We start from the raw sequence: 51672 nt of genomic DNA, 5'->3' as shown, positions 1-51672 counted from the left end.
CGATCGCGGCCAGGTGGGGACGCCGGCCAGTGGTGCTGCCGTACCCGCACATGGTGGAGCCGCACCTGTTGGCCCGGCCCCGGCCCCGGCGGGCCTGGTTCAGCATCGGGGTGCACCTGAAGAACCTGCCCGCGAACGTCGCGCCGCTGCCGCTGGTGAACGTGCTAGCCAGGACGGTCGCGGACCTGCCGGACACCCGGCTCTGGATCGACCTGCACGCGGACGTCCCGAACGACGAGGTGCTCCGGCGGGTGACCGCCCTGGCCGAGCGGCCGCAGATCGAGGTGCGGCGCCAGCCGTACCGGGACGACGGCCGCTGGGCGCAGTCCCTGCTCAACCTGGACCTGGTGGTCCTGCCCTACCGCTTCGGCAGCCACTCCGGCCGGCTGGAGGCCTGCTTCGACCTCGGCACCACGGTGCTCGCACCGAGCTGCGGCCACTTCGCCGAGCAGCAGCCCTGCCTGACCTATCGGCTCGACCGCTCCGGGCTCGACACCGACTCCCTCACCGGGGCCGTCCGCGCCGCGCACGCCGCCCGGACCGTTCGGCGGGCCGACCTGGTGCGGCGCGCCGCCGAGCGCCAGTGGCTGGCGATGTGCCACCGCGGCCTTACCAGGCGCTGCTCGCCCGCGCGTAGAAGGGTGTGCACGATGACGGTCGACACCACCACATCCCGGCTGCTCTCCGAGCACGGCCGGACATACGCCGAGGAAGCCGGCATCACGCTGCGGGACAAGCCGTCGCCGTTGTACCGGCTACTGGTCCTCACCGTGCTCTGTTCCATCCGCATCAGTGCCGAGACTGCCGCCAAGGCCGCCCGGGAGCTGTCCGCCGCCGGGTTCCGGACGCCGCACGCGATGGCCGACTCCGAGTGGCAGGACCGGGTGGATGCACTGGGCCGGGCGCACTACGTCCGGTATGACGAGAGCACCGCGACCGCCCTCGGCGAAGGCGCGCAGCTGGTGCTCGACCGCTGGCACGGCGACCTGCGCAGGATTCGGGACGAGGCCGACGGCGACCCCCGGACCCTGCGGCAGCTGCTGCGGGAGGTCCCGCGGATCGGCCCGGTCGGCGCGGACATCTTCTGCCGTGAGGCCCAGGCGGTGTGGCCGTGGCTGCGCCCGTACTTCGACGACCGGGCGTGCGGGGCGGCCAAGGACCTCGGGCTCCCGCACACACCCTGTGGTCTCGGACGCCTCGTCCCGCCGAAGGACCACGCCCGCCTCGCCACCGTCCTGGTCCGGGTCAGCCTGTCGAAGGACGCGCTGGAGCAACTCCGGGCCACGTGACCGCGCGCCTCAGGCGGCCGCGCGCAGGTCGTGGCATTCAGCGCTGCCAGAGGAACGCGGCCTCGCGGCAGGGCCGGCAGTTGAAGACGTAACCGCGGCCCCCGCCGCCGAAGTTCGCGGAGGTGGCGAATTCATGCCCCTCCTCCAGCTCGGCCGTGAATGTCATGCGGGTGGCGCAGCTGGGACAGCCCGGGGTCTCGTCGTCCTGGATCCAGTCAGGCTCGCCGCCCAGCCGTCCGAGGACCGGCTCCTCCGTGGGTTCGTCGGCGGAATGGCCGCGCAGCGCGGTGACCGCGCCAAGCAGCGTCTCGCCATCGGCCGGGGCCGTGGCCGCAGTGAGCTCGCCGGAGAACACGTACGCGCGGTTGGCGCCGGCAGTGGCGTCCCACGCGTCGCACATCCCGGGATCGTTCTGGCAGAAGAACACCGCGACCACACCGCTGTCGAGGGGCAGCTGGGCGAGGAACTGCATGGCCCCACCGCACTCGCGGCACCTCGGCCAGACGAACCCATTCGGGACCAGCGGAACTCCGCCGGTGCGCGGCCCGGGCGCGTCGGCGGTGGTCTCCCCGTCGTAGATCAGCAGCACGGCCACACCCTAAGGTTCATCCTCCGGGTCAGGGACCGGGGGTCCTGGTCCTGCTGGACGACGGCGGCGGACCCGATACGGACGTCGATGGCCCGTCACGGTGCCGGGGCGGAGTCGATCGAGGTCGGCGAGGACGCGGCGCTGACCGTCCGTGCGGCCGGTCGGGGTCGCACGGTTCAGGGATTTCGTCCGCCGCTGTCGTCCGACGGCTCATGATCCCGCGAACGGTGCCGCCGCAGGTACCAGACCAGCAGGGCGATAGCGACGATCACGGCGATCGCGATGGCGGCGACCCCGCCGACCATTCCCTCCACCCTGGTGTAGGCGACTCCGGCGAAGTAGCCGAGGAGGGTGAAGCCGACGCCCCAGGCGACCCCGCCGAGGGCGTTGTAGAAGAGGAACCGGCAGTACGACATGCGGGACATCCCGGCCAGCGAGGGCACCAGCGGGCGGAAGAAGGCGATGAAACGGCCGACGAAGACGGCGGCCGGCCCGCGCCGGCGGATCAGGTCCCGTACCGTGCCGACCTGCTTGGCATGGCGCCGCAGCGGGCGGGTGCGAAGGATCGGTGGACCAAGGTGACGGCCGATCTCATAGCCGGCGGAGTCGCCGAGGACGGCCGCGCAGACCACGACCAGGACCATCCAGCCGAGGGAGGCACCGCCCTGGTGGGCGATGAAGCCGCCGAGGACGGCGGCCGTCTCACCGGGGATGAAGAAGCTGAAGAACAGGGCATCCTCGGTGAAGACCATGCCGCCGATGACCGCGTACACCACCGGGCCGGACAGTCCGCGCAGCCAGTCGGTGATCGAGTGCATCGGCCACACCTCGTCGGCGATCGTGCCTCTTTTCGCCCTGATGTCATTCTTATCCCATGCCGACCACGTCGGGCGGGGAGGGGACGGCACGTTCCGGGACGCTGGGGTGGTCGGCCGACGGCGGCGTCTGGCGCCAGGCTGCCGGGCACCGCCCTCGGGCGGCCGTCGACACTGCCCTGGGAGCCGACGGCGTCATCGGCCGCCACGCCAGTTGCCACTCTGGGAGCAGCCTGTCCGCCGCCGGAACCTCACACAGAGCCCGAGCGGTGCGCTGGCGAACGACCTTCTCCGCCTTGGTGTTCGTCGTGCTGCACTTCTGGCTCAGGCCGACTTCGCCATTCCGGTACGGGCGACCGGGCGGGCAGTGCGCAGCAGGATCGCCCCTGCCCGGGTGGCGCGGGCGGTGGTGAGAGCGGCACGGTGGCGCTGTCGCTGTTGGTGGGCGTGCCGGTCGGCGTCGGTGCTCTGAGGATTCCTCATGGTGCTCGCCGAACACCGGCAGGGCCATGCCGTCGAGGCGGCCCGCTGGTTCGAGGCCACCCGCGGGCTCTGCGGCCACTGCTGGAATGCGCCGTCCGGCCGGCCCAGTCTGCCGTCAGCTGACCGGCGCGCGCAGCCGGTAGACCGCGAAGGCCCTGCCGATGACCGGCTGAGCGACGTTGCGCACCCGGACGCCGCAGGCGGTGAGACCGCGCTCGGTGCCGAGGTGCGCGTGGCCGTGGACGGCCAGGTCCGCCCCACCCACGTCGATCGCCTCGGCGAGCAAGTAGCTGCCCAGGAAGGGGTAGATCTCGGGCGGCTCCCCGGCCAGGGTGTCCGGCACCGGAGCGAAATGGGTCAGGGCGATCCGCAGATCGCACGCCTCGGCCGTCAGCCGGTCGAGCGCGGTACGCAGGCCGTCCGCGCATTCCCGGCTGTGCCGGATGAAGGCCTTCATCTCGGGTTCCCCGAACTCGCTGCCGCTGCGACCGGCGAATCCGCCGCCGAAACCCTTCGTCCCGGCGACACCGACCAGCCGGCCGTCCACCCGGACGACGGTCGACGTGCGTTCCAGCACCTGCAACCCGTAGGAGGTCAGGATCCGGGTGACCTCGTCCGGTCGACCGGCGTCGTAGCGTTTCTTGCGATTTGTTCGGGTATACGCGCCCAGGCAACGACCTCGATCCTGAGAGGAGGAGCGGTCATGCCCCGAGGATCCAGCCCAAGCGGGAGCGCCAGTACGAGCACATCAAGGAAAGCGCGCTCGACCGGGGGAGAAAGTGAGAAGCGGGGCAAGGAGATCGCGGCCCGAACGGTCGACAAGGAACGCGCCCGGCACGGCGAGTCCAAGAGCAGGAGCCGCAGCTCGACCCACGACATGCCGTCGAGTCGCCGCGGCGGACAGTCCCACCAGGGCGTCCAGGGCCCGACCTACGACCAGCTGTACAACGAGGCCAAACACCGCAACATCAAGGGCCGTTCGAAGATGAACAAGCGCCAACCGGCCCACGCGCTGGGCCGCTGAGCGCGCCCGGCCCGTTACCCGACGAGCCCGACCGGCACTTCCGACGAAGGTGCACCATGACCATTCCGACGCCCCCGGATCCGGACACCGAACCGATCCCCCACCCCAACCCCGCGCCGCGGCCGGGCGAGGACCCCGATCCGACGACGCCCCCGCCGCCCATTCCGCCGTTCCCCACGCCCGAGCCCTACCCGGACCCCGATCCGGCACCGCCACCCGAACCGCACCCCGGACAGCCCTGACGGACCGCAACGCGAGGTCAAAGCGGGGATGGCACCTCCAGCCAAACCAGCTTCCCGCCGCCCTCGGGCACGCTGCCCCAGGCGCGGGAGAGCCGGTCGACCACTCGCAAGCCGTGCCCGCCCGGCCGCCCCGGGTCGACGGACGGACGCAGCCGCGGCGGCACCGGGCTGGCGTCGGCGACCTCCACCCGCAGCCGGGCGCCGTTCCAGTTCAGCCGCAGTTCACGCGGCCCCCCGGGGGCGTGCAGGCAGGCGTTGGTGACCAGCTCCGAGACCATCAGCAGGACGTCCTCGGCGGCGTCCCGCTCCTCGTCGTCGACGGCGGGCAGCCAGTGCCAGGACCGCAGCGCCTCCCGGCTGAACTCACGGCCGCGCTGCACCGCGCCCTCGCCGCCGGCGAACGCGAGCCGCTTCGTCTCCCCGGTGGCTGCCGTTGGTGCTCGCCCGGGGCGGTGCGTGCTGGGTCCCCTCACGTCGATCCGGGGCTTCCGCCCCTATCCCTCTCGCCCCTGTCCTCGGACGGCCCGCCGGCCGAGTTCAGCGCCGACTTGAGCTCCCCCTCAGCCCTGGCGGGATCTTCGGCTGGCCGTGGCATGGCGCGCTCCCTGACCAGCCGGGATGGCGACGTGCCGTCCCGACCATCATGCCGCGCGGCGCGGACGATCGGGTGCTCAAGGGCCGTCGTCCCGGGTGCGGCCGGGCACACCACTTGATCCTCGTCCATGCCCCGCGTTTGCCCACGACCATCGTGGCTACACGCGCCCACGTACAGAAGGCGGAGGCGATCAGCATGGCGACGCCGGACAGCGGCCGCGACGACCGCGTTCTCCGGCCCCGGGTCGGTCGGCGGGAGTCGCCCGAGGAGCGGGCAAACCGGCGCTGGCGCGACCTGCTCCAGGAGGTGCTGGTCGCCCAGACCGGCTCGCAGATTCTCTTCGGGTTCCTTCGGTGTTCGCGATGACGGTCGGCTCACCGCCCTCCAGCACGCAGACCACCGAGTTCGTCGTCCCCAGGTCGATACCAACCGCGCGTGCCATCGCCAGACCTCCTCTCTCGCGCTTACCCCAGGAGGAAAAGCAAAACGTGAGCCCCGCCCCCGGGGGGGGGCAAAGCCCATGTCCCAGGGGCAGCACGTCAGAAGAGCACCGGCGCCTCCGACGGCCCGGTCTCGGGCCGGCGGGCTCCGGCACCGCCCGTATCCGGCTCCTGCTCTGCTCCGCGCTCTGTCAGCGCCGTCCGGCGCGCTGCAGCACGTACCGAGGCCACCGTGTGCGGGGCCTGCGGGGACTGGACGGCGATCCGGGCGAACGGCGAGGGTCGACCCAGGTCGACCTGGACGACTGCCCCACCGGCGCGCGGGCGCAGGGCGAGGAAGTCCCGCCCGCCCGGATGCCGCCAGACCCCCAGGCACAGCGTGTCGGGAATCAGCAGCCCCCGCTCCCTGAAGCCGCGGAACACCCGCCACGGCTCCCGCAGGACCGCCACGTCCTCGACCGCCGTCAGGGGTACCCGCACGGACGCGGTCCTGGTCACCAGCCGCTCCCACCAGGAAAGCCGGAGCTCCAGGTCACCGCCCTCGACGGTCAGTTTCGTCATCGCTCACGCCTCCTCCCCTCGGGCGCCATCAGCCTCTCCCCGTCCCGGTGGCTGCGTGTGGGCCTGGGCGTCGAGCGAGGGCGCGCGTGCCGATCGGGCCGGTGGCCCGCGACGTCGGCGATCGGCTGACGCGGCGTGCCGTGCAGCCCCAGTGGCGTCGGGATCAGCCGACGTGCCAGAAGGTGCCCCACCCAGGGACGTTCGCACTCCGGACAGGGCAGCGCGCCCTCGGGGGTGTACGGCGAGTCCACCGGCGTGCCGCCCCGGACGAAGTACTCCCGGTCCCGCCCGTCGTCATCACAGTAGTGCTGGGCTTCGTAGCCGGTGCTCCACTGGTGCCAGCAGTGGCCGCAGGTGAACTCCACGCGTTCCAAGGCCAGTTCCGTGACCAATGTCGACACCTCCTTCGTCGACGCGACTCACTGTGGCTTCCGTGCTGCCCCACCGCGCGGCACTCGCCGCCCGTCGAACAGCGACCCCGCCCTATCAGGCCGTATACCTCTCATTGCAGAATCCGAACACCCGACGGCCGGACCGGGCCGAAGGCACGCCGTGCGTCAGGGCCACGCGAGTGGGGCCCCGCCTCCCACGGGCGCCGCAGGAAGTTCGGGGGCGGTACTCGGCCCGGCCGGGACAGCGCTCGTGCCGTGCGGAAGCCGCCGCACCCGGCGCCGGTGATCAGGATGCGCGGGCGTGGCATGACGGCGCGGGAAGGTGCGCAGCGAGTGGCGGCCGGAGGCGGGGGCCTGGCCCATGCCGATGCAGCCCAGGCAACCGGCCTGGTGGATCCGGGCGCCGGCGGCGATCAGGTCGAAGGCGGTGCCGGTGCGCAGCAGGTCCTGCAGCACCTCGCGGAAGCTGGGGTTGACGTCGAAGCTCAGTCCGGCGGAGGTCTGACGCCCGTGGAACATGGCCGCGGCGACGGCGTAGTCGCGCACGCCCGGCTTGGCGGAGGAGCCGAGCACCACCTGGCCGATCAGGGTGCCCGCCACCTCGCGGACCCGGACGACGTTGCCGGGCGAGCTGGGCCTGGCGACCAGCGGCTCCAGGGCGGAGAGTTCGATCCGGTCGGTGAAGTCGTAGCAGCACCCCGGTTCGGCCGTGATCCGGCGGAAGTCCTCCTCACGGTACCCGGCCACGGCGGTCACCGGGTGCGCAGGGCCTGCTCGCACTCGTGGCAGCGCCGCTCGGCCAGCAGGGGCGGATACCACGGCTCGCCCGGCCGGGTCGGCCGGTAGTGCGTGTGCTCCATGGAACCGCTCTCCAGCCCGCAGAGCGTGTACGGCTGAGGGTCCTCAGGCACATCGGGATCGGCACCGGCGGCATGCACCGCGATCACAGCAGGTCCGACACCCTCCGGGCCAAGCTCCCCTTCCGGCTCCAGCTCGAAGAGCACAATGATCGATCCCATGCGTCGAGGCTCGGGCACCGCCGACGCTCCCACATCCGGGGTGGGCCGTCCGAGATCGGGCGAGCTCCTCGTAGGACAGGCTGTCGGATCCTGCTCACCGTCGGGCATTCGTCGGGATGGCCTCCCCCGACGGCGCGGAGGCCCGGTACGACGTAGTGTCCGTGACATGAATGGCCACAACGCTGCCGTCCAGACCGTGGGGGTCCGGTCCCTCCAGGAGGTCTTCGACGCGCTGGCGCAGACCGACGGCCTCCCCGCATCCTCCGGCGGCTACCGGCTCGGCGTGATGAATGCCTACCGATGGGCGCTCGGCACCCAGGTCGCCGGTCCCATCACCCGCGCGGCCGCCGTGGGGGACATCATCCCCTGCCGGACTCAACTGCTGGCCGAGTGCCAGGCCGCCGTCGTGGAGATCCGACACGGAGCACCGGCACAGACCGATCCCGACTACGCACTCGGCGCCTACGAAGCCATGGCCTGGCTGTGCGGCCACCACGACGAACACCCGTAGGAACCGGTCCAGCACCTCCGGCCATCCGCCACGTCCCGCTCGACGTCCAGGGGCCGCCTGCGTACCTGGCGGCCACGGCGAATGCCGTCTGCAGATACCTGCTCTGCCTGCGCGACGCCACGGGACGCAACCGGACGGTCCCGGTGGCTATTACTGGCCGCCTCGGCCTCGCCGGCCACCCGGTGTACGCCGACCAGGACGGCACGGTGCAAGTTGAGCCGGCGGCACTCGGCGGGCGGGGCGACGTCGTCCGGGCGACGATGACGATCAGCAACGGGATGAACGTCACGAAGAACAGCGCCGCGAACGCCATCGAGCGCTGAAGCAGTTCCGATCGACCGTCATGACCGCGGGCTGCGGCGTTCGCCGCGGGACCACCTCACCGGGGGCGGGCAGTTGCGGCTGTTCCTCAGGTGAGCGGGACGACGAGTAGGAGCAGCGCGTTCCCGCGCAGGGCGGCGGCGTAGTCGTGGTGGTCGTCGAAGGGGCCTGAGATCAGCAGGATGCTTGCGCGCCGCTGTGCCGCCTCGCACCAGCGCGGCCAGGTGCGCGCGACGTCGGTCTCGTAGCAGGGGTGGCCGCGGTGGAGGATGCGGACCCGCTGGTGTTGGAAGTCTGCGGTCCAGTCGGGGTACGGGGTGTCCCAGTGTCGTATCGGGGTTCGGTCCGAAGGCCGCCAGGCTGGCCGGGCGGATCGGGGACGGGTTCGTCACCATGACCCCTGACGCGGACCTGGTGGGCGCCTTCCGTCACGGCGGCGGGGAAGGCAAGAAGGTGGTGGGCGGGGTGAAGGTGTGCTGGAGCAGCAACCGGGAGAAGGCCGTCGACGTGGTGCACCGGCTGTGGCCGACCGAGCTGCTGCCCGGCGAGCTCGCCCAGATCCTTCCCACCCCGGCGCATTTCGAGCAGGCCAGCAAGCTGGTCACCCGCGACATGGTCGCCGACGCCGTGACGTGCGGCGACGACGCGGAGGAACACGTGGAGACGGTGCTCGCCTATGCGCGCGCGGGCTTCGACGGCGTCCTGAGTGCAGTGGAAACGCCGAAGGACGCGGCCCGCGTCGCCGCATCCCTGGCACCGGCCAGAACAGGCCGATCCTCGGCGATCTACGCCGAGGGCAGCCCGGGCGGCGCGTCTACGCATCATTCGTGCCGAGCCGGGCAAACGACCGGACGAGGAAGGTGATCGCCATGGTCGCGCTGTTGCTGGTTCTACTCATCATCCTGGTGCTGTTCGGGGCAGGATTCGCCCTCCACATTCTGTGGTGGGTGGCGCTGGCCGCCTTGGTGCTGTGGCTGCTCGGCTTCGTCGTCCGCGGCGCCTCCGGATCCGGCCGCGCCCGCTGGTACCGCTGGTGACCGACTGCGCGCTCTATCAGGGCTTCGAAGCCTTGGTCGACCTGTCCGCAGGTGGAGTACCACGCCAAGGAGCGAACGGGCGAACGGAGGCCGGTGGATGATTCAGATTGCCGATATCCGGGAGTGGCGCGAGCACAACGTCGTCGACGCGGACGGAAAAAAGATCGGCACCCTGGAGTCGGTCTATGTGGACACCGCCTCCGACGAGCCGTCTTTCGCGACGGTCACCGTCGGTCTACCCACCCGCCACCGGCTGGTCTTCGTCCCGCTCGGCGGGGCGCAGGTCGGCCCCGGCTACCTAAAGGTCGCCTTTGCCAAGTCCCTGGTGAAGAACGCCCCGGCCATCGACACCGATGGCGTACTGCCAGCCGAGCAGGAGCCGGACGTCTTTGCGCACTACCAGCTGGAATACCTGCCGGGCGCCGGCGGAGAACGCCGCCTGGCCAGGCGCTGATCGACGGGAGGATCGGATGGTCTGGGTGCTGTTGCTCGTCCTCGCGGCGGTCGTCCTCGGCATCGTCGGAGCCGTCGCCCATGGACTGTTTTACCTGCTCATCGTCGGCGTGCTCGTCTTCGTCGTCGCGCTCGTGGTGGGCGCCGCCCGCTTCCGGCATTCCGGCCGCCGTCCCGTGCGCTGAACGCCGCTCCCGTGGCACCGGTGCTGCGGAGCTCCATTGTGGAAGTGTCCGGCACGGCTGCGGTCCGCCGTCTCGAAGCCGAGACGGACCCGTTTGCACCGGCGTGCGGGCCGGCCTTCCCCGCGCGCCATGCGGTCACTCTGCCAGGCACACCCGGAGCACCGCCGGAGGTCTTTGTCGTCTACTCCATCGGCGAGGTCACCCCGGACGGCGCGCCGGATCACCGGGGAGGTTGCCCGGCCGCTGGGCGTTGCCTGGATAGGGCCAACAAGACACCTACCCGCACGCCGTCCCACGAGGTGACCCTCGGAAGGCGAGAAATTCATGCCCCGGGTCGTACCGCTCGACGTTTGCCCGCGCGCAGTGCGATCCAGGGCAGCACGAGCCAGCAGACGACGAACCAGAACACCACCGCGCCCGCGACCGCCCAAGCGGTCGCCGATCCGGTGGCGACGTGCAGGAGCAGTGCCAGGGCGGCGCCGACGGTGATGCCGAGCAGAACCAGCCCCAGGACGATCATCTTGGCGCCGGCGCGAACGAGTTCGGGCATCATCTGGTGTCCGGCCAGGAAGCGGTGGAAGGCGACCGGGGCGATCAGCGTGCCGGTGGCGACCGCACCCAGGACAACCGTGACGTCGTACAGCGTCCGATCTGCGGGACTGATCTGGGTGAACCGGGGAGTGAACACCACGCTGATCAGGAACCCGAAGAGGATCTGCGCGCCGGTCTGAGCGACACGCACCTCCTGGAGCATCTCCTCCCACTTGCGGTCCGCCTTCTCCTCCGACTCTTCCTTCCCGTCCTTCCCGTTCTCGCTCACTATTTACGTAGTCCTTTCGCCGTACCTGTCCTTCCGTCCCCATGATTCGCCATCGCCCCCAACCGTGCGCGGTCAACCGCGCGCTGTGGGTGGTGTGCGCCCTTCGATCGGACCGTCGTTCCGAGGCCGAGTTGCTCGGTGCGGGGCCACGCTGCCCCGCTCGTGGCCGTCAGTGTGGGCGTCCACCTGCAGGCAGGGTGAGCCGTGTCACGTCTACCCCGAGGTGGAGCGCCCGGCCGGGGTCCGGCCCGGCCGGGCGGTAGCAGGCTCCGCGGCTGTGCGCCCTGCGGTCCAGCTCAGCAGCCGCCCGATCGGCCAGGTCGTCACCAGTCGGTCCGGGCCCAGGCCGGCCCGCGCGGCGCGGGCGTACCCGGTGGACTGCCAGTGCAGTTGCTCGGGGGCGTGGGCGTCAGTATCCACGGCGAACAGGCAGCCCGCCTCGGCCGCCAGCAGCAGTAGGTCGTCGGGTGGGTCGCGCCGCTCGGGCCGGCAGTTGATCTCGACCGCCGTGCTGCCCTCGACACAGGCGGCGAAGACGGCCTCGGCGTCGAACGGGGACTGCGGTCTGCCCCGGCCGGTGATGATCCGGCCGGTGCAGTGCCCGAGTACGTCGGTGTGTGGGTTGCGCGCCGCCGCCACCAGGCGGGCGGTCATGGGCCCAGGTTCTGAGCGGAGCTTGGAGTGTACGGAGGCCACCACCACGTCGAGCCGCGCGAGCAGGTCCTCCTCCTGGTCGAGCGAGCCGTCCTGAAGGATGTCGCACTCGATACCGGTCAGCAGCTGAAAGCCTGGGCCGAGGCGGGCATTGACGGTGGACACCTCCTCCAGTTGGCGCCGCAGCCGTTCAGGACTCAAGCCGTGGGCGATCGCCAGGCGCGGCGAGTGATCGGTCAGCACGGCCCAGCTATGTCCCAGGGCACGGGCCGCCTCCGCCATCTCCTCGATCGGGCTGCCGCCGTCCGACCAGTCGGAGTGCAGGTGGCAGTCCCCCGCGCCAGCCGCCGCCAACCCCCAGCCGACCCGGGCGGCTGGCCCGGTCTGTGCCTCCAGCCGGGCGAGATAAGCCGGAACCTCGCCCACGGACGCCTGGGCGATCACCTCGGCGGTCACCGGGCCCACCCCAGGCAGCCGCCGGGCCAACGCCGCGTCGATCGGGCCCGGCGGCAGGTCGCGGACGGCGCCGGCCGCCGTATGGAAGGCGCGCACCCGGTACGGGGAGGCACCGCTCCACTCCAGGAGGAAGGCGATCCGCCGCAGCGCTTCGACCGGATCCATGCCTCCAGTGTCCCGCGGTCTTCACGCTTGGCCGCAGCTGGCGCGGGCAGGCGCAGGGCATGAGCAAACACCATGTGGAGACGGAGCGGAAGTACGACGGGACCACACTTCCCGAACGGCTCGACCGGGTGCCCGGTGTCGCGACCGCTCAGAACGCCGAACCCCAGGACCTCGACGCCATTTACTACGACACCCAAGACCTGCGCCTGCTGCGTCGCCACATCACCCTGCGTCGGCGCACCGGCGGCAGCGACGCCGGCTGGCACCTCAAACTGCCGCGCGGCGACGATGTGCGCCAGGAGATGCGGCTGCCGCTGGCGGCCGGCGGCCCCAACGACGTCCCGGCCGAACTCGCGGGACTCGTCACGGCCTTCGCCCGCGGCACCAACCTCGCCCCGGTCGCACACCTGCACACCCGCCGCGCCCAGCTGCTGCTGCGCGACGACCGGGGAGACACGCTCGCGCAGATCACCGAGGACCGGGTCGCGGCCCAGATCCTCGACGCCAAACGTGTGCCGGTCGCACCCCCGGGCGATCAGGCGGCTCTCGCCGTAAACGACACGGCCGGAGACCGGTCCGAAGGTGCAGCCGGCCCGGCGGGCGGGACCAGTACAGAGGTCAGTGGGTGGACCGAGTTCGAGGTCGAGCTGGAGCACGGCACACCGACCCTGTTGAACCGGATCGAGACCGTGTTCGCCGACGCGGGGCTGGTGCGCTCGGCCTGGCCTTCGAAGCTTTCCCGGGCGCTCGGCAAGCCCCGCAGTTCCGAGGACTGCTTGGCCGGGTCATCGCGCGCCCCGGCGGCGGGGTCGGCCGGCGCTCTCGTCATGGACGCCTTCCGGGCCCAGCGCGATGCGCTCCTCGCCCGCGATGCGGCCGTGCGCAGCGGCCAGGCGGACTCCGTACACCGCATGCGGGTCACCGCGCGCCGGCTGCGGAGCCTGCTCAAGGCCCACCGGCGGCTCTTCGAGCGCGACCGCGCCGGGCCCCTGGCCGCGGAACTGCGCTGGCTCGGAAGGGTACTGGGCCGGGCCCGCGACCAGGAAGTACTCGGCGAGGAACTGGTCAACCTGCTGGACGCCGTCCCCGCCCAGCTACGCCAAGGCGCTCTACGCGGCCGACTCACCGAACGCTACGCCGAGAGCTACCGGCAGGCCTGGCAGCAAGCAGTCGCCGAACTCGACGGCGCACGCTACTTCGCCCTCCTGGACGGCCTCGACGCCTTCGCCACCGACCCGCCACTACGCCACCGCGCGAACCGAAAGGCGCGCGGATACTTGTCCGGCGCCCTGCGGCGCGAGCAGCGCCGGACCATGAAACGTCTCGACCGCGCCCTGCACACCGAGCCGGGCCCGCACCGCGACCAGGCACTGCACCACGCCCGCAAGGCCGCCAAACGCGCCCGCTACACCGCAGAGCACGCCCAATCGCACATCCCGCGCCGCACGGCGAAACGAACAGCGAGGTTCGCCGCCCGTCTGAAGAAGCTGCACAAGGTGCTGGGCACCCACCAGGACAGCGTGGTGACCCTACAGGAACTGATCGCCCTCGAAAGCCAGAACACCTGCAGCAGCGAGCGGCACGCCTTTGCCTACGGTGTCCTCTACGAACGCACGCGGCACACCGCCGAAGCCGCACAGAAGCACTTGCCGAAGCTGCGCCGCCGGGCGGGTCGCCGCAAGCTCACCCGGCTGCCCTGACCAGCGCGCCGCACGTGTCGTTCGGCATGACCCAGAGCTTGCCCCAGCGGGCGCATGGAGCCGCGACCGAGCGCGGCCCGGAACATCGCCCTGAGCCAACGGCCGGCTCGCCTGGAACCTCTAGGACTGGATCGGGGAGAGGTTCCGGTCTACCCGCTGCCGACCTCGTGTTCGGCCTCATGGTCACCGCCCAGAACAAGCGGCCGACAGTCCTCCACCCACCCGGCCACACGACCGCAGCCGATGGTGGGTGCGAGGCCTGCTGGACGGCGTATCGGGCGCGAGTGGCAGCGGCGCGCTCCCCTGGTCCGGTGAAGTCGAGGGCACACACAAGCGAGGTCCGTCTCCCAACACTAGTGCCGGGAGGCGGACTTACCTTCAGTATTTGGTCAGTGCTTGAGGGCATCCTTTGCCTTCTGGCCAGCCTGGAGCATGTCGCCCTTGACCTGCTCGGCTTTTCCCTTGGCCCTGAGGCTCTCGTTTCCGACGGCCTTGCCGATGGTTTCCTTTGCCTTGCCCTTAACGGTCTCTGCCGTGTGTTCCATCTTCTTACCTGCGCCCACGACCGTCCTCCTCATGAGCTCGGTGTCCTGCGCTGCGTCTGCCCCATGTCAATACGTTCATGCTCGGAATCTATGGAATTTAGCGCGGTGGCCGCCCATGGGCGTATCTGGGCGGTCTCTGGCTCTGCCGCGCGGCTCGAAGAGATTAGGGCGCACCAGCTGCGCCGGACCGGGCAGCTCTGAGGCGAAGAGCCCGCTCCTGACCGCACGGACGGGAGAAGACGGCCCGGTAGGACAGACGGCGAGGACGGGTCACGCCGGGCGGCGGAGCAAGGCGAGGAGACCGCAACGAGTCGCAAGCGCCGGCAGCGCAGGGACGGGGAGAACCGGGACCGGGAGGCTGCAGACGAGAGAAGCGGGACCACGGAACTGCGGCCGCCTCGCGGTGGCGAGGGACGAACCGCCCAGGGCCGAGCGCACCCGGCGGCGCGCGCCGTCGCACGGCCGCACCACCGGCTCAACACGCACGAGCATCACCAGTTGGGACGCGTCTTCCAAGACCAGCGATTCCCATGCGAGGAGATCGGACGATGGCTGAGACGACAGGGCGAAGAAACGCGAATCCAAACGTGCGGGTGACACGACTCGGAACCGGATAGCACAAACCCCGGCGCCAGCCGCCTGTTTCATTGGCCGTTGACGGGGTGGCGCAGGAGAGTGGCGAGAAGTTCGGAGACGGTGGGGCCGGCATCGGCGGGGTGGCGCAGTTGTTTGCTGGCGATGACGCTGTAGTGGTTGGTGCGGCCGCGGCGTTCGTGGCTGAGGTATCCAGCCTCTTCGAGGTCGGTGATGATGCGCTGGACGGCGCGCTCGGTGAGCAGGCAGCAGATGGCGATGTCGCGGACGCGGATGCCAGGGTCGCGGGCGATCTGGACCAGCACGCGGGCGTGGTTGGTCAGGAAGGTCCACTGCCGCTCGGTCGCCGTACCGTTGTCCATACCTCCATGGTAGGACGACTGTTTCACGGCTGTCGAAACACGACAGCGGATTCGCGCAATGGTTGACATGTCTGGCAAACGGGCGAACAGTGGAAGGAAAGCCGTCGTATTGCCTCGACGGCGGATCCGTGCGGCGGCCTCGTCTGGAGATGGTGCGCGTGGAGCCGATGAGCAGGGAAGGGCTGGAGCAGCTCAGGTCCCTGCTGGCCGATCGGATCGGCGCGCCCTGTGAGCATGGTGCGGACGCGGGCCGGGTGGAGCCGCTGCGTCGGCAGGCGTGCCATGCCATGACCGCCGTAGATGCTTATCTCAGCGCGGTCGAGGCAGGCAACTGCGCTGCGGTGGGACTGCGCGAGCAGGCCCTGGACCTGTGGCAGGACCTGGAGCGGATCGCGTCCGCGTGGCCTCAGCCGGATACTCTCGCCGGCGAGGCCCGAGTGCCCGCGCAGCCTGGTCCGTGTGCTCTGCGGAGGAGGATCTTGTGCTGCCCTGCCTGAAGTCGGAGACCGTCCGGGTCGGCGACGCGCTGGTGTGCTCCTTCACCGGCGACATGATCTTGGACAGCGAGCTTGTCGCCGCCCAGGCCCTGACCGCCGCTCTCGACCAGCACCCGGGCCTGCTCGCGGTCGATCTGTCCGGCGTGGAGCTGTTCACCTGCACCGGCCTCAACCTGCTTCTGACCGCCCGTCGGCGCGCCATGGCAGAGGGCATCGCGCTAGTGCTGATCGCCCCCTCCGCGATGTCGGTGCGGGTCCTGGAGATCACCGAGGCCGCGGCGCTGTTCCCGGTCCACGCCACCGGCGAGGACGCCCTTCGGCATCACTCACCGCGCACGCCTCCTGCCTGTGCCTCCGGGTTCGGGGACGACACCCGGCTCGTCGCCGCGAAACTTGCGTCCGGGTCGGCGCGATGATGCGAGCGGTCCGCCAGACCACGGTCTTCGCCAAACGGACGGCGCCCAGATCGTGCTGCGGTATGCCTCTCATGGTCAGCCGGCCAGGCGCGCCGCCCCGCGGTTACCCGCTGCCAGGCGGTGCGCGAGATCGCCGCGGACCGGTGCCTTCTGGTCGACCACGAGGTGTGCCGGCTCGCCCGCTTCCCCGGCTGCGGACCCGATTCCGTGGCTCGACGACCTGGCACACCCCAAGGCCGTCGGCCATCGGAACAGCGCCGACCGCACTGCCGCGCCATGGTGCCCACCGACCTGTAACAGCCCTGTGCGCAGCCGGGGTTCACCCGAACCGCCGCCTGACGAGCCGTTCGAAGGACGTACCGACTCGATGCGCGGCAGCAAAAGAACGAGCAGCGACAGAACGATGACTTTCTGTCGCCAGACAGAATGTGAAACGCAGTCCACAAGGACCCGATGATGGCCTGACCTAGGGGATTCAATGGCGACCGATCAGTAGCAGGCTGGAATCAGGGACGCCCCGTTTGTCCGGGCTGGATGGGGGTACACAGCCGGGCCGAGGAGCGGCTCTCCTACCGGAGAGGGCCGGGGCCGTTCAGGGACTCTTCAGGGATATCGACCATGAACAACGCCAAGCTTGCCGTCGCTGTGGGCGCGGGCTACCTCCTCGGGCGCATGCACAAGGCCCGATGGGCGCTGGCTCTCGCGGGCATGGCGGCGGGCAGACGTCTGAGTGCCAACCCCGGGGTGCTCCTCGGTGAGGTGCTGGAATCGTCGCCCCAGCTTCGTCAGCTGGCCGGCGACGTGCGTGGGGAACTGGCCAAGGCGGGGAAGAAAGCGGCCATAGCCGCAGCGAGCAGCCGGGTCAGCGCGCTAACCGACCAGTTGAAGCAGCGGACCGAGGACCTGCGCGCAGGAACTGTCAGTCACGGCGAGGAACCGGAGGAGGAGCCACCCGAAGAAGAACCCCAGGAGGAGGAGCAAGACCAGGAGAGCGACGGCGAGGAGAAGCGGCCGCGCTCGCGACAGAGCGCCTCCCGCTCGACGGCGTCCACGCGCCGCGCGACGCCGGCAGCGTCCAAGCAGCGGGCATCCGCGTCCTCGACGAAGAAGGCCGCTCCCTCGCGTTCCCGCGCAGCCAGTAGCGGCGGCGCGACGCGCAAGAGCACGGCCTCCTCGCGGCGGCCGGCAAGCAAGTCCGATGAGTCGAAGGCCCCGGCGAAAAAGGCTGCCGCCCCGCGTAAGACGACGGCCGCGAAGAAGACGGCTTCGGCTGCACCCCGCAAGGCTGCGGCCTCCTCAACCTCCGGTCGTAAGGGCACGGCGGCGGCGAAGAAGGCCCCGGCGACGCGCAAGACCACGAGCACCCGCGCCTCGACGGCGCGTAAGCGGGGGTGAACGACGATGGCCGAGCAAACCAAGAAGGATCAAGGCCCGCTGGGACTGGGTGAACTACTGGAGGCCCTGCCCACCGACAGGCTGATACAGCAGGCGCGCGAACTGGCTGCCGCTGCCGGAGAACGGGCCGTGGCGGCGGCGAGCGACAAGGTCGCCGAGGCCACCAGTCGACTCGTCGACTACGCAGAGTACGGCCCCTCGGGCGGCCACGACGACGGCGAAGGCGGTGGGACGTCTCCGATGCGGATGCTGCTGGGAGCGGGCGCGGCAGGGTTGAAGCAAATTGTCGGCAACAAGCTCACCGGTGGCAGAGGCGGGGGAGGCGGCAAGGGCGGCAAGCTCAAGGTCACCAACATCGTCGAGGAGATCGAGGTCGGGGTCCCCGTGCGGGTGGCCTACAACCAGTGGACCCAGTTCCAGGACTTCCCCCGTTTCACCAAGCGGCTCGAGATGGTGGAGCAGGAGTCCGACGAGAAGATCTCGTGGAAAGCCGGGATCTTCCTTGCTCACCGCACCTGGGAGTCGACGATCATCGAGCAGGTGCCGGACGAGTTGATCGTCTGGCGCTCCAAGGGCGACAAGGGCTATGTCGATGGCACGGTCACCTTCCACGAGCTGACGCCGAACCTGACCAAGATCCTCTTGGTGCTGGAGTACCACCCGCAGGGCCTGGTCGAGCGCGTGGGCAACCTGTGGCGGGCCCAGGGTCGGCGGACACGCCTGGAACTCAAGCACTTCCGCCGCCACATCATGACCCGCACCATCCTCGATCCGGACGCGGTCGAGGGTTGGCGAGGGGAGATCCGCGACGGCGATGTCGTGCTCTCCCACGAGGAAGCCCTCGAGGACGAAGGCGCCGAGGGCGAGTACGACGAAGACGAGGAGCAGGAAGAGCGGGAGCCGCGAGTCGGTGGCGAGGACGAGGAGGAGTCCGAGGCGTACGACGAGGACGAGCCCGAAGACGAAGACGCCGAGGCCGAGGACTGGGAGGACGAGCTGCCGGAGGACGAGTACGACGAGGAGGGGGAACCCGAGGGCGGCTCCGAGGACGAAGACGAGACCGAGGGCCAACCCCAGGAGTACGACGAGGAAGAGGAGCCGGAAGACTACGACGAGGACGACTACGGCGCCGACGAGGACGAGGACGACGCGCGGACTGCCTCAAGATCCCGCAGGCGCACGCCCGCACGGTCGCGGTGAGCCGTCATGACCGTCGCCCCACGTCCCAGCCACTACCTGGACCGGCCCTCACCGAGCGGTCTGGTCGACGTCATCGACCTGATCCTCGACAAGGGCCTGGTCATCGACATCTACATCCGCGTCTCCCTGGTCGGTATCGAGCTGCTGACCACCGACGCGCGCATCGTGGTGGCCAGCGTCGACACGTACCTGCGGTTCGCCGAGGCAGTCAACCGCCTGGACCTGAAGGAGGACAAGAGCGGGGGACTACCTGAACTGATGCAGGACATGCGCCAGGGTGGGACCGGGCGCAAGACGAAAGGCGCGCTCGAGGGCGTCAAGGAAACGGTCAGCGAAGTGATCGACCGGGTCAAGGGGGACGACGAGGAACGCGAGCCCCGGGAGCGGCCCCGCTCCCGCTCCCGCTCCCAGCGTAGGGAGCGCGAGTGATGAACAGCCGTACTCCCACCGACGAGCAGGCCTGCTACGTGTACGGGATCGTGACGTCGGACGCCGACCCCTCCGGGTTGGAGGGGATCGGCGACCCGCCCGCGCCGGTGACGCTGGTGCGGCACCGGGGCATCGCGGCACTGGTCAGCGACGTGGCGACCGACGGCCCGTTGGGCACCGCCGCCGACCTACAGGGCCACGCCCGTGTCCTGGACACCCTGGCCACCCGCGGCGCCGTACTGCCGCTGCGCTTTGGCGCGGTGGTCCGCGACCTCGAAGCCGTGGCCGACGAACTACTCGCCCCCCACGAGGAAGCGTTCCTGAGCGCACTGGAGGACCTGCGCGAGACCGCCCAGTTCACGCTGCGCGCCACCTACCGGCAGGAGCGCGTCCTGCGGGATGTGCTCGCCAACCGGGACATCGCCCGGTTGCGCGAGGACGTCGCCGCCCTCCCGGAGGAGGCCACCTACTACGAGCGGGTCCGTCTCGGCGAGATGATCGCGAACGAGATCGCCGCCCACCGCGAGTCCGACACCGCGATCGCCCTGGAACGTTTGGAGCCGCTCGCCGTGGCCGTCAGCGCGGCCACCGACGCGGTCGGTGACCAGGCAGTCAGCGCCTCGTTCCTCGTTGCCAAGACCAACTGGAACGGGTTCGAGGCGGCAGCGGAAGACCTGGCCCGCGACTGGGCGCAGCGCACCACGGTGCGGCTGCTAGGCCCGCTCGCCCCCTACGACTTCGTCACCGAAGCCGTGGCCGACACCTGACCCGCGGAGCAAGGAGACGAGTCATGAGACTGATCACCGGTCTGCTCACTCTTCCGCTGCCTCCCGTGCGCGGGGTCGTCTGGGTGGCAGAACAGCTCAACGAGCAGGCCCACCGGGAGCTGACCGACCCTATGGTCATCCGCGCCCGGCTGGCAGACGTGGAAGCCGCCCGCGCGAGCGGCACGATCAGCGATGAGGACGCCGCCGCACAGGAGGAGGAGCTAGTACGGCGCCTGTGGCAGGCCAAGGGCGCCGCCGGAGGTCTGGAGGTGTAGATCCGTGCCTGAACACGAGCCACGCCCCCGCAGCCCCGCACCGCCCCGGGACCCCGAAGATCCCGCGCCGCGCCGCACCGCCACACGTTCCGAGCCCGCCCGGCCCCGGCGGCGTCCACCGGCGCCACCCGACCAAGAGGACGAGGCTCCGACCCCCCGCGACGCCGTCCGCCGCCCGACGCGGAGCCGCGCCCCGCACCCCGCCGCCCGCCCGAACCGCCCGAACCGCCCGAACCGCCCGAACCGCAGGACGAAACCGCACCTCCTGCAACACCCCGGCGCCGTGCCGCCCCCGCCACCCGCCGAGCCGACGCCGATACCCGGCCCAAGGACGAAGACGGACCAACCCCGTCACGACGCCGAAGCACGGGCCCTGCCCGCCGACCCGGCGAACCACTCACGGCCCGTCACCGAGCCGAGCCGGAGCGGCTCGACGCGCGCAGCGCCGCCGCGCGAGCGACCGTCTACGTCCAGGAACTCACCGGGCGCAGTGCGGAGAGCGTCACGTCGCTCGACCGCACTGCGGACGGTTGGCAGGTTGGGGTGGAGGTTCTGGAGGCCCGTCGTATTCCTGATTCGACCGACATCCTGGCCGTCTACCAGGTCGTGCTGGACCCGGAAGGCGAACTCGTCTCCTACCGACGGGACCGCCGGTACCACCGGGGGCGGGCGAACGAGGAGCTGTCATGACTGAGTTGAGTGGCTACGGCGGCTCCGGCCCGTTGTCGCACCCGCCGAGGACGTCCGCGGCTCCACAGTCCGCAAGCCTGGCCGACCTGCTCGAACGGGTACTCGACAAGGGCATCGTCATCGCCGGGGACATCCGGATCAACCTCCTCGACATCGAGCTGCTCACGATCAAGATCCGCCTGCTGATCGCCTCCGTCGACCGGGCCCGCGAGATGGGCATCGACTGGTGGGAGCACGACCCGAGCCTCTCCTCCGGCCAGCGCAACCTCGCCGCCGAGAACCGGCTCCTGCGTGAGCGCCTCGGCCAGCTCGAAGCCTCCCACAGCGCTTCCATCCCCGCCGAAACCGACGACGTGCAGGACACCGTGGGCGGTCGGGACGCCGACACCCAACCCGCCCGCAAGACGTCCCGCACCCGGCGTACCTCCCGAATCGACCCCTCATGAGCACCCAACCGCCCACCAACACCTGGCTCTACGCCATCGCCGGCGCTGGCGCCGACCGCACCGTGCCGCCCGGTTTGACCGGCGTGGCCGGTGAAGCGCCGCACGTCATCGCCGGACCGGGCCTCATCGCGTTGGTGGGCGCGGTGCCGCGCACGGACTTCGACGAGGAGCCCCTGCGGGCGCGCCTGGAGGATGCTGTTTGGCTGGAGCACGCCGTCCGCGTCCACCACCACGTGGTCGACACCCTTGCCCGCACGGCCCCGGTGCTGCCCCTGCGCTTCGCCACCCTCTACCGCGACGACCAGCGGGCCGCCGCCATGCTCGAGGAGAACCGTGATGAGCTGCTGGCCTCACTCCAGCGCACCGCCGGCCGAGTCGAATGGGGAGTGAAGGCCTACCTCACACCCACCGGTCCGCCACTCGATACCGACGCCGAAGACGGCGATCCGCAGCAGGATCCGGCAGTCCGCCCGGGCACGGCCTACCTCCTGCGCCGCCAAGCCCACCGCCACCGACAGGAGCAGGCCTTCCAGCAGGCCACGGACGACGCCGTGAACGTCCACACCGTGCTCGCACGATCCGCTGTCGAGGCCATGCGCCACCCGCTCCAGCCGCCCGACGCAACCGGCCTCACAGAGCCGATGGTCCTCAACGGCGCCTACCTCGTCGAGCAGACCCGCACGGCCGCCTTCCACAAGGCCGTCAGCACGCTTTCCGCCCGCTTCCCCGGCCTCCGCCTGAAGACGACCGGGCCGTGGCCGCCCTACTCCTTCACCACGACTGCCCACCACGAGAACGAGCCGCGATGACCACCAGCCCCCGGCCAGCTGCCGCTTGGCCCGACCCCTCGCCCCTCGTGCCCGAGCGGCACGTGGCCCTGGTCGACCTGCTCGACCGCCTCCTGGCAGGCGGCGTGGTCATCGTCGGCGAGATCACCCTGTCCATCGCCGACGTCGACCTGGTCCGCATCAGTCTGCGCGCCATGATCGCCTCCGTGCGAGCCGCCATGGAACCCGACGCTCAGGGTGTCCACGACACCGGAGAGCCGACGTGACCTCGCCCGACCCCCCATCACGCGCAATGCCACCCTCCGCTGACCGCTCCGCCGCGTCCCCGCGTAGGCCGACCACCAACCGCCGCATGCCGCTGGAACCCGAAACAGTCGCCCGCGACCTCACCTGCCTGGTCCTGGCCCTTGTCGAGCTCGTGCACCAGCTCATGGAACGCCAAGCCCTGCGCCGCATCGACCAGGGCGACCTCGACGACGACCAGATCGAGTCGCTGGGCCTGACCCTGATGGCCCTCGAACAACGCATCGACGAACTGCGCGAGCATTTCGATCTCACCCCGGACGACCTCAACATCGACCTGGGTCCGCTCGGCCACCTGCTCGCCTCCGACTGACCCAACGGCGCCCCCGCGCCGAAGCAGCCCGTCACATCCGCTGGCCACAGGTATGGAACCCCAAGGCACGCCGAGGTGAATCAAGCCTCCGTCGAAGGAGTGACGCACCATGAGCGCCGGGAAGAAGGCCAAGCACACCGCAACCGCAGCCAAGGGCAAGATCGAAGAAGCCACCGGCAAGACGGTCGGCAACGAACGACTCATCGCCACAGGCAAAATGGACCAGGTCAGGGGCGCTACCGCCCAAGCCGGCCGGAAGGCCGAGGACGCCCTGAAGAACGCAACCGGCCACTGACGTCAACCTGTTGAACGCTGTCCGTCCGCCACTCCGATCGCCGCCAACGGGCGGACAGCCTATGCCGCCGCCATGGCCGCCCCTCGACATGATGGGCGATCACTCGAGCGTGGGCTCGACCGAATTGGGCTGGGTGTTCAGGTACTTGGTCCACCGGCCCCGGGTTGCAGAGCGGCGGCGTGGGCAACGACTCCGGTGTGAAGCAGCGGATCTCGGTGAGCTTCTCGTGGATCACCGAGACCTCGTAGACCTGGAACTCGGTGGGGTCGGAGCAGAAGTTGTGGCCGTCCGCCCTGGGGGTCGTCCTTGGGCTGCACTGGGCCGGAGAGACCGTTCATCCCTCGGAGAACGCACCATCCAGTTGGTCGTGCTGAAGGACGGAGGCTCTGCTGCGGCCCGGCAGACCGTGCTGGAGTCCCTCCACCGGCTCGGCACCGTCGACGCTCCCCAGCAGGCCGTGGTCGTGGTGCACGGGTGACTTGCCTTCGTGCGTGCCCGCCGGGGGCGGTCAGCATGTCGGTCGCAGGTCAGCGGTCAGCCCTCGAGCACGTCCGCGATCCGGTGCAACATTCCGCCGCCGGTCGGCTGGCGGGGTGCCGTTTCCCGGACGGCCCGCATCCTCTCGCCGATCTCTTGGAGCTCCTTGCGGCCGAGCACGGCACGGATGCGCGGGAACCAGTCGTCCTCCTCCTCGGAGATGTGCCGCCCCACGGCGTCGATCAGCACGACGACCTTGGCGTCGTAGCCCTCGTCGTCGGGGGTCATGCGGCTCAGCTCCTCGCAGAGCAGGTCGGCGACGTGGTGCTGCTGGCGGGCGCGGTCCATGTCCTCGGCGAGGTCGGGTACCTCCCGGCGGACCGTGGGGTAGACCAGTTCCTCCTCCAGGTAGGTATGGACGGTCAGCGCCTCGACGATCCGTTGGACCGTCTCACCCCGGGCCTTCCCGTCGCCTCTGTCGTCGCCGTCCCCGTCGGTCCGTTCGCGGTACTGGCGGAACAGCCGACGCACTTCCTTGTGGTCCTCTCGCAGCAGGACGATGGCATCGTTCGACATCGTTGTACTCCTCCTCGACGTCTCCCCCGTCCGGCAGAGCGTGTCCCCGCGCGGCCCCAGGCCAAACACCGCCACGGGCACGGGGCCCGCGCTGCGCGCCTACGCCCCGCCCGAGGAGTCGCGGCGACTCGCGGCCAGCGGCTGCGCAGCCAGTAACCGGTCCGGACACACCAGCCTCCGGGCTCCCCCGGCATCGAGGTGATCGTCTCGGACGGCTCGCGGCAACCCCGAGCCCGCCGGTCACCCCAACCGGTCAGCCCGACGGCCGTTCGACGGCGCCCACGGCGGCAACCCGCAGGGGCATGGTGTACCCCGCAGAACCCGTACGGACCCGTGCTGCGGCCCAGGCCGTCCGGCGGCCCGCTGAGCGGCCCGACCCGTGGCTGTTCACCCGCCCCACCGCCGCCTGTTCCTCGGCTGACTGTGCGAGGGGTGACCGCACGACGACCGATCGTCCCACGGACGCGGTGCTGTTCGAACGCGACGGCACGCTGATCCAGGATGTCCTGCAATGGCGAACGTGGCCCCGCTGCCGTTGGTGGAAGTGCTCGCCCCGACGGTCGTCGGGCTGCCCGAAGCGCGACTGCGGATCGACCTGCACGCGGACGCCCCGGTGGCGGGGTGCTGCGCCACATAGAAGGCCCGGTCCGGACCTCGCGGTGCTGCCCTACCGCTTCGGCACCCACTCCGACCGGGTTGAGGCCTGCTTCGACCTCGGGACGTCCGTCCTGGCCCCGCGCTGCGGCCATTTCGCCGAGCAACGGACCAGCCTGACCTACGTGCCACCGAGGCGTCTGCCGCACCCTGCTGGCCCAGGTGTGGCGGCCCCGGATCGGGGCAGCCGCCCGGCATGCTGCTGGTCAGACTGCCTATCGGCGGCGCAGTCTGGTGGTGAGAGCGCCGACGAAGGGTTGTCAGGGCAGGGGCTGGGCGTGCAGGCAGGTGTGCTGGCCCGGCCCGGCCGGTTCCGCGAGGGGCCGGGCCACCTCGCCGATGATTTCCACTTGAAAGGTGCCGGCTTCGTCCGCGTATACAGGCGTCCCGTCGGCCGTCACGGTTCCGGTGGCGTGGACGATGACGACCTCCGGCGGGCCGTGTCGGCCAGGCACGCCTGGCAGAGTCACCGCGTAGCGCGAGGGGGCGTTCATGTCACCGCCCTCTCCGGTGGGCAGGCCCGCCCGCGGCCGGCCGGCCGGGGGTGGCGCACGGAGCGGGGCGCGAGATGCCCGTCCGGCCTGTGAGGACCTCGACGCGTTCGAGCCCCCGGTTCCAAGGCTGTCCGCAGCGGGGACACGGTGCGACGCTGCGCTGGAGGAGGTCTCGGACGGGCTCACGGATGCTCGTCATGATGATCACCGCTGGGAGTCGCGGGGGCGGAATCGGGGCCGGGACCGGCATGAAGATCGGCGAACAGGGCCAGCAGGCCGGCGATCTCGTGGCGGGCCTCGGCCGGGTGGCGGAAGTGCGTACCGTGCGCGACGCGGTAGTGGTTGCGGCGTCCGTGCAGGGTGTGGATCAGATAGCCGGCGTTCTCCAGATCGGTGACGATCGCCTGCGCGGCCCGCTCGGTCACTCCGCACACTGCGGCGAGGTCCCGCAGCCGCACTTCCGCGTCACGCGAGATCATCAACAGCACCCGGGCGTGGTGCGTCAGGAACGTCCAGCCCCTGCGTGGCTCCCGCTCGTCCGACATACCACAAGTATGAACGCGGATTCCGGTTTTGCAATGCGTGATCTCCGGTTCCGCTGTGCGGCCCGATGAGACTCGCTTGCCGAGGCAGGGGTCGGGTTCAGGACTTGCCGCGGCCGGTGACGAAGTCGCGGGCCCGGTCCGGGTCGTCTGCCCGTACGTCGGGGGAAGGTTCGGGTCCAACGCGATGGTGAGGACCTCGGTCCAGGGCCAGTGGCGCGCCGGGCGGAGCCGCAGCTCCAACCGCGCGATCGCGGTGCCGATGGTATTGGTGGCGAAGCAGGTGATGCGCATGCCGTCGGCGTCGGCGATGCGCAACTGGGCGCCGGGGTGAGGCCGTTCCTTGCGCACGATCAGCCGCATGCCCTTCGGCCAGCCCTTGAGGACGTCGCCGGCGAGTTCGGCGACCCAGGCACCGTCCCGAACCTGGCCGTCCGGTTCGACGGCCGGGGTCCAAGCCGACGGGGGCACCAGGAGAACGGCCCGGTGGATCGCTTCGGTGATGACCATCCCGACCGAGTAGGACAGCCAGCGACCACGCTGGGTGAGCCAGTTCAGGAACTCGTGGGTGCCGCCGCCGGAGTCGGTGCGGATCAAGGTCCGCCGTCCGCGCCGGTATTTCTTCGGCAGCTGGGCCAGCGCCTGCCGGGCAGCTTCGATGTGGTCGGTGGCGGTGTTGCTGCCCGCGTTGCCGGGCCGCAGCAGGCTCGCGACCGGTTCTCCGGAACCCTGCGGGCCGTGGTCGACGAACGCGAGCAACGGGTGGTGCCCGAAGGTCTTTTTCCATGTCGCGGCGACGCCCTGCTTCTCGGAGTGGGCCAGGACCAGAACGCCGTCGAGGTCCACGATCACCTGGCCACCCACGTTCGGCGCCGCGTCACCCGGCCAACTTCCAGACACGCTCGCGGACTTCGGCCCGATCCTTCCGCACGGCGTCCAGCGCGCGGGGACCGGCCGTGGCCAGTGTGTCGACCAGTCGGGAGACGGTCGGATCGGGCGCGACCACCCCGAACACGTGGGGCTCGGGCCGCAGCACGCCGATGTCCGCGAGACAGTCCCCGCCCCACGCGACCGCCAGGGCGAGATCGAGCAGGATTTTTCCCGGGTCGTGGACGGCCCGGGCCTTGCGCCACGGCAGGAGTGCCGCCGACAGTGCGACGTCCAGACCCGCCCGGCGGGCTGTCTCTATCAGCAGCAACCCACCTGCCTGCGAGACGACGCCGTTGCCGTTACCCGACACCCGCAAGCGCGGGTAGTAACCGATACGCTTGCTCACCTGAAGAGTGCCTCCGGACGGCGCGGTCCACCTGGTCGAAGCCTGGGGTGGGCGGAGGGGATAAGCGGATGACGTCACCCGGCTCTCAAGAAGCCACTGCGGGGGCTCGGTCGGTGTGGGCGCTCACGCCGCTGGAGGGCGTCGGGCCCTTGCGGTTCGGCATGAGCATGGATGAGGCAGCGATGGCGCTGCCGGAGACCCCTGAGCTGCGACGATTCCAGGCCGAACCCTGGTTTCCAGAGGTCGTGGGTATCCAACTGGGGCTCAGCCCGGCGGAACCTGCCGTATACGAGTACTTCGACGACTCCGGCCGGCTGTTCTGCGTGGCGGTCGATGCCGTTCACGGGCCGCAGGTGACACTGGGCGGGGTGGCACTGGCCGGTGGCGATCCGGCCGAGCTGGAGCAATGGCTGCTCGATCTCCCCGACTCGATGGGCGGCGTGCGCTACGGGCCGCGCGGAAACCCTGGGATCAACGACATGGGCCTGGTCCTGCGAGTGCAGGACACTCCGACCGGACTGGCGACTCGGCCGGTGCTGGTAGGCCGCGACTGGGCCGACCGTTGCACCGACGACTGGGAAGGCGCGATCCCCGAATCCGAATGGGTCGGCCGCATGTGGCCCCACCCGTCGTTCCCAGAGCTTCGTGTCTGGCCTCCGGCCGGGGACCCGCCGGCCTGGGCCGATCGGTGGTCACCGCCGTTCTGACGGCGCGGGCTACTCGCGAGGCCGGCGCAAGCCCGGACGTCCTGGCGGCTATTCACCTGAGAAGTCCGGCTGCTGCAGAGAACAGAACTTCGTCAGCCCTCTTTCTCGCTGTTCAGAGGCACCCTCATATTGCCGACATCTTCCGGGTGGCCAGCCTCATGAAAGCACGAGGCTAACCAGACGCCCCGGTACGGGCACACTACCGGATCGCGTCCCCGGCTCGTCGTGTCCACCGAGGGGCGCGTCAGCCCGCTGCCTGGCCGATCCGCCGAGGCCACTGGCCGCACCCACGCCGTTGGCGACGCCCTGCGCCGCTTGTGTGCCACGTCTGCCCCGCAGCGGCACATTCATGCCCGAAATCTATGGAATTTAGCGCGAATTGTTGGTCGATCCACGTGGGTCAAGCCGGGCCGCGCGGGAGCGGCCGGGGCGGGAGAATGAAGGCATAGTAATGGTTTCCGGGATCCGTTGCTGATCTTCGATGGGGACTGTCCGTGGTGCTCGAAATGGGTCAGGTGGGCGATGCGTTCACCGGGAGGGAGTCGGTCCGCGGGTGGATGGGAAGCGATGGCCTTCCAGATCGCGGATCTGCCCGCGCTTGACAAGTGGGTCGGCGGACGGGGTGTGATCACGCCCGCCCGGTGCCAGCATCGTCTGCTGTGGGTCACGCCCGGCGGAAGGCAATATTCGGGTCTGGAGGCGTGCGCGCGGCTACTGATGCGCTCGAACGGCCCATGGGCGTATCTGGGCGGTCTTCTGGCCCTGCCGCCAGTCAGGGCGCTGGTCGGCCTCGTAGCGCTGCCGGTGACTCGGTACGGACACCGGACCTACCGCTATTCCCTTCCCGGACCCGGACGACAGTGACGCGACGAAGAGCGGCTTCCGACGCTAGGACAAGCCCAAGGACTCCCGCTACGACCGCCGCAGATCGTCATCGGCATTGGACGTCGCGCGGGACGGGATCCCGGTCCGCGGCTGGTGCTGGTGCTGGTGCGGGCCGAGCAACGCCTCCGACCAGAAGCTGATCCAGCAGGTCAAGGACGACATGCGAGACTGGACCCTAAGCAGGGGAGCGTGCGCGTCAAGCAAGTCCGGATCAGCGACACCGACCGCTTCGTCATCTGCCACAAACCTCGGATTCGGTACTCCAGGTCACCGAATTACATCGAACCCGGGGGCGGGAGCGCTGTTCTTTTCAGCGAGACGTGCCTCGGACTTCACCCTCGGCGGTGTCCTGCGGTGGCGACTGCCGTGAAGCGGATCGATCGGCATCCCGGTGGGTGGCGCAGGCATGTCGGGCGAGCCGCGGCCTCGCCCCGCCGACCGTCCACCGGCCCCGGATCGGCCGGTAGCCTGCCGCGCGACGGGGTAGACGCCTGTCGGACAGGCCCCGCCTTACGGAGCCGGACGACAAGAAGGCCAGGCATGAACCCCGTCGAACGCACACTCCGCACTCTCGATCACGCCCAGCAACACCACACTGTCCCGGGAATGATCGTCGGCGTGATCAAGAAGTACGGAGACGACCGCGGCAGTCTGCTAACTGCCCTCATCGCCTACTACGGGTTCATGGCCCTGATCCCGCTGCTGCTCCTGCTCAGCACCATTCTCAGCTTCGTCCTCCACGGACACCCAGGCGCCCAGAAGGCCATCGTCAACTCCGCGCTCGTCGACTTCCCCATCATCGGCGACCAGCTCCGCCAGAACGTCCACACCGTCCAGGGCAGCGGCCTCGCCCTCGTCGTTGCCCTCCTCGGCCTGGTATATGGCGTGCTCGGTGTCGCCCAGGTTCTTCAGCACGCCATGGCCGAGGTCTGGAACGTGCCCGGAGTCGTCCGCCCCGGCTACTTCCCGCGCCTGGCCCGCAGCCTGCTGCTGTTCACCACCCTCGCCATGGGCCTGCTGCTCGCCACCGCCGCCGCCACCGTCGTCGCCACCACTCTTGGCGGGCCGGCCGCCCACATCGGCGCCCTCGTCCTGTCCGCCTTGCTCAACACCGGCCTGTGCCTGGCCTGCTTCCGCATCCTGACTCCCAAGACCATCCCCACCCGCGCCCTGCTGCCCGGATGCGCGATCGCCGGGCCCCTGTTCACCGTCCTGCAGGCCTTCGGTGCCATCCTCGTGGCCCACCAACTGCGCCACGCCACAGCTGTCTACGGGTTCTTCGCAACCGTGATCGGCCTGCTCTCCTGGCTCGCTCTGGCCGCGACGATCACCATGTACGCGGCCGAGACCAACGTGGTTCTGCACCGACGACTGTGGCCGCGAAGCATTCTGCAGCCACCGCTCACCGAGGCAGACGAGAAAGTCCTGGGATCCATCGCGAACCAGGAAGAACGCCGCCCCGAGCAGCACGTCGACGTCGACTTCGAAGATGACAGCACGTCCCCCGAGGACGGGCGGCCGCACCAAAACGACACCTGACCCGGAAAGTTGGGACCAGGCGTAGGCCCCGACGAAATGAACGCGCTCGACCGCTGACCCAGGGAGCCGAGCAGGCGGCCGGCGGCTCTCGCTCGCCGAGCCCGCGGGCGCAGCTCACCGGCCGGTGCCAGCGCCCTTGAGCGGGGCGACCAGCAAAAGCAGCGTCTGGGCACGGACGGCCGCCGCGAACTCCTCGTGGCTGGCGAACGGGCCGCTCACCAGCAGTACGCTGCCGCGGCGGCGGGCAGCCCGCCGCCACTCCAGCCAGGTCAGACCCGGCCTGCCCGCGAACCACGACTCGCCACGCCAGGTCACCCGCACCGTGTCCCCTGCCAGGACGGCCGCCCAGTCGGGATCGGCCCGGTCCCACGTGCCGACAGGCAACTGGGGGTGCCAGCCGCCGCAGTCCCTGGCCATCGTCTCGGCGACAAGCGCCCGGGCGAAGACCAGGGCCGCACGGCCGGCGACGAACGCCGCCCACACCGAGCCCGGACACCGGCCGGCACCGTCAATGCTCACTCTTCACGCCCCCATCGAGTCCCGCACCCACACCGCTCACCTGTCGCCGCATTCGACCACGACCCCTGGCCCCGCCTCCACGACGGTTGAGAGGTGCGCGCGGTGAACGAGCGAGGGCGGGTACGCTGGCGGCGAGAGCGCGGTGTGCCGATCATCAAGGTCATGGCCGACAGCGTTCCCTCCCTCAGCCACGATGCCTTTCACCTCAGCGAAACGGCCCGCGGATTCGGCTGGGACGTCACCCGAGACAACGACATCCTGACGATGTCACTGCTCGACTGGCGGGTGTACGCGGTCCTGCGGCACGACGGCGGGTTCCGCTACGCGCGGGCCACCGGTCCCGGCAGCACCGCCGTGAAGCTGACCCTGCAGGAGGTCCTGGACGTCCTCGAGGAGTACGGCAGCCCGGCGCCTCCCGCACCGTAACCCACAGCGCGCGTTTTTCGTCCGCGGTCTTCCTCCCCTCCAGGCACCCATCGGCGCAGACGGCGCCACTGGCCTCGACCTACCAGAGCCGGTTGTAGGCCTTGTCCTTGGTGCCGGTGATGTGGCCGGTCTCCTCGCTCATGACAATGCTCCTTCCACGCCCCTGGTGGCGTCGGCCCCGCCGTCCCCGCAGGACGCATCGACGCGTCTGCCCGAAGGCGGGGCAATGAGGTGAACCTCCGTCCTGGTGCAAGCAGTTGGGCGAGGAGACCGCGTCCACGAGGAAGTACTCCTCCTCCACGCCGACGGTCGGCGGCAGCTCACGCCCCGCCCCGCACCCCGTACGGGGCGGGGAGCCTCTTCGCCTCGCTCCGCGCCGTCGCCCACCTCACCAGGGTCGTCCCCTCCGAGCGCGCCGTCATCCGGTACCCGTGGACCAGGCCCGGTGGCGGGCCGGCCGGAGCCGTTCGGCCGAGCGTCCGCAGCGGCCGTATCGGCTGTGGGCTTGCGATCGGGCGGTGCCGCCGACCGCGCGAGCCTGGTGCGACATGCAGCTGGTGTGACAGGTGTGAACGCTGCCGGAGCGGGCACTCGCCCAGCGTGCTGCTGATTCGACCGCCCGGGGTCTACTCACCCCAGGGGGACACGGAACTGCTGACCGCCTGTGTGCGCCGGGAGGCACTGGACGACTCCAGCCGCGTGCTCGACCTGTGCACCGGGACCGGGGCCGTGGCGCTCACCGCCGCGCGTAGCGGGGCGCTGGTCACGGCGGTCGACCTGTCCGCCCGGGCAGTGGCCGCCGCCTGGTGCAACGCCCGCCTTCACCGCGGCCGGGTCCGGCTGTGCCGGGGCGACCTGCTGGACCCGGTCCCCGACGAACGTTTCGACCTGGTGACCGCCAACCCGCCGTACGTCCCCATTGGCCCCGGCCGGCGGGGACCCGGCCGGGGCGCGGCCCTGGCCTGGGACGCGGGGCCGGACGGCAGGCTGGTCCTGGACCGGATCTGTCGGACGGTCCCGCGGGTTCTGGCCCAGGGCGGTGTGCTGCTGGTCGTGCAGTCCGACCTCGCGGACGTCCCAGCGACCCTCGCGCTGCTGCGTGCGGCCGGGCTGTGCACGTCGGTGGTGGCGCGGCGGCGCCAGCCCTTCGGGCCGGTGATGACGGCCCGGGCCGGCCTGTTCGAGCAGCTCGGGGTGATCGGGCCGGGTGAGCGTGAGGAGGAACTGGTGGTGGTGCGCGGTGTCCGCGAGCACTGACCGGGTCGCCACCCGCGTGATCGTCGTACCAGGAGGCCCGCTGCTGGTCGAAGGTCCGGTGGAGGTGATCCTCCCGAACGGTGTCCGGCGGCTCTCCGAGCGTCCGGTGGTGGCCTTGTGTACTTGCCGGCACAGCCGCATCTACCCGTTCTGTGACACCAGCCACCGCCGCCGCGCCCGGGCCCGCCGGGAGTCAGGCCGCGACGTCCTTGAGGGGTGAGCGTAGGGACGTCCGCCCGGCGCGCCAGGACCCGAGCAAGTGCTCGGCGAAGCGGTCGTCGACCGTGGTGGCGGCGGCGATGCCGAAGGCGATGTCCTCGGCCAGCTCGGGTTCGGTGGCGAGCAGCTCCTCGATGACGCCGCGGCGTACCAGCTGCTCGTGGACGGCGTCGGCTTCGACGTGCTCGCGGTAGAACAGGGTGCCGTCCGCGCCGCCGCCGAGCCGCTCCAGGGCTTCGGCAAGCCGGGCCGAGCCGGGCGAGGAGGTGATCTCGATGGCCGCGAACTGCCCGACCGCGGCGCCGCGCAGCGTGCGGTGCAGCCCGAAGAGGGTCATGAGGTTGACCACCGCCAGCATGGGGGCGGGCACCAGGTCCCGGTAGCGCCCGTAGCCGGGGTCGAGGCCGAAGGCGGCCATCATCCGGGCGAACAGCAGGCAGTGGGCCCGTTCCGGGCGTCCGGCGCCGTACTCGTCGTAGGCGATGGCCATGAGTGTGGCCTGCGCCGGGCCGTGGATCCGCGGCAGGACCCACAGCTGCGGGTCCGCCTCCTTGAGATGGTAGACGGACCGGTGCACCAGGTACTCCCGGGCGTGGTGGCGCTCCCCCTCTGCCAGCAGGAAGTGCGACGGCCCGCAGTCCGAGGACGGCACCGCCAGCAGCTGCTCCAGTAGGTCCTGCAACGGGGGCACCGGCTGCGCCTCGGCGCGTACTGCGGCCAGAAAGGACTTCTCCAGCTCGCGCCGCAGGGCGAGAAGCCCGGGATCCCACTCCCAGCCCGGGTGAACACCCGGCAGGCCCCGGTCGTGGAGTTCGTAGCACAGATGCAGTGCCAGCTGGTGGTCCTCGCCCCAGGGGTCGTCGGAGGGGCTGAGCGGCACAAGCCGTGGTCCCGTGGCGGGAGGCCCGGCCGCCACGAGTTCAAGCACTGCCGCCGACAGCGGCCCGCGTGGTTCGGGGAGCGGGGCGTCGGGCGTCCTCTCCCCCGGGCCCGGCGCCGATTCCTGCTGCTCACGTTCGTCCATGCTGTCCGTCTCCTCGCCTTCCGCCCCGCGGTACGCCGCGGCGGCTATCCCGCTGGCCCCGGCCCTGACACGGTTGGACCAGCCGCAACGGCACCGCCGGCACGTGGCAAGCCGTCGAGAGGCAATGCTTCGCCACAGGAGGACGCGGTCCGTCCAGGCGCGCCACGTCCCGGCCGGACTTCTGCCGGTATTACCAGGCGGTGGCCATGGTGCCGTCGGCCGGCCCCAGTTCAAGGCTCGGAGGGTAGGTCCCGCTCAGCAGGTACTTGGTGCCCTCCTTGCGGTCGCTGAGGTCCCACGCGGCCGAGCCCAGCGATGTCCCCAGCCCTCAGGGCCTTCGCCGGTCGGTGAAGAACAGGTGCACCACGCCTCCGAGCACTGTCCCCCACCCAGATGATCAGCAGTGTTCCGGGCTGGTCAAGCGTCAGCAAGCACCGCCCGTGAGACACATCTACGTGTCCGGAGAACCGTCCCACTTCGGCTCCAGGCTCAGGACGTCGCCCGACGGGAAGGCGGTGACGGGGCGGGCGAGGGCGACGTCGACCGGCAGGGCGAAGGGCAGCACCGTGGCCTACCCGTCGTCCATGGACGTACCCGGGGCGAGGCCGGCGTAGAACGCGACGGGCACCTGACCGGTGCCTGCCCACCGCGCGGCGTCACCCGCAGTACCGGCGGCTGCGGGCGGCGATCTACGCACGATCTCGTCTGTGAACCTGCGGCCCGAGGCAGTTCCTACTCCGGCCCGGTTGCCGATCTGGCAGTCGCAGGGAGTCCGCCGCTGTCGCCGCGGACATCGGGCATTCATAGCGTGCCGGTACCTGCACCGGATGCGGGTTCCCGGCCGTTGAGGACCTCAGCGCTGACCGCCTTGTGCCAGTCGTTCAGTGTGCGCGTCTGCTCAGCCGCCCGCTGGATGAGTCGGTCGAGATCATCCGGATCCAGGCGTGGGTCGTCGTCGGCGATGGCGCGCAGTGCCTGCCACAGCGCGGTCTTGCCTTCCACGCCGGCGCGCATGCCCTCCAGTTCGATCAGATCGCTCAGCGGGGAGCGGCGCGTCAGAGTCCCGTTGGACTTGAGGCGTGCGATCCGTTCACCCACGAGGCCGAGCCAGGTGCGGTAATGGCGTACGGGCACCGCGAGGCTGTTCATGATCCGCACGAGGTCGTTGCGGTCCTGCTCCACGTCGCGGGCCAACCGACGAAGCTCGGCCGCGCGGCGGCTGTCCGGGTGGGTGTCGGCGATGCGACGGGCGAGCGCGGCGCCGCCGAACGCCCCGGTCAGGTGATCGTTCAGGTAGATGCTCAGAGGTTCCGACAGAAGTTGGGGAGTCATCGCGTATCCTCCGAAAAGTTGGCCAGCCGGAAGGCGGCGTACCGGCGGGTGGCTCCGGTCGACAGGCTGATCGGAGCCGCAGCCGGGCCGAATCAGTGACTGAGGGCGTTGGCGAGCTGCTTCTTGTTCATCTTCGAGCGGCCGTGGATGTTGCGCTTCTTGGCTTCGTTGTACAGCTGCTCCTTGGTTGGGCCCTACGAGCCGCCGTGGGAGCGCTGTCCGCCGCGCTTGGAGGAGGAGATATCCTTCACCGAGCTGCGGCTGGCGGTCTTCGACTCGCCGTGCCGGGCGCATTCCTTGTTGACCGTGCGGGCGGCGATCTCCTTGGCCCGCTTCTCGCTCTCGACGCGCTCCAGCGCGCTGTCCTTGATGTACTCGTACTGCCGCTCTAGCTTCTTGCTCGAACCGGCAGGCGTAGCCGCTCACTCCTGTCCTTGTGACTGCGGGACGCGTGTGCCCCGCATCCGTGAAACAAACCCGGCCGGCGGGCAAACCCGCCGCCCGTGTCCCGCCGCCCGTCGCGACCCTCGGCGAGGGGGCGAAGAGCGTGCGCCATCCGCTGCTGGATGCTGCGGTCGAACTGGGATCGGACCCAGTCGAGCTGCGGGGCGTTGACCGCCGGTATCTTCGGCGCGGCAAACGGGCGTGGCGGCCGTGCGGCAGTCTCCGGCGGGCCGTAGCGTCGAGCGGGTGGGCGTGCCGGGCAGGGTGGGAATGAGGGCGGCTTTTGGGGACCGCGGCCAGGGTCGCAGCAGGGTCGGCCCGGGCGGGGCGTCCAGCCGATCCGCTCCGCGATCACGGTGGCCGGCATCGTCGGGGTCTGCTTCGGCAGCCCGGGGGTGGCGGGCTCGAAGGCATCCACGGCCGATCCCTTCAGCGGGCGCTGGTAGACCGGCGGCCGGTCCGAGGCCAGGGCCCCGCGCCACAGTGCCCCGGGAGATCCCCAGCTGCCGGGCCACAACCCGTGCAGACAGGCCCTCGGCCCGATGCAGCCGACGGATCTCGGCCCAGTCCTCCACCCCGATCACCTCTTCCCTCCTGACTCCCGTACCACTGAAGTCAGGATGATCAAGAGATCACGCAGTGACCCGCTTTTGATCCGCGTCCGCGGTCCTCGTTTCACCCGCCGACGACAGTCGCTGTCCGAGGCAAACAGTTCGATGGCGACGCGTACGGTGCCCAGTCGGCCGGCGCAGGCCTCCAGCTCCAGGCGATGCGGTATCTAGCAACCGCGCACGACGGTACGCCCCTCCCACCGCCAGGGGCCGAGCCGGACCCGTGTATCGCGGGCTGGCGCCCAGTTCGGGCCAGGTGCCGCCAGCCGGTTCGGCGCGGGAGGTGCCCGGAACCCTCTGGACGTAGCGTCGCGGGTCGGCCAGCACCCGCCACACATTAGGTGGCCGGTCGATCAGCACATGACGGCCATCCGGCTTTCCCCTTCTGCGTGGCAGCGGCGATCGGGTCCCGCAGATACCGGTCGTAGCGCTTGTCGACAAGCCCGTCTGATCCGGCCCTCCTGGGTGAGCGTTCCCTCGTCCTCGGCGTCCTCGGGGGCAAACCCACCGACCACGCCGAACGATTCGGACGACCGGGCGATCATGGTCTGTTCGGATGCTCGATTCCGTCGGGGCCATGCGCCTGCTGGCCCACGCACTCGCAGTCGCGGTCCGCCCCCGTGCCGTGCTCAGTTCCATCACCTGCTCGCCGGGATGGCCGGCGGGTCGTCGACGGGGGTGGCTCCGATCTTGTCGACCAGGTGCAGGCGGTCGGGCAGTGGGTTGCACGACCATCGCCTGCGCCGCACCAGCAGCATCGCCGGGTACGGGCCATCAGGTTGACCGGACCGGCCCCGTACATGGCCACCCTCCTCGGGAGAATGCCACCGGCGGCACCCCGCCATCCCGAGCATCACGGGGCCCGAGTGTCGGCGGCTGGCGGCTCGGCCTCCTCCTCGTCGTCCTGGTCGTCCTCGGCTCTGGCGCACACGTCCGGTGGGGTTGGCGCGGTGATGTTCCACTACTCGGTTTGCTTGGGGCCAATTGGGTAGGCGCGGCCGGGACGGAAGGATGGTTTATGCCTCGTTATAGCGAGGATGATGATCGGCGGCCTACCAGGAAGCCCCAGCGAGGCCTTTCGGGGCCCGAAGGGGATGAGCCGGTCAGGCGGGTCCCGAGGAAGAGCGGCCCGCAGCTGTCGGTAGCGGCGGTCTTGCGAGCGGCGCTGGAGCAGCTGGGGATGCTGCTCGGCAGGGTACCCGAGTCGGTGTCCGGCCTCCGGCGCACGGATGAAGGATGGCAGGCCGACGTGGAGGTGGTGGAAGTCGAGCGCGTGCCGGACACGGCAAGCATCCTGGCCAGCTACCGGGTGACGCTCGACAGCAAGGGGGAGCTACTGGGTTACGAGAGGACACGCCGCTACACGCGTGATGAGCTCGACCGCCAGAGGTGAGGGCGACCTTCGCGTGTGGGCGTGGCTGTGGAAGGAAGCGCCGTGACTGTAGTGCCGCAAGGCGGCGGAGGAAGTGCAGTAGCCGGGGGCCGAGGTTCGGGCACGTTGTACGACGTCGTCGAGCTGATTCTCGACCGTGGTCTGGTCATCGACGTGTTCGTGCGGGTGTCCCTCGTGGGCATTGAGATCCTTAAAATCGACGCGCGCATCGTGGTGGCCAGCGTGGACACCTATCTGCGTTTCGCGGAGGCATGTAACCGGCTGGACCTGGAGTCCGGCCGCAAAGCGCCGACCCAGTTGCCCGAGCTGGTGGGCGAACTGACCGAGGGCGGCGCCCGGGGCAAGAGCAAGGGAGCGCTCACCGGCGCGGTGGAAGCGGTAACAGACACCATTCGTCAGCACACCCAGGGCAGGGAAGAGGAGCCGGAGCCGACCGAGAAACGTGAGAGGCCACGGCCGGCGCGCCGCGCACGCCCCCGGGAAGAGTGAGTCATGGCCGTCTACATCTACGCGATCACCGCCGATGTCCATCCGGTGCGCTTGGACGGCGTCACCGGCGTCGGCGATCCTCCTGAGGAACTCGCCACCCTCACCGAGGCCGGTCTGTCCGCGATTGTCAGTTCCGTACCCGAAGGACTGCGGGCTCGTCGTCGCGACGTCATGGCACACCAGAACGTGCTTCAACGGCTGATGGCCGATGGAGCCGTGCTTCCGCTCAGGTTCGGCATGGTGGCCTCCGAGCCTCAGGAGATCCGGGAAGCGCTGAAAGGGCACGCCGACTTCTACCGGGAACGGCTCCGAACCCTCACGGGATGCGCGGAGTACCTGCTCAAGGCCACCTTCGACGAGGACTTCGTGCTTCGGCAGATCCTGCAGGACTCCGCCGAGGCGCAACGGCTCAATGAGGAGAGCCGACGGCACAGCGGCGATCCCAACATCAAGATAAGGCTCGGCGAACTTGTGGCCGGGGAGCTTCGGGCGCGCAACGAGGCTGCGGCGGCCGAGGTCCTTGAGGCTCTGCGTCCGCTGGCGCGCGAGATCGAGGAAAACGAGCCTCGCGGCAACGACTTCGCCAGCATCTCCTTTCTCGTGGAGGACGCCCGTCACGAGGACTTCGTCACCGCCGAGTCAGAGCTGTCCGAGCGGTGGGGCAAGGGTTACCAGTTCAGACTGCACGGCCCGCTGCCGCCCTACAGCTTCGTTTAGGAGAATGTCATGGGGCTGATCACGGGCCTGCTGACGTTGCCGCTGGCTCCAGTACGCGGAGTCGTCTGGGTGGCGGAGCAGGTGGCGAACGCGGCCGAGCGCCAGTACTACGACCCCTCTCCAGCCGAGGAAGCGCTCAAGTCACTCGAACGCGAACTGATCGCCGGACAGATCAGTGAGGAAGAGTTTGATCGTCGAGAGGAGGAACTTCTGGATGAACTCGACGAAATCCACCGGTTCTGGGAAGCGAAACAAACCTGAGAACGCGCGATTGCCCAGGCAGCTGCGCCCACAGGACCCGCCAAGGCCAGTACCACGGCTGGTCGGGCGACGTCGACGCCGAAAACCAGGCCCGGGCGGCGCGGCCGGCTGCGGCGGTCTGGAGACTGCCCCCGGTGCCGGGGCGATCGCAGCCCTCCGGGACCACCTGAGGGCAACGACACGTCCGGGCGCCACCACTCCCCCGTGATCCCCGATCCGCCCTCCGACGGCTGTTTGCCCGCTTCGACCGTGGCAACCCGCAGGAGTATGGCGTACCTCGGAGAACCCGTACCGACCGTTCCGCAGCCCCGCCCCTCCGGCAGCCGCGCGGACCGGTCCGGACCGTGGCTGTTCACCCGCACCGGCGGGGCCTCGGTCGAGGGCGCGACGGGCGCGGTGCTGTTCGGCCGGGACGGCACGCTCCTGCAGAACGTCGCCTACAACGGCGATCCGGCGATGGTCCGTCCGATGGCGGGCGTGCGGGCCGCACTGGCGGCGCTGCGCGGAGCTGGCTTCGCGCTCGGCGTGCTGAGCAACCAGCCGGGCGTGGCGCGCGGACTGTTCGGGCGCGGGCAGGTCCAGGCCGTCCAGACCCGGGCCGAGGCGCTGCTGGGGGCGATCGACGTGTGGGCGGTGTGTCCGCACGGATCGCACGACGGCTGCGCCTGCCGGATGCCCGCCCCGGCCCTGGTCACGGCCGCCTACCGGGCGCTCGGCCTACCGCCCTCGTGCATCACGGTGATCGGGTGCGAGGACACCGTGATCGCTGCCGCGCTGGCGGCCGGCTCGCACGCGATGGGGGTCCCCGAGGGGGACCGACGACGGACGGCCCGTGCCCGCCCTGTACGCCGAAGGCCTGCCGGTCCGCCGAATGCCCGGAAGCGGCGGCGGACCTGCTGCTGCTGGGCTCGGGCGTCGAGCTGTCCCGGGCGGCCGGGTTCGGCACACCGAACGGGCTGGCCGGGGTGGCGGTCTGCGCCGACGGCGAGCGGCCGGGGCCGGCGTTCTGGGAGGAGTTCACCGGGATGGTCGGGCACCACCGCTTCCCGTCCCGGTGACGGCCCGCTGTCCCGTCGCCCGCCGACCGCAACGGCCCGTACGGATCCGCGCGAAGCGGCGTCCGTACGGGCCTTCGCCCGTCAGGCGGTCGTGGCGGATGGCGGCGACCGGCCGACCGGAGGTGGTGAAGGCGAGCACCACGGCCACCGCCTCCAGGCGCAGCCTGAGGCTGTCCGCGTTGAGGGTGCCGCCGGGGATGAGCAACAGGTCGTAGTCAGTGGGGTCGATCCCGCCGAGGGCGTGGGTAGGGCGCACGGTCTCGCCCGGTCGCCGGTCCCTGACCGGGGTGCGGATGTCGCCCCGGTCGGGGGCGGCGATGTCGACCCGCACGCCGTCGTCGCGCAGATGCCGCACGGGGACGAGGAGTTCATCCTGTTCTACGCCGTAGTTCGCCACGATCGCCAGGACCTTGGTGTGGTGGGTCATCTCTCCTCCTGGGCAGCGGGGCTGCGCGTCGGGCGCGGGCGGCCGCGCCCCCGGATGCCAGCGGGTACCCGGCATTCCCACGACCATGCCGGATTGGCCGTTCCCGATCCGCGTAGCCGCAGGGCACCGGCGGATTGCTGCAGCCCGCCCGAGCCGACGGAGGCAGTCCTGAGCCTCAGACGACGGTCCTGGGCCGTGGAAAGGCGCGGGCCGACGGACCGACGGCGGACCGGAGGGGACCGACTGCTGTTCAGTCCAGCGGTTCGGCGCGGGCCGGACGGCCCAGCGGGAGCGCGGTGGTGATCGTCCGGACTTCTCCCTCGCCGTCGATCTCGGCGCGGACCGCGCCGGAGTCGTCCACGTACACCTCGGTGCCGTCGCTCCCCATCGCCCCGGTGGCGGTGAGCACGATCTCGCGGTACGGATCAGTGGCGACCAGGCGGTAGTGCTTGGCGGTCTTCATGGCCCGTCCCTTCATGGTTCGTCGTCATCGCGGTCGGCGGCCGCCCGGTCGCCGTAGCGCGCCTGCCACTCGCGGGCGCGGGCGTTGTGCCACTCCACGCCCTGCTCCGCCTGCCGTACGGACAGGCCGCTCAGCTGGGCAACCGTGCTGAGCGGGACGGGTCCGTCGTAGTCCGCGAGTGCCCGGCAGACCTTCCCGGCCCACTGCTCCTCGGGGACGAAGACACGATGGCGGTAGTACGCCACCAACTCGGCGAGGTGGTCCACGGAGCAGGCGATGATCACCCGCTTGCCGTCCAGGTTGGGGTCGGTCGGATGCAGCGCTGATGAGTCCGGCACCAGCGCGCTGAGCAGGTCCGTCTCGGGGACGGCCTGGCCGCAGTGGTCGCACAGGTCGAGTGCTTCCACATCGTCGGCGGACGAGCCGTCCGCCGGGGGTCCGATGTCCTCCATGCCGCGCGCCTACCCCGCACGGCCGAGGCGAACCGGCCAGTGGTGCGAGTGCTCCCTGTCGGGTAGGCACGTCACAGGGCCCGGCGGACGTCATGGCCTCCTCCTTCCGGTCAGGCCGGCGGGGCGTCACGGATGCTGAACAGTTCGGCGGTGCCGGTCCGTTGGAGCATCCACCGGACCAGCGGCCGGGGGCGGGCCAGGTCGATGCGGCTGCCCTCCGCGGCCGCGCGGGCCTGGGCCCGGAGCAGGGTGTCGAGGCCGGTGGAGTCGCAGAAGCCCAGCCCGGCGCAGTCGATCACCAACACGGTGCCGGGCGGTCGCAGCGCGTCGTCGAGCGCGCTGCGCAGGTCGTCGGCCGAGTCGTGGTCGAGCTCCCCGAGGAGAGTGAGCAGGGTGCCCTCGGCCCATGGCCTGCTCCGGGTGACGAGCCCGTCACGGGGTTCCGGTAGTGGGCTGTTCGCCATGTCGGCTCCCTCCGTCCCGTCGGCCCGGCCCGTCATCCGGTGCGGTAGGCGGCCGCCCGGGAGGCGGCCAGGCGCAGCCCGTGGCCGGGCGCGCCGTCGGCGCCGGGGGTGACGGTGCCACCGGTGGGGTCGAGGGTGCCGTCGAAGAGCAGCCGCTCGATCCGGACGTGGTCGTGGAACCACTCCAGGTAGCGACAGTTGCGGACCGCCGCGGCGGCGTGGGCGTGCAGGTGCGGGGCGCAGTGGGCGGAGACGTCCAGGCCGTGGGCCTGGGCGAGGGCGGCGGCGCGCAGCCAGCCGGTGAGGCCAACGGCGGCTACCGGCGCAAACAGCTGGGAGAGCACGTCGTAACCGGGGAAGCGCCGCTCAGGCATCGCGGGACTCCCGGCGCAGTACGTCGGCGACCAGCCCCATCCCTCCGACCAGGCTCATCAGCATCGGAGCGAACAGCGGTGGGCCCATCTCGACGTTGTAGCGGGCCGCCCAGCCGCCGGGCTTCTCCGCGATGCCCCGCACGTGCAGCCAGGTGCCCTGGAGGCCGTTGGCGGTGATCGCGGCGGACACGATCGGCAGCAGGGTGCGGGCGGCTCGCGGGTCGAGCGCCCCGGCCACCGCTCCGACCGGCCCGAGCCAGACCGGCCACCACATGACGCGGTTGCCGAAGCCGGCCCGGTCATGCTCCAGGTAGACCTCAGCGGCGGTGATCACCGAGCCGACGGCGGCGGCCGGGGCGAGCGAGCGCTGGAAGCGTCGGGTGCGGATGTTGCGCAGCGCGAGGTCGCCGCCGCGTCGGACCGGGTCAATGGCGGCCATGTCGGCCTCCGAAGGACGGCAGGAGCTCTTGGAGCTTGGCCTTGAAGCCCTGGCGGACCATCGCCGGGCGGTCGTTGTCCCCGCGCAGCACGGACGCGGCGGCGGCCTGGATCTGGTCCCAGCTCGCGTGCGGTGGGATCGGCGGGACGGCCGGGTCGGTGCGCAGTTCCAGGAGGAACGGGCGGTCGGCGTCGAGGGCGTGCTGCCAGCCGCTGGAGACGTCCTCCGGCGCGATCGCCCGCGCGGCGGCCAGGTCGAGGGTGCGGGCGAAGGCGGCGTAGTCGACGTCGGGCAGCTCCTGGGAGGGCAGGAAGCTCGGGGCGCCCTGCATGGCCCGCATCTCCCAGGTGACCTGGTTGAGGTCGCGGTTGTTGGAGGGCACCATCTTGAAAGCGTGCTCCGGCGGGCTGTAGTCCAGCTCCTGGACGTCGGCGGGCACGATGACGGCGGTGACGGTGCGGCGGGCGGCCGCAGTGCGCAACGCCCGGTCGAGCACATTGGGCAGCTGCTCGGGGACGGTCACCATCTGGCAGTACTCCGCGGCGACGTCCTTGAACAGGCTCAGCAGGTCGACTTCCTGCTGGTAGGAGCCGCTCATGGCGCTGCGGTCGGTCTGCCCCACCAGGGCCGTCACCGGGACGTGGTCGAGCTTGGCGTCGTGCAGGCCGTTGAGCAGATGGATCGCGCCCGGGCCCGAGGTCGCCGCGCACACCCCGGTACGGCCGGAGAACTTGGTGTAGCCGACGGCCTCGAACGCGGCCATCTCCTCATGCCGGGCTTGGACGAACGCCGGGTGGTTCTCGGCCCGGCCCCAAGCCGAGAGCAGCCCGTTGATGCCATCGCCGAGGTAGCCGAAGACGTACTCGACGTCCCAGACGCGCAGCCGCTCCAGAATGTGATCGGAAACCTTCGGGGACACGATGCTCCTCCTTCACGCCGCCTGCCCCCCGCAGCGCGGCTATCCGCTGCGGGGGGCAGGAAACACGGAAGTCAGGCCGATTCCTCCGGCTTGTCTCGCCAGCCCGGCGCTGTTCGCGCGGCTGCACGATGGTTTCTTGCGGTTTGTCCGGGTACACGCGCCCAGGCAACCACCTCGACACGAGAGGAGGCGCGGCCATGCCCCGAGGATCCAGCCCCAAGCGGGAGCGCCAGTACGAGCACATCAAGGAGAGCGCACTCGAGCGCGGCGAGAGCGAGAAGCGCGCCAAGGAGATCGCCGCCCGTACGGTCAACAAGGAACGCGCCCGGCACGGCGAGTCGAAGAGCAGCAGCCGCAGTTCGACCCACGACATCCCGTCGAGCCGACGCGGCGGGCAGCGCTCCCACCAGGGCGCCCAGGGCCCGACCTACGACCAGCTGTACAACGAGGCCAAACACCGCAACATCAAAGGACGTTCGAAAATGAACAAGCGCGAGCTGGCCAACGCGCTGGGCCACTGAGCCCGGCCGGCCCGCTACCGACGAGGTTCCCGCGAGGTCCCGCCATGACCATTCCGACGCCCCCGGATCCGGACACCGAACCGATCCCCCACCCCAACCCCGCGCCGAACAGCACGTTCAGGCAGGTGGAGTCGCAGAATGCCAGGCCGGAGAGATCGACGACCGGCCGCTGCGGGCGGTCACCCACCGCCCGGTCGAGCGCGCGCTGCCGCCGGACGCGCTGGTCCTGGTTCACCTCGTCATCAAGGCGGACGACCTCGGCCCCGCCAGGAGTCCGTGCGGTGGTGATCCGCAGCAGCGGGGCGGCGATGCCGGGACTGGACCATACAATGTGCAAACCGCCCTCTGTCTGCCCTTGTCGGCCCGAGGATCCCGACCGCCCCGCCGTCGGCGAGATCTGCAGTGCGCAGACTGCCTGCCGGTCCTGGAGGACGAGCGCCCCGATCGCGACCGGACGTCCGCCCCGCCGACCCACATATCTGACCCACACCCCATGGCCGCCGGCCCACATTCGGACCGGCGGCTCCAGAACAGCAGAATCCGTCGGAAGACGGGATGACCCAGCCTGTTCTGGAGCGCCGTCACGTGAAGCATGCCCGGTCGGCAGTCACCAACCCTTCGGGCCGGCCGGGCGCGGCCACCAGCTCAGGGCAGCGGGTGTGCGTGCGGTGGTGTCCCCGGCTCGGGCAGGCCGTCGCTGTCCACGAGGATGCCGGTCCAGGTACTCGGGGTGAACTCGCACCACCAGGACCTCCTCGTAGTGGGAGCGGTTGAGATCCCGATCTCCCCGCGGGTCGGCAGCCGTTGGGAGTATCGGGGACTCCTACGACAACGCCCTCGCCGAGAACCTGTGGATGCTGATCAAGACCGAGTGCATCCGCGGCCGCGTCTTCGACACCCGCGCCGATGCGAACCTCGCGCTCTTCGAGTACCTCGACGGGTTCTACAACACCCGTCGCATCCAGAAACGACTCGGCTACCTCAGCCCCATCGAATACGAGGAGAAGCACTACGCCAACCACGCGACGGCCGAACAAGTGAACCTGAAACCCCGTCAACCCACTCTGGCCAGCTAATCAGCACCTCCCGCACGCCGGGGGAAGCTCAAACCGATGGGCTTGCCGCTTTCTGCAGGCCATGTGCTCGTGCGACTGGGGGACGGCGCGCAGGAGGTGGCGGACGCCGTCCTCGACGTACTCGAAGGCGTCTTCGAGACGCACACCGGCCGTGGCCGGACCCGGATCGGCGATGTGTGGGACGTTCCTCCCACCCTGACTTCCGAGGGCACCTGGACGGTGGCCGAGTCACAGCCCGGCGGTGCCTCGGCGATCCCCGCACCGGGCCCGTCGGTGAGCTCCTCGCAGGCCTTCAATGTGCGCAGCTCCACGCCGCCGCCGGAGAAGCGCATCGTGCTGCCGGGCGAGATCACCGCGGAACTCCTCGGTGCCCCCGAGGACGTCAGGACGATGGTGCGCACGATCTCGGGCCTCTGCTCGGCACGCGAGGAGGGTCAGGAGGAGCAGGGCCCGCAGCTGGCGGTTCGGCTACGGCTCGGGCATGCCGTCGCCGAACCGGGGTAGGCCCCGCACACTACCCGCCGCGTCAAGACAGGCAGGTGATGAGTCTCCGGCCCGCCCCAGCTGCGGCGGGCAAGGCCCATCATGCGAGTTGCACAACATGAAGGGCATCACCCGGCCATCCAAGTGGCCTGCCCGGCACGCAAGGGTCGGTTGACGAGGAGGCTTGTCGCCGGAGCTGCAGGTCTCGAGCGCGTTGAAGGCTGATACTCGCCTTGCTGGGTCGGTAGGGAGGGCTTACCCGGGATTCACCCGCCGTGAGCATTGATGTCCTCCGGCCGGTCTCGTGCTTGCCCGGGGATGCGGCGGCTCGGCTGGTGTGTGGCTACGGCTGACGGGTGCGGGGGCCGTCGTACTGCTCGTCGGTGACGGGTTCGGCCCAGACGGTCTCGGGGGTGCCGTCCGTGGTCGCCTCCCACATGGCGATGTGTTCCATGAACCGGTCGGGGGCGGCGCCGTGCCAGTGTTCCTCACCGGGCGGGCAGCTGACGGTCTGTCCGGGGCGGGCCTCAAAGAGGGTGCCGTCGCGGGTGCCGATCAGGGCGGTGCCAGAGACGACGTGCAGGGTCTGGCCGACGGCGTGGGTGTGCCAGTGGGTGCGGGCACCGGGGGCGAAGCGGACCAGGTTGGCCCGCAGGCGGGAGGGTGCCTGGCCGGCGACGATGACATCCCACCAGACGTCGCCGGTGAACCATTCGGCGGGGGCCTTGCTGGTGGGCTGGGGCTGGACGAATTCCATGGTGATCGGTGCCTTTCTTGGGGTTGTCGGGGGTTGGGTTCAGCGGGCGACGTAGCCGCCGTCGACGGGCAGGGCGACGCCGACGACGAAGCTCGCACCGGGGCTGCACAGCCACAGGACGGCCTGGGCGATCTCGTCGGCGCTGCCGAGCCGGTTGATGGGCTGGTTGGCCCCAGCCCCGGCGCGGCCGAGTTCTCCCTTGGCGATCATGTCCTGGACCATCGGGGTGTCGATGGTGCCGGGGCAGATCGCGTTGATGCGGATGCCGCGGGGGGCGTATTCGAGGGCTGCGCTGCCGGTGAGGCCGATGACGCCGTGTTTGGAGGAGTGGTAGGAGGCGCGGCCGGGGGATGCCGACGAGGCCGCCGAGCCGGTCGAGGTCGGCGAGGGCGAAGGCGCGGGAGGTGGCCAGACCCATGCCGGAGCTGGCGCCGGTGACGAAGGCGACCTGGCCGGTGAAGTCGTAGGTGGGGTTCATCGGGGTGTTCTCCCAGCGGGGTTCGGGATTCAGGGGGCGGCTTCGAGGGTGATCCTCTCGGCGCGGGATAGTTGGTCGGAGTCGGCGTCGACGTGGCCGAGTACGAGGAGGTCGGCGGAGGGGGCGGGGCCGTCCTGGTGGAAGAGGGCGAGGTTGCCCCAGGGGTGTAGTAGGCGAGGTCGCCGGTCCTGGCCGCGACCGGCGTGGGCGCGTCGGCGGTGGTGAGCTTGCGCGACGGGTAGCCGATCCGCTCGGTGCCGTGGAAGTCCTCCAGGTCCACGGTCAGCGGCAGCAGGGCGACCAGGTCGCGGGCGGCGGGGCTGTCGTTCAGCGTCGCCGTGACGGGCCTGCCGTCGAGGGTGACTCGGATGTCCATCGGGGTGCTCCCGTCGGTGGTCGCGGGTTGTTGCTGCTGGCCTGCCATCGGCTGGGAGGTCGTGGCCGGCGGGGTGCTGGTGCAGGCGACCAGGGCGGGCAGGAGCACGTCGGCTGCTGCGGAGCAGAGCAGGACCGGACGGAGCAGGGCCGGATGGTGCGGGGCCAGGTGGTCACGTCGGAGACCGCGAGCAGGCCCGGCCAGAGCTCCTCGCCAGGGGTACCGTCGGTGGCGACCAGGGTGCCCTGGGCGTTCGGGATGCGCACGTACTCGGCCTGGCAGGTGCTCATGAACTCCCGGTGCAGGCAGTTCGACTGGAACCCGTTCCAGCAGTTCGGGCAGGTGTTGTCGGAGGTGGCGAACGAGCCGACCACCAACTGGCCCGGTCGGACGGAGGTGACCCCCGAGCCGACCTCCTCCACGAACCCGACGTACTCGTGGCCCATCGGGTGCGGGTCGCCGATCGGCTCCCCGCCGCGGTACGGCCACAGGTCGGAGCCGCACACGCAGGTCACCGCCGTACGGATGATCGCATCGGTGGGCTTGAGGATCTTCGGGCCGTCCAGGGTCTCGAAGCGGACGTCACGGGGGGCGTGGATCACTGCGCCGCGGATGAGAGGGATTCCTTCGCGTCACGGGCGCGCGGCCGTACGGCCGCCGCCGTCGCCCGCGCCCTGCAGCTCGACGACGCCGAACGCGCCCACCTGCTGCACCTCACCCAGGCCGCCGACGGCTCCGAAGGAGATGGCCGCCGAACCCGGCCTGACCCTCACCGTCTACACCGCCGAACCCGGCTCCCCCAGCGAACAGGGCCTGCGCCTGCTCGCCTCCTGGGCCGCCACCCGGGAAGCCGGGGCGGATCCTCGGCAGACCCAGCGCACGGCGGCGCCGCGCCGGGAATGATGCGGCCTACGCGAACTGCCTGCCGACCGCATCCCTGCCCAGCTTGAAGCGGGCACCCGGTGACTCCCGGCCCGGGAACTGTACGCGCCCGGTCCGTGGACGAGGTCGAGGAGGTCATGGGACGCCTGGCGGACGGTGCCTCGCCGCACACCATGAGAGAGAACCGTGCGCTGGTCGCCTGGGCCCTCGGAGACAACCCCTGGCACCGATCACCAACGCGGACATGGTGGAGCGACACCCCCCCGGACGAAGCCCAGCTCGCCGGAGAGGAACGGGCCGCGCTGCGGCGCGCACACGCCCCACGCCGCGACACCCAGGAACGCGACTTCACGGTCGGTGTCGCCCGGGCGCTGGCCCGGGTGCTCGGGCACACCGACGATTGGCCCTGAACCGCACAAGGCCGCGGACCAGGCGGCACACGGTCGCGCCCCGTCCCGACGTGACAGGAGCCCCCGGCGCGTCCGAAGCAGCTTCCGGCCCTTCCGGTCCTCCTCGCGGGCCGTTCCAACGCATACCCGGGTGCGCACGACCGAGGGCGGTCAGGTGCTGTGGCTGGTGCGGGTGAGCATGCGCGAGGAGGCGGATGGCGGTTTCGGCGTCGGCAAGTTCGTCACCAGTGGGGAGTACGGCGCCGAAGGTGCGGTCTGGCGGCGGCCGTCAGGGCGGCGCGGACGCTGGCGTGGATGGGGAAGACCTCGTCGGCGCCGGTGATCTCCAGAAGCCGCAGGGTCTGCGGCCCGGGCGCGGCCAGCAGCATCTCCACGCCCGCGGCTTGGGCGTCCTGGCGTGCGGTGAGCAGGGCGTTGAGGCACACGGAGTAGCAGAAGATCAGGCCGGTCAGGTCGACGATCAGCCGGGGAGGCCGGTCCGCGACCGCCTTCGTGAGGACACCCTCCAGCGCGCCGCGGTCGTCCTGGTCGACCTCGCCATCGAGATGGACGATCACCGCGGTTCCGGAGACCGTGGTAGTGGTGATCCGCAGGCGGGGCGTGGTGACCTGCAGGTCGTCGAGGCCCTCGTGCCTGGCGGATCCGGGGAGCCTGTGCACGGGAATCACCGCCTTCTCAGCGGGCTGGCCCGCCCGCAGCCGGGCCAGCCGGGGGTAGTGCGGAGCGGAGCGCCAGAGGCCGTGCGGTGCCCCGCAAGGACCTCGACGCGTTCAAGCGCCCAGCTCCGCGGCTGTCCGCAGCGGGGGCACGACGCGGCGCTACGCTCAAGGTCGCCGGGGCCGGGCTCACGGATGCTCGTCATGGCGATCACCGCTGGGAGCCGCAGGGACGGCGGTGGAACCGGCACCGGAATCAAGGGCGGCGAACAGGGCCAGCAGGCCGGCGATCTCGTGACGGGCCTCGGCCGGGTGGCGGAAGTGCGTGCCGTCCACGACGCGGTAGTGGTTGCGGCGTCCGCACCGGGTGTGGGCGAGGTAGCCGCCGTTTTCCAGATCGGTGACGATCGCCTGCACGGCCCGTTCCGTCACTCCGCAAACCACGGCGAGATCCCGCAGGCGCACTTCCGCGTCACGCGAGATCGTCAACAGCACCCGGGCGTGCTGCGTCAGGAACGTCCAGCTCGTACGCGGCTCCCGCTCATCCGACATACCACAAGTATGAACCCGAATTCCGGTTTCGCGATTCCTGATCTTCCGTGGCGCCGACGACCGGGCGGTCAGCCGACCACGTCCACGGCGGACCCGGGCGCGACCCCACCAAGATCATCCCATGACTGATGGTCAACCCCACCGCCGGGGATGGCAAAGTGCTCGCGCTGTACGAGTCCTGGGGCTACGAGGCCATCAACGAGGTCCAACCGAACCCGGATGCGCCGCCGCTCGTAGCGATGATCCGCAGCTGCGTTGTCTGATGGGCCCGCCGCTCATCCGAGATAGGGGTGCCCGCACCGGCGGCATTGCACTTGTCGGGGCCGGGATGCCGGGCAGGTAGCAGGCGGTGGCGCGGATGCTGGGCATCTCAGCCAGCCCTTCGCCAAGTGTGGTCCATCGGTTTCCTTCACGACGCCTGCACCACAGGGACCAGCGCGCTCCGCGCTTGGCCGCCACCCCCTGATGACCGACATCGCTGCTACCGGGCGGATGCCACCGGCTCCGGCCCGGGCAGCTTCGACGATCTCGGCCTTCCACTCCGGGGTGAACGAGCGGCGAGGGCGTTGCTTCCTCTTCCCGTTGCTCTCCATGATGGACATCATCCTTACCGCAGCCGAAGCCCCTGATCAGGGGCGTCCGTCAAAGCGAATCAAACCCAGTCGGGGTTCTGCACCCGATTCCCGGCCAGGCCGGATCCGCGACGATGACGCAGGCAGTCCACCACCCCCGGGGGGCGTCCCCGGTGGTGTCCTCACCGTAGCCACCAGTTCCTGGCCGGCAATCTGCTGGCCCGCCGTGGGCTTCGCGCGTGCACGTCTCCGAGCAGGGTGGCAGCGTGGAAGGGGAGGACCCGGATGCGTGGGGACAGCCCGGATGCACACAGGGAGCACGTCCTTGAGCAAGGCACAGGACGGGCCGGGGGAACACCGGTCCGTCTGGGGTCGGCTGCGCTCGCGGCTGCGGGTGCGCAGTGTTGCCGGGCAGGTGTTCCTGTGGCTGCTGATCGTCGTTGTGCTACTGGTCGGCGCGGCCCTGACGACGCTCATCCTGCAGGCCCGCAGCTATGCCACGCGTGATGCGGAGCACAGCACACGCGCCGCGGCCGTCACGTTGTCGCGCTATCCCGGGTTGGCGGCTGCTCTCGACAGCGCCGATCCGACCGCGGTGCTGCAGCCGCTGGCCGTGGACGTGCAGAAGAGTGGCGGCTTCGACTACATCGTGATCTTCGGCGCCGACGGGACCCGCTACGCCCAGACCGCCCATCCCGAGCTGATCGGAAAGCACGTCTACGGCAACTACCAGCCAGCCCTGAAGGGGCCGTACACCGTGACCGAGAACATCCCGCTGGGACCCGACGTGGACACCACCGCGGCGATCACCAGGCCGGACGGTTCGGTCGCCGGGTTTCTCTCGGTGGGGTACTACGTCAAGAACACAGGCGGCGCGGTGAGCCAGCAGCTGCCGGTCCTGTTCGGCGGCGCGGCGGCCGCGCTCGCCGTGGGCACGGGCGGGGCGGTGCTGGTGCGCCGGCGGCTGCGCCGCCAGACGCACGGCCTGGGCCCGGCCGAGATGACACGGATGTACGAGCATCACGACGCGGTGCTGCACGCGGTCCGGGAGGGTGTGCTGATCGTCGGCGGGGACGGCGGGGAGGGGCGGGTGGTGCTGGCGAACGACGAGGCCCGGCGGTTGCTGGAGCTGCCGTCGGAGGTGGAGGGGCGGCCGATGGCCGAGCTCGGGCTCGATCCCGGGTTGGCCGAGTTGCTGGCGTCCGGGCGGGCCGCCACCGACGAGGTGCATCCGGCCGGGGAACGGCTGCTCGCCGTGAACAACCGTCCCACCGCGCCGTTCGGCGGCGGGCCCGGCAGCGTCGCGACGATCCGGGACACCACCGAGCTGCGGGCGCTGGCCGGGCAGGCCGAGGCGGCGCGGGCCCGGCTGAAGCTGCTGTACGACGCGGGGCTCCGGGTGGGT

At 70.6% G+C, this 51672-nt stretch carries 62 protein-coding genes and 14 pseudogenes; 41 read left to right on the top strand and 35 right to left on the bottom strand.

Translation table 11 applies throughout. From position 1 onward, the window contains the following. Positions 1-650 precede the first annotated feature (650 nt). Positions 651-1289 (top strand): endonuclease, encoded by a 639-nt coding sequence (locus ACH4E7_RS38445; protein WP_396253840.1) that lies wholly within the window; start codon positions 651-653, stop codon positions 1287-1289. A gap of 37 nt (positions 1290-1326) precedes the next feature. On the opposite strand, the gene ACH4E7_RS38440 is transcribed toward ACH4E7_RS38445, so the two are convergent. The 4 genes and pseudogenes from ACH4E7_RS38440 to ACH4E7_RS38425 form a co-directional block, all read right to left on the bottom strand. Next, the gene (locus tag ACH4E7_RS38440; protein ID WP_396253835.1) at positions 1327-1878 is read right to left on the bottom strand and encodes a hypothetical protein; all 552 of its coding nucleotides are present in this window, start codon (positions 1876-1878) and stop codon (positions 1327-1329) included. 176 nt (positions 1879-2054) lie between these two features. Then, entirely contained in the window at positions 2055-2696 is a 642-nt protein-coding gene (locus ACH4E7_RS38435; RefSeq protein WP_396253834.1) for a DedA family protein, read from the bottom strand. A 321-nt stretch (positions 2697-3017) separates the two neighbouring features. Continuing rightward, positions 3018-3176, bottom strand: a complete 159-nt coding sequence (locus tag ACH4E7_RS38430; protein ID WP_396253833.1) for a hypothetical protein — start codon at positions 3174-3176, stop codon at positions 3018-3020. Between the two features lie 115 nt (positions 3177-3291). Beyond that, a pseudogene (locus ACH4E7_RS38425) lies at positions 3292-3798 on the bottom strand (metallophosphoesterase); the annotation flags it as partial. An 81-nt stretch (positions 3799-3879) separates the two neighbouring features. Here ACH4E7_RS38425 and ACH4E7_RS38420 point away from each other — a divergent pair. Further along, positions 3880-4200: pseudogene (locus tag ACH4E7_RS38420) on the top strand (plasmid stabilization protein). 259 nt (positions 4201-4459) lie between these two features. Here the strand turns inward: ACH4E7_RS38420 and ACH4E7_RS38415 are convergent. Further along, positions 4460-4915 (bottom strand): ATP-binding protein, encoded by a 456-nt coding sequence (locus ACH4E7_RS38415; protein ID WP_396253832.1) that lies wholly within the window; start codon positions 4913-4915, stop codon positions 4460-4462. A 317-nt stretch (positions 4916-5232) separates the two neighbouring features. Here ACH4E7_RS38415 and ACH4E7_RS38410 point away from each other — a divergent pair. Continuing rightward, positions 5233-5388 (top strand): annotated as a pseudogene (locus tag ACH4E7_RS38410) (DUF6328 family protein); the annotation flags it as partial. Here ACH4E7_RS38410 and ACH4E7_RS38405 read toward each other — a convergent pair. The 5 genes and pseudogenes from ACH4E7_RS38405 to ACH4E7_RS38385 all read right to left on the bottom strand — a co-directional run. Then, positions 5378-5479, bottom strand: a pseudogene (locus tag ACH4E7_RS38405) (Hsp70 family protein); the annotation flags it as partial. The pseudogenes ACH4E7_RS38410 and ACH4E7_RS38405 overlap by 11 nt on opposite strands. A gap of 97 nt (positions 5480-5576) precedes the next feature. Then, a complete protein-coding gene (locus ACH4E7_RS38400) occupies positions 5577-6038 on the bottom strand; it encodes a hypothetical protein (protein WP_396253831.1) in 462 nt (153 codons plus the stop codon). Next, positions 6035-6430 carry a hypothetical protein gene (locus ACH4E7_RS38395; protein WP_396253830.1) on the bottom strand — a complete coding sequence of 132 codons (396 nt, stop codon included), beginning with the start codon at positions 6428-6430 and terminating at the stop codon, positions 6035-6037. Before ACH4E7_RS38395 ends, ACH4E7_RS38400 begins: the two co-directional genes overlap by 4 nt. A gap of 165 nt (positions 6431-6595) precedes the next feature. Continuing rightward, positions 6596-7177 (bottom strand): aconitase family protein, encoded by a 582-nt coding sequence (locus tag ACH4E7_RS38390; protein WP_396253829.1) that lies wholly within the window; start codon positions 7175-7177, stop codon positions 6596-6598. Positions 7178-7182: 5 nt separating this feature from the next. Then, positions 7183-7449 carry a hypothetical protein gene (locus ACH4E7_RS38385; protein WP_396253828.1) on the bottom strand — a complete coding sequence of 89 codons (267 nt, stop codon included), beginning with the start codon at positions 7447-7449 and terminating at the stop codon, positions 7183-7185. A 166-nt stretch (positions 7450-7615) separates the two neighbouring features. On the opposite strand from ACH4E7_RS38385, the gene ACH4E7_RS38380 reads away from it, so the two are divergent. The 6 genes from ACH4E7_RS38380 (at position 7616) to ACH4E7_RS38355 (ending at position 9956) form a co-directional block, all read left to right on the top strand. Then, positions 7616-7960, top strand: coding sequence for a hypothetical protein (locus tag ACH4E7_RS38380; RefSeq protein ID WP_396253827.1), 345 nt, complete (start codon positions 7616-7618; stop codon positions 7958-7960). Continuing rightward, entirely contained in the window at positions 7933-8283 is a 351-nt protein-coding gene (locus ACH4E7_RS38375) for a DUF6296 family protein (RefSeq protein ID WP_396253826.1), read from the top strand. Before ACH4E7_RS38380 ends, ACH4E7_RS38375 begins: the two co-directional genes overlap by 28 nt. 196 nt (positions 8284-8479) lie before the next feature. After that, positions 8480-9145, top strand: a complete 666-nt coding sequence (locus tag ACH4E7_RS38370) for an LLM class flavin-dependent oxidoreductase (RefSeq protein ID WP_396253839.1) — start codon at positions 8480-8482, stop codon at positions 9143-9145. 5 nt (positions 9146-9150) lie between these two features. Beyond that, positions 9151-9318: a hydrophobic protein gene (locus tag ACH4E7_RS38365; protein ID WP_396253825.1), complete on the top strand. Its 168-nt coding sequence runs from the start codon at positions 9151-9153 to the stop codon at positions 9316-9318. Between the two features lie 97 nt (positions 9319-9415). Beyond that, positions 9416-9772, top strand: a complete 357-nt coding sequence (locus tag ACH4E7_RS38360; RefSeq protein WP_396253824.1) for a PRC-barrel domain-containing protein — start codon at positions 9416-9418, stop codon at positions 9770-9772. 16 nt (positions 9773-9788) lie between these two features. After that, the gene (locus ACH4E7_RS38355) at positions 9789-9956 is read left to right on the top strand and encodes a hypothetical protein (protein WP_396253823.1); all 168 of its coding nucleotides are present in this window, start codon (positions 9789-9791) and stop codon (positions 9954-9956) included. A gap of 322 nt (positions 9957-10278) precedes the next feature. On the opposite strand, the gene ACH4E7_RS38350 is transcribed toward ACH4E7_RS38355, so the two are convergent. Together ACH4E7_RS38350 and ACH4E7_RS38345 are read right to left on the bottom strand one after the other, a co-directional pair. After that, positions 10279-10776, bottom strand: a complete 498-nt coding sequence (locus tag ACH4E7_RS38350; RefSeq protein WP_396253822.1) for a DUF6328 family protein — start codon at positions 10774-10776, stop codon at positions 10279-10281. A gap of 213 nt (positions 10777-10989) precedes the next feature. Then, positions 10990-12051, bottom strand: coding sequence for a PHP domain-containing protein (locus ACH4E7_RS38345; protein WP_396253821.1), 1062 nt, complete (start codon positions 12049-12051; stop codon positions 10990-10992). Positions 12052-12110: 59 nt separating this feature from the next. Here ACH4E7_RS38345 and ACH4E7_RS38340 point away from each other — a divergent pair, with 59 nt between their 5' ends. Next, positions 12111-13751, top strand: a complete 1641-nt coding sequence (locus tag ACH4E7_RS38340; RefSeq protein WP_396253820.1) for a CHAD domain-containing protein — start codon at positions 12111-12113, stop codon at positions 13749-13751. A 389-nt stretch (positions 13752-14140) separates the two neighbouring features. On the opposite strand, the gene ACH4E7_RS38335 is transcribed toward ACH4E7_RS38340, so the two are convergent. After that, positions 14141-14296, bottom strand: coding sequence for a CsbD family protein (locus ACH4E7_RS38335; RefSeq protein ID WP_396253838.1), 156 nt, complete (start codon positions 14294-14296; stop codon positions 14141-14143). Positions 14297-14940: 644 nt separating this feature from the next. After that, entirely contained in the window at positions 14941-15252 is a 312-nt protein-coding gene (locus tag ACH4E7_RS38330; protein WP_396253819.1) for a helix-turn-helix transcriptional regulator, read from the bottom strand. 481 nt (positions 15253-15733) lie between these two features. Between ACH4E7_RS38330 and ACH4E7_RS38325 the strand changes: the two genes are divergently transcribed. The 12 genes and pseudogenes from ACH4E7_RS38325 (at position 15734) to ACH4E7_RS38270 (ending at position 23066) form a co-directional block, all read left to right on the top strand. Next, complete coding sequence (locus ACH4E7_RS38325) at positions 15734-16165, top strand: STAS domain-containing protein (RefSeq protein WP_396253818.1); 432 nt, start codon at positions 15734-15736, stop codon at positions 16163-16165. Between the two features lie 618 nt (positions 16166-16783). After that, entirely contained in the window at positions 16784-17560 is a 777-nt protein-coding gene (locus tag ACH4E7_RS38320; RefSeq protein ID WP_396253817.1) for a hypothetical protein, read from the top strand. Between the two features lie 6 nt (positions 17561-17566). Beyond that, positions 17567-18760, top strand: a complete 1194-nt coding sequence (locus tag ACH4E7_RS38315; RefSeq protein WP_396253816.1) for an SRPBCC family protein — start codon at positions 17567-17569, stop codon at positions 18758-18760. Positions 18761-18766: 6 nt separating this feature from the next. Beyond that, positions 18767-19189, top strand: coding sequence for a gas vesicle protein GvpJ (gene gvpJ, locus ACH4E7_RS38310; RefSeq protein WP_396253815.1), 423 nt, complete (start codon positions 18767-18769; stop codon positions 19187-19189). Then, a complete protein-coding gene (locus ACH4E7_RS38305) occupies positions 19189-19956 on the top strand; it encodes a GvpL/GvpF family gas vesicle protein (protein WP_396253814.1) in 768 nt (255 codons plus the stop codon). The genes gvpJ and ACH4E7_RS38305 overlap by 1 nt, the downstream gene beginning before the upstream one ends. Before the next feature lie 23 nt (positions 19957-19979). Continuing rightward, positions 19980-20231: a gas vesicle protein GvpG gene (locus ACH4E7_RS38300; protein ID WP_396253813.1), complete on the top strand. Its 252-nt coding sequence runs from the start codon at positions 19980-19982 to the stop codon at positions 20229-20231. Between the two features lie 420 nt (positions 20232-20651). Continuing rightward, positions 20652-20921 (top strand): annotated as a pseudogene (gene gvpO, locus ACH4E7_RS38295) (gas vesicle protein GvpO); the annotation flags it as partial. Further along, positions 20918-21367 (top strand): gas vesicle protein, encoded by a 450-nt coding sequence (locus ACH4E7_RS38290; protein WP_396253812.1) that lies wholly within the window; start codon positions 20918-20920, stop codon positions 21365-21367. The pseudogene gvpO and the gene ACH4E7_RS38290, both read left to right, overlap by 4 nt. Further along, on the top strand, positions 21364-22176 hold the full coding sequence (locus ACH4E7_RS38285) for a GvpL/GvpF family gas vesicle protein (protein ID WP_396253811.1): 813 nt from the start codon (positions 21364-21366) through the stop codon (positions 22174-22176). The genes ACH4E7_RS38290 and ACH4E7_RS38285 overlap by 4 nt, the downstream gene beginning before the upstream one ends. After that, positions 22173-22421 (top strand): gas vesicle protein, encoded by a 249-nt coding sequence (locus tag ACH4E7_RS38280; RefSeq protein ID WP_396253810.1) that lies wholly within the window; start codon positions 22173-22175, stop codon positions 22419-22421. The genes ACH4E7_RS38285 and ACH4E7_RS38280 overlap by 4 nt, the downstream gene beginning before the upstream one ends. Positions 22422-22507: 86 nt before the next feature. Continuing rightward, positions 22508-22771: a gas vesicle protein K gene (locus ACH4E7_RS38275; protein WP_396253809.1), complete on the top strand. Its 264-nt coding sequence runs from the start codon at positions 22508-22510 to the stop codon at positions 22769-22771. A 109-nt stretch (positions 22772-22880) separates the two neighbouring features. Further along, positions 22881-23066 carry a CsbD family protein gene (locus ACH4E7_RS38270; RefSeq protein ID WP_396253808.1) on the top strand — a complete coding sequence of 62 codons (186 nt, stop codon included), beginning with the start codon at positions 22881-22883 and terminating at the stop codon, positions 23064-23066. Positions 23067-23600: 534 nt separating this feature from the next. Here the strand turns inward: ACH4E7_RS38270 and ACH4E7_RS38265 are convergent. Beyond that, complete coding sequence (locus ACH4E7_RS38265; protein ID WP_396253807.1) at positions 23601-24119, bottom strand: hemerythrin domain-containing protein; 519 nt, start codon at positions 24117-24119, stop codon at positions 23601-23603. 511 nt (positions 24120-24630) lie between these two features. Here ACH4E7_RS38265 and ACH4E7_RS38260 point away from each other — a divergent pair. After that, the gene (locus tag ACH4E7_RS38260) at positions 24631-24756 is read left to right on the top strand and encodes a hypothetical protein (RefSeq protein ID WP_396253806.1); all 126 of its coding nucleotides are present in this window, start codon (positions 24631-24633) and stop codon (positions 24754-24756) included. A 277-nt stretch (positions 24757-25033) separates the two neighbouring features. Here the strand turns inward: ACH4E7_RS38260 and ACH4E7_RS38255 are convergent, their stop codons facing one another. Both ACH4E7_RS38255 and ACH4E7_RS38250 read right to left on the bottom strand, forming a co-directional pair. Continuing rightward, on the bottom strand, positions 25034-25267 hold the full coding sequence (locus tag ACH4E7_RS38255) for a DUF6296 family protein (protein WP_396253805.1): 234 nt from the start codon (positions 25265-25267) through the stop codon (positions 25034-25036). Positions 25268-26034: 767 nt separating this feature from the next. Further along, positions 26035-27085, bottom strand: a pseudogene (locus ACH4E7_RS38250) (IS1380 family transposase); the annotation flags it as partial. A 161-nt stretch (positions 27086-27246) separates the two neighbouring features. Here ACH4E7_RS38250 and ACH4E7_RS38245 point away from each other — a divergent pair. The 3 genes from ACH4E7_RS38245 (at position 27247) to ACH4E7_RS38235 (ending at position 30216) form a co-directional block, all read left to right on the top strand. Further along, positions 27247-27792: a hypothetical protein gene (locus tag ACH4E7_RS38245; protein WP_396253804.1), complete on the top strand. Its 546-nt coding sequence runs from the start codon at positions 27247-27249 to the stop codon at positions 27790-27792. A gap of 468 nt (positions 27793-28260) precedes the next feature. Beyond that, complete coding sequence (locus tag ACH4E7_RS38240) at positions 28261-28656, top strand: thiol-disulfide oxidoreductase DCC family protein (protein ID WP_396253803.1); 396 nt, start codon at positions 28261-28263, stop codon at positions 28654-28656. Between the two features lie 627 nt (positions 28657-29283). Beyond that, the gene (locus ACH4E7_RS38235; protein WP_396253802.1) at positions 29284-30216 is read left to right on the top strand and encodes a YihY/virulence factor BrkB family protein; all 933 of its coding nucleotides are present in this window, start codon (positions 29284-29286) and stop codon (positions 30214-30216) included. 114 nt (positions 30217-30330) lie between these two features. Here ACH4E7_RS38235 and ACH4E7_RS38230 read toward each other — a convergent pair whose 3' ends face one another. Beyond that, a complete protein-coding gene (locus ACH4E7_RS38230; protein WP_396253801.1) occupies positions 30331-30735 on the bottom strand; it encodes a hypothetical protein in 405 nt (134 codons plus the stop codon). A 93-nt stretch (positions 30736-30828) separates the two neighbouring features. On the opposite strand from ACH4E7_RS38230, the gene ACH4E7_RS38225 reads away from it, so the two are divergent. From ACH4E7_RS38225 to ACH4E7_RS38215, 3 genes are all read left to right on the top strand, one after another. Next, positions 30829-31161, top strand: coding sequence for a hypothetical protein (locus ACH4E7_RS38225; RefSeq protein WP_396253800.1), 333 nt, complete (start codon positions 30829-30831; stop codon positions 31159-31161). A gap of 600 nt (positions 31162-31761) precedes the next feature. After that, positions 31762-32418, top strand: coding sequence for a HemK2/MTQ2 family protein methyltransferase (locus ACH4E7_RS38220; protein ID WP_396253799.1), 657 nt, complete (start codon positions 31762-31764; stop codon positions 32416-32418). Then, positions 32369-32638 carry a CDGSH iron-sulfur domain-containing protein gene (locus ACH4E7_RS38215; RefSeq protein ID WP_396253798.1) on the top strand — a complete coding sequence of 90 codons (270 nt, stop codon included), beginning with the start codon at positions 32369-32371 and terminating at the stop codon, positions 32636-32638. Before ACH4E7_RS38220 ends, ACH4E7_RS38215 begins: the two co-directional genes overlap by 50 nt. Here the strand turns inward: ACH4E7_RS38215 and ACH4E7_RS38210 are convergent. From ACH4E7_RS38210 to ACH4E7_RS38195, 4 genes and pseudogenes are all read right to left on the bottom strand, one after another. Continuing rightward, the gene (locus tag ACH4E7_RS38210) at positions 32612-33661 is read right to left on the bottom strand and encodes an iron-containing redox enzyme family protein (protein WP_396253797.1); all 1050 of its coding nucleotides are present in this window, start codon (positions 33659-33661) and stop codon (positions 32612-32614) included. The genes ACH4E7_RS38215 and ACH4E7_RS38210 overlap by 27 nt on opposite strands. An 801-nt stretch (positions 33662-34462) precedes the next feature. Beyond that, complete coding sequence (locus ACH4E7_RS38205; RefSeq protein WP_396253796.1) at positions 34463-34993, bottom strand: hypothetical protein; 531 nt, start codon at positions 34991-34993, stop codon at positions 34463-34465. 92 nt (positions 34994-35085) lie between these two features. Continuing rightward, positions 35086-35364 (bottom strand): annotated as a pseudogene (locus tag ACH4E7_RS38200) (plasmid stabilization protein). A gap of 404 nt (positions 35365-35768) precedes the next feature. Beyond that, positions 35769-36021: pseudogene (locus ACH4E7_RS38195) on the bottom strand (IS21 family transposase); the annotation flags it as partial. Between the two features lie 583 nt (positions 36022-36604). Here ACH4E7_RS38195 and ACH4E7_RS38190 point away from each other — a divergent pair. From ACH4E7_RS38190 to ACH4E7_RS38170, 5 genes and pseudogenes are all read left to right on the top strand, one after another. After that, positions 36605-37441 carry a gas vesicle protein gene (locus ACH4E7_RS38190; RefSeq protein ID WP_396253795.1) on the top strand — a complete coding sequence of 279 codons (837 nt, stop codon included), beginning with the start codon at positions 36605-36607 and terminating at the stop codon, positions 37439-37441. A 42-nt stretch (positions 37442-37483) separates the two neighbouring features. Then, a complete protein-coding gene (locus ACH4E7_RS38185; protein ID WP_396253794.1) occupies positions 37484-37930 on the top strand; it encodes a gas vesicle structural protein GvpA in 447 nt (148 codons plus the stop codon). 3 nt (positions 37931-37933) lie between these two features. Then, positions 37934-38647, top strand: coding sequence for a GvpL/GvpF family gas vesicle protein (locus tag ACH4E7_RS38180; RefSeq protein ID WP_396253793.1), 714 nt, complete (start codon positions 37934-37936; stop codon positions 38645-38647). A 9-nt stretch (positions 38648-38656) separates the two neighbouring features. Further along, positions 38657-38908, top strand: coding sequence for a gas vesicle protein GvpG (locus ACH4E7_RS38175; protein WP_396253792.1), 252 nt, complete (start codon positions 38657-38659; stop codon positions 38906-38908). 267 nt (positions 38909-39175) lie between these two features. Further along, positions 39176-39691: pseudogene (locus tag ACH4E7_RS38170) on the top strand (HAD-IIIA family hydrolase); the annotation flags it as partial. Positions 39692-39925: 234 nt separating this feature from the next. On the opposite strand, the gene ACH4E7_RS38165 reads toward ACH4E7_RS38170, so the two are convergent. From ACH4E7_RS38165 to ACH4E7_RS38135, 7 genes and pseudogenes are all read right to left on the bottom strand, one after another. Then, the gene (locus tag ACH4E7_RS38165) at positions 39926-40393 is read right to left on the bottom strand and encodes a DJ-1/PfpI family protein (protein ID WP_396253791.1); all 468 of its coding nucleotides are present in this window, start codon (positions 40391-40393) and stop codon (positions 39926-39928) included. A 250-nt stretch (positions 40394-40643) separates the two neighbouring features. Continuing rightward, positions 40644-40856 carry a DUF6296 family protein gene (locus ACH4E7_RS38160; protein WP_396253790.1) on the bottom strand — a complete coding sequence of 71 codons (213 nt, stop codon included), beginning with the start codon at positions 40854-40856 and terminating at the stop codon, positions 40644-40646. Between the two features lie 11 nt (positions 40857-40867). After that, positions 40868-41308, bottom strand: a complete 441-nt coding sequence (locus tag ACH4E7_RS38155) for a hypothetical protein (protein ID WP_396253789.1) — start codon at positions 41306-41308, stop codon at positions 40868-40870. A gap of 110 nt (positions 41309-41418) precedes the next feature. Continuing rightward, positions 41419-41772, bottom strand: coding sequence for an STAS domain-containing protein (locus ACH4E7_RS38150; RefSeq protein WP_396253788.1), 354 nt, complete (start codon positions 41770-41772; stop codon positions 41419-41421). A 32-nt stretch (positions 41773-41804) separates the two neighbouring features. Continuing rightward, a pseudogene (locus tag ACH4E7_RS38145) lies at positions 41805-42080 on the bottom strand (enolase C-terminal domain-like protein); the annotation flags it as partial. 58 nt (positions 42081-42138) lie between these two features. Continuing rightward, positions 42139-42585 (bottom strand): hypothetical protein, encoded by a 447-nt coding sequence (locus ACH4E7_RS38140; protein ID WP_396253787.1) that lies wholly within the window; start codon positions 42583-42585, stop codon positions 42139-42141. After that, positions 42572-43504 carry a thiamine pyrophosphate-binding protein gene (locus ACH4E7_RS38135; protein WP_396253786.1) on the bottom strand — a complete coding sequence of 311 codons (933 nt, stop codon included), beginning with the start codon at positions 43502-43504 and terminating at the stop codon, positions 42572-42574. The genes ACH4E7_RS38140 and ACH4E7_RS38135 overlap by 14 nt, the downstream gene beginning before the upstream one ends. A gap of 197 nt (positions 43505-43701) precedes the next feature. On the opposite strand from ACH4E7_RS38135, the gene ACH4E7_RS38130 reads away from it, so the two are divergent. The 3 genes from ACH4E7_RS38130 (at position 43702) to ACH4E7_RS38120 (ending at position 45605) form a co-directional block, all read left to right on the top strand. Beyond that, complete coding sequence (locus ACH4E7_RS38130) at positions 43702-44025, top strand: plasmid stabilization protein (protein ID WP_396253785.1); 324 nt, start codon at positions 43702-43704, stop codon at positions 44023-44025. 854 nt (positions 44026-44879) lie between these two features. Further along, the gene (locus ACH4E7_RS38125) at positions 44880-45101 is read left to right on the top strand and encodes an IS3 family transposase (RefSeq protein WP_396253784.1); all 222 of its coding nucleotides are present in this window, start codon (positions 44880-44882) and stop codon (positions 45099-45101) included. A 42-nt stretch (positions 45102-45143) separates the two neighbouring features. After that, complete coding sequence (locus ACH4E7_RS38120) at positions 45144-45605, top strand: hypothetical protein (protein WP_396253783.1); 462 nt, start codon at positions 45144-45146, stop codon at positions 45603-45605. A gap of 322 nt (positions 45606-45927) precedes the next feature. On the opposite strand, the gene ACH4E7_RS38115 is transcribed toward ACH4E7_RS38120, so the two are convergent. The 4 genes and pseudogenes from ACH4E7_RS38115 to ACH4E7_RS38100 all read right to left on the bottom strand — a co-directional run. After that, positions 45928-46341: a cupin domain-containing protein gene (locus ACH4E7_RS38115; protein ID WP_396253782.1), complete on the bottom strand. Its 414-nt coding sequence runs from the start codon at positions 46339-46341 to the stop codon at positions 45928-45930. A 39-nt stretch (positions 46342-46380) separates the two neighbouring features. Next, a pseudogene (locus ACH4E7_RS38110) lies at positions 46381-46819 on the bottom strand (SDR family NAD(P)-dependent oxidoreductase). A gap of 217 nt (positions 46820-47036) precedes the next feature. After that, a pseudogene (locus ACH4E7_RS38105) lies at positions 47037-47195 on the bottom strand (cyclophilin-like fold protein); the annotation flags it as partial. Positions 47196-47359: 164 nt separating this feature from the next. Continuing rightward, positions 47360-47809 (bottom strand): annotated as a pseudogene (locus ACH4E7_RS38100) (alcohol dehydrogenase catalytic domain-containing protein); the annotation flags it as partial. Between the two features lie 130 nt (positions 47810-47939). Here ACH4E7_RS38100 and ACH4E7_RS38095 point away from each other — a divergent pair. Both ACH4E7_RS38095 and ACH4E7_RS38090 read left to right on the top strand, forming a co-directional pair. Next, the gene (locus ACH4E7_RS38095; protein ID WP_396253841.1) at positions 47940-48098 is read left to right on the top strand and encodes a hypothetical protein; all 159 of its coding nucleotides are present in this window, start codon (positions 47940-47942) and stop codon (positions 48096-48098) included. Positions 48099-48193: 95 nt separating this feature from the next. Beyond that, positions 48194-48487: a hypothetical protein gene (locus tag ACH4E7_RS38090; protein ID WP_396253781.1), complete on the top strand. Its 294-nt coding sequence runs from the start codon at positions 48194-48196 to the stop codon at positions 48485-48487. Positions 48488-48708: 221 nt separating this feature from the next. Here the strand turns inward: ACH4E7_RS38090 and ACH4E7_RS38085 are convergent, their stop codons facing one another. Both ACH4E7_RS38085 and ACH4E7_RS38080 read right to left on the bottom strand, forming a co-directional pair. Continuing rightward, the gene (locus ACH4E7_RS38085; protein ID WP_396253780.1) at positions 48709-49146 is read right to left on the bottom strand and encodes an STAS domain-containing protein; all 438 of its coding nucleotides are present in this window, start codon (positions 49144-49146) and stop codon (positions 48709-48711) included. A 186-nt stretch (positions 49147-49332) separates the two neighbouring features. Then, positions 49333-49695, bottom strand: a complete 363-nt coding sequence (locus tag ACH4E7_RS38080) for an AsnC family transcriptional regulator (protein ID WP_396253779.1) — start codon at positions 49693-49695, stop codon at positions 49333-49335. A 128-nt stretch (positions 49696-49823) separates the two neighbouring features. On the opposite strand from ACH4E7_RS38080, the gene ACH4E7_RS38075 reads away from it, so the two are divergent. Both ACH4E7_RS38075 and ACH4E7_RS38070 read left to right on the top strand, forming a co-directional pair. Continuing rightward, the gene (locus ACH4E7_RS38075) at positions 49824-49958 is read left to right on the top strand and encodes a hypothetical protein (protein ID WP_396253778.1); all 135 of its coding nucleotides are present in this window, start codon (positions 49824-49826) and stop codon (positions 49956-49958) included. A 634-nt stretch (positions 49959-50592) separates the two neighbouring features. Next, positions 50593-51672: pseudogene (locus tag ACH4E7_RS38070) on the top strand (histidine kinase); the annotation flags it as partial.

It is taken from the genome of Kitasatospora sp. NPDC018058, assembly GCF_044327205.1.
In the GTDB taxonomy this organism is placed as follows: domain Bacteria; phylum Actinomycetota; class Actinomycetes; order Streptomycetales; family Streptomycetaceae; genus Kitasatospora.
The sequence above is the reverse complement of the archived record's forward strand: the minus strand, read 5'-3'. Positions and strand labels throughout refer to the sequence as shown.

Bases quoted from the DNA above. Each gene is read 5' to 3' on its own strand.
- ACH4E7_RS38445 (WP_396253840.1), top strand. From the start codon at position 651: ATGACGGTCGACACCACCACATCCCGGCTGCTCTCCGAGCACGGCCGG.
- ACH4E7_RS38435 (WP_396253834.1), bottom strand. From the start codon at position 2,696: ATGCACTCGATCACCGACTGGCTGCGCGGACTGTCCGGCCCGGTGGTG.
- ACH4E7_RS38430 (WP_396253833.1), bottom strand. From the start codon at position 3,176: ATGAGGAATCCTCAGAGCACCGACGCCGACCGGCACGCCCACCAACAG.
- ACH4E7_RS38400 (WP_396253831.1), bottom strand. From the start codon at position 6,038: ATGACGAAACTGACCGTCGAGGGCGGTGACCTGGAGCTCCGGCTTTCC.
- ACH4E7_RS38385 (WP_396253828.1), bottom strand. From the start codon at position 7,449: ATGGGATCGATCATTGTGCTCTTCGAGCTGGAGCCGGAAGGGGAGCTT.
- ACH4E7_RS38380 (WP_396253827.1), top strand. From the start codon at position 7,616: ATGAATGGCCACAACGCTGCCGTCCAGACCGTGGGGGTCCGGTCCCTC.
- ACH4E7_RS38365 (WP_396253825.1), top strand. From the start codon at position 9,151: ATGGTCGCGCTGTTGCTGGTTCTACTCATCATCCTGGTGCTGTTCGGG.
- ACH4E7_RS38360 (WP_396253824.1), top strand. From the start codon at position 9,416: ATGATTCAGATTGCCGATATCCGGGAGTGGCGCGAGCACAACGTCGTC.
- ACH4E7_RS38355 (WP_396253823.1), top strand. From the start codon at position 9,789: ATGGTCTGGGTGCTGTTGCTCGTCCTCGCGGCGGTCGTCCTCGGCATC.
- ACH4E7_RS38345 (WP_396253821.1), bottom strand. From the start codon at position 12,051: ATGGATCCGGTCGAAGCGCTGCGGCGGATCGCCTTCCTCCTGGAGTGG.
- ACH4E7_RS38340 (WP_396253820.1), top strand. From the start codon at position 12,111: ATGAGCAAACACCATGTGGAGACGGAGCGGAAGTACGACGGGACCACA.
- ACH4E7_RS38335 (WP_396253838.1), bottom strand. From the start codon at position 14,296: ATGGAACACACGGCAGAGACCGTTAAGGGCAAGGCAAAGGAAACCATC.
- ACH4E7_RS38330 (WP_396253819.1), bottom strand. From the start codon at position 15,252: ATGGACAACGGTACGGCGACCGAGCGGCAGTGGACCTTCCTGACCAAC.
- ACH4E7_RS38320 (WP_396253817.1), top strand. From the start codon at position 16,784: ATGAACAACGCCAAGCTTGCCGTCGCTGTGGGCGCGGGCTACCTCCTC.
- ACH4E7_RS38315 (WP_396253816.1), top strand. From the start codon at position 17,567: ATGGCCGAGCAAACCAAGAAGGATCAAGGCCCGCTGGGACTGGGTGAA.
- gvpJ (WP_396253815.1), top strand. From the start codon at position 18,767: ATGACCGTCGCCCCACGTCCCAGCCACTACCTGGACCGGCCCTCACCG.
- ACH4E7_RS38305 (WP_396253814.1), top strand. From the start codon at position 19,189: ATGAACAGCCGTACTCCCACCGACGAGCAGGCCTGCTACGTGTACGGG.
- ACH4E7_RS38300 (WP_396253813.1), top strand. From the start codon at position 19,980: ATGAGACTGATCACCGGTCTGCTCACTCTTCCGCTGCCTCCCGTGCGC.
- ACH4E7_RS38290 (WP_396253812.1), top strand. From the start codon at position 20,918: ATGACTGAGTTGAGTGGCTACGGCGGCTCCGGCCCGTTGTCGCACCCG.
- ACH4E7_RS38285 (WP_396253811.1), top strand. From the start codon at position 21,364: ATGAGCACCCAACCGCCCACCAACACCTGGCTCTACGCCATCGCCGGC.
- ACH4E7_RS38280 (WP_396253810.1), top strand. From the start codon at position 22,173: ATGACCACCAGCCCCCGGCCAGCTGCCGCTTGGCCCGACCCCTCGCCC.
- ACH4E7_RS38275 (WP_396253809.1), top strand. From the start codon at position 22,508: ATGCCGCTGGAACCCGAAACAGTCGCCCGCGACCTCACCTGCCTGGTC.
- ACH4E7_RS38270 (WP_396253808.1), top strand. From the start codon at position 22,881: ATGAGCGCCGGGAAGAAGGCCAAGCACACCGCAACCGCAGCCAAGGGC.
- ACH4E7_RS38265 (WP_396253807.1), bottom strand. From the start codon at position 24,119: ATGTCGAACGATGCCATCGTCCTGCTGCGAGAGGACCACAAGGAAGTG.
- ACH4E7_RS38260 (WP_396253806.1), top strand. From the start codon at position 24,631: ATGGCGAACGTGGCCCCGCTGCCGTTGGTGGAAGTGCTCGCCCCGACG.
- ACH4E7_RS38255 (WP_396253805.1), bottom strand. From the start codon at position 25,267: ATGAACGCCCCCTCGCGCTACGCGGTGACTCTGCCAGGCGTGCCTGGC.
- ACH4E7_RS38245 (WP_396253804.1), top strand. From the start codon at position 27,247: ATGAGCATGGATGAGGCAGCGATGGCGCTGCCGGAGACCCCTGAGCTG.
- ACH4E7_RS38235 (WP_396253802.1), top strand. From the start codon at position 29,284: ATGATCGTCGGCGTGATCAAGAAGTACGGAGACGACCGCGGCAGTCTG.
- ACH4E7_RS38210 (WP_396253797.1), bottom strand. From the start codon at position 33,661: ATGGACGAACGTGAGCAGCAGGAATCGGCGCCGGGCCCGGGGGAGAGG.
- ACH4E7_RS38205 (WP_396253796.1), bottom strand. From the start codon at position 34,993: ATGACTCCCCAACTTCTGTCGGAACCTCTGAGCATCTACCTGAACGAT.
- ACH4E7_RS38190 (WP_396253795.1), top strand. From the start codon at position 36,605: ATGCTCGATTCCGTCGGGGCCATGCGCCTGCTGGCCCACGCACTCGCA.
- ACH4E7_RS38180 (WP_396253793.1), top strand. From the start codon at position 37,934: ATGGCCGTCTACATCTACGCGATCACCGCCGATGTCCATCCGGTGCGC.
- ACH4E7_RS38175 (WP_396253792.1), top strand. From the start codon at position 38,657: ATGGGGCTGATCACGGGCCTGCTGACGTTGCCGCTGGCTCCAGTACGC.
- ACH4E7_RS38165 (WP_396253791.1), bottom strand. From the start codon at position 40,393: ATGACCCACCACACCAAGGTCCTGGCGATCGTGGCGAACTACGGCGTA.
- ACH4E7_RS38160 (WP_396253790.1), bottom strand. From the start codon at position 40,856: ATGAAGACCGCCAAGCACTACCGCCTGGTCGCCACTGATCCGTACCGC.
- ACH4E7_RS38155 (WP_396253789.1), bottom strand. From the start codon at position 41,308: ATGGAGGACATCGGACCCCCGGCGGACGGCTCGTCCGCCGACGATGTG.
- ACH4E7_RS38150 (WP_396253788.1), bottom strand. From the start codon at position 41,772: ATGGCGAACAGCCCACTACCGGAACCCCGTGACGGGCTCGTCACCCGG.
- ACH4E7_RS38140 (WP_396253787.1), bottom strand. From the start codon at position 42,585: ATGGCCGCCATTGACCCGGTCCGACGCGGCGGCGACCTCGCGCTGCGC.
- ACH4E7_RS38130 (WP_396253785.1), top strand. From the start codon at position 43,702: ATGCCCCGAGGATCCAGCCCCAAGCGGGAGCGCCAGTACGAGCACATC.
- ACH4E7_RS38125 (WP_396253784.1), top strand. From the start codon at position 44,880: ATGCTGATCAAGACCGAGTGCATCCGCGGCCGCGTCTTCGACACCCGC.
- ACH4E7_RS38115 (WP_396253782.1), bottom strand. From the start codon at position 46,341: ATGGAATTCGTCCAGCCCCAGCCCACCAGCAAGGCCCCCGCCGAATGG.
- ACH4E7_RS38095 (WP_396253841.1), top strand. From the start codon at position 47,940: ATGGCCGCCGAACCCGGCCTGACCCTCACCGTCTACACCGCCGAACCC.
- ACH4E7_RS38080 (WP_396253779.1), bottom strand. From the start codon at position 49,695: ATGTCGGATGAGCGGGAGCCGCGTACGAGCTGGACGTTCCTGACGCAG.
- ACH4E7_RS38075 (WP_396253778.1), top strand. From the start codon at position 49,824: ATGGTCAACCCCACCGCCGGGGATGGCAAAGTGCTCGCGCTGTACGAG.